45 protein-coding genes, 2 pseudogenes and 3 CRISPR repeat arrays (1 of these 50 running past the window's edge) are annotated in these 57,671 nt (G+C 69.1%); of the genes and pseudogenes, 34 read left to right on the top strand and 13 right to left on the bottom strand.

Features of this window, described 5'->3' with window-relative positions:
• From V6U77_RS10515 to V6U77_RS10490, 6 genes are all read right to left on the bottom strand, one after another.
• Window positions 1–1,499, bottom strand: partial view of a hypothetical protein gene (locus V6U77_RS10515; protein ID WP_334606071.1) — the 5' portion only. The gene continues 562 nt to the left of window position 1, outside the view; only the first 1,499 of its 2,061 coding nucleotides appear in the window; its start codon is at window positions 1,497–1,499; the stop codon falls past the left edge of the window.
• Between the two features lie 891 nt (window positions 1,500–2,390).
• A complete protein-coding gene (locus V6U77_RS10510; RefSeq protein ID WP_334606070.1) occupies window positions 2,391–2,882 on the bottom strand; it encodes a prepilin peptidase in 492 nt (163 codons plus the stop codon).
• 293 nt (window positions 2,883–3,175) lie between these two features.
• Window positions 3,176–4,048 (bottom strand): oxygenase MpaB family protein, encoded by an 873-nt coding sequence (locus V6U77_RS10505; RefSeq protein WP_334606069.1) that lies wholly within the window; start codon window positions 4,046–4,048, stop codon window positions 3,176–3,178.
• A complete protein-coding gene (locus tag V6U77_RS10500; RefSeq protein ID WP_334606068.1) occupies window positions 4,045–5,283 on the bottom strand; it encodes an MAB_1171c family putative transporter in 1,239 nt (412 codons plus the stop codon). The genes V6U77_RS10505 and V6U77_RS10500 overlap by 4 nt, the downstream gene beginning before the upstream one ends.
• Before the next feature lie 7 nt (window positions 5,284–5,290).
• On the bottom strand, window positions 5,291–5,815 hold the full coding sequence (locus V6U77_RS10495) for a hypothetical protein (protein WP_334606067.1): 525 nt from the start codon (window positions 5,813–5,815) through the stop codon (window positions 5,291–5,293).
• Between the two features lie 50 nt (window positions 5,816–5,865).
• Window positions 5,866–6,375 carry a hypothetical protein gene (locus V6U77_RS10490; RefSeq protein ID WP_334606066.1) on the bottom strand — a complete coding sequence of 170 codons (510 nt, stop codon included), beginning with the start codon at window positions 6,373–6,375 and terminating at the stop codon, window positions 5,866–5,868.
• 569 nt (window positions 6,376–6,944) lie between these two features.
• On the opposite strand from V6U77_RS10490, the gene V6U77_RS10485 reads away from it, so the two are divergent.
• The 17 genes and pseudogenes from V6U77_RS10485 (at window position 6,945) to V6U77_RS10405 (ending at window position 21,853) form a co-directional block, all read left to right on the top strand.
• A complete protein-coding gene (locus V6U77_RS10485; protein WP_334606065.1) occupies window positions 6,945–7,523 on the top strand; it encodes a hypothetical protein in 579 nt (192 codons plus the stop codon).
• A complete protein-coding gene (locus V6U77_RS10480; RefSeq protein WP_334606064.1) occupies window positions 7,517–8,407 on the top strand; it encodes a hypothetical protein in 891 nt (296 codons plus the stop codon). Before V6U77_RS10485 ends, V6U77_RS10480 begins: the two co-directional genes overlap by 7 nt.
• Window positions 8,404–9,081, top strand: a complete 678-nt coding sequence (locus V6U77_RS10475; protein WP_334606063.1) for an SAF domain-containing protein — start codon at window positions 8,404–8,406, stop codon at window positions 9,079–9,081. The genes V6U77_RS10480 and V6U77_RS10475 overlap by 4 nt, the downstream gene beginning before the upstream one ends.
• Window position 9,082: 1 nt before the next feature.
• Window positions 9,083–9,889 (top strand): ParA family protein, encoded by an 807-nt coding sequence (locus tag V6U77_RS10470; RefSeq protein ID WP_334606062.1) that lies wholly within the window; start codon window positions 9,083–9,085, stop codon window positions 9,887–9,889.
• Window positions 9,889–11,411 (top strand): annotated as a pseudogene (locus V6U77_RS10465) (CpaF family protein). Before V6U77_RS10470 ends, V6U77_RS10465 begins: the two are co-directional and overlap by 1 nt.
• Window positions 11,408–12,313: a type II secretion system F family protein gene (locus tag V6U77_RS10460; protein ID WP_334606061.1), complete on the top strand. Its 906-nt coding sequence runs from the start codon at window positions 11,408–11,410 to the stop codon at window positions 12,311–12,313. Before V6U77_RS10465 ends, V6U77_RS10460 begins: the two are co-directional and overlap by 4 nt.
• Window positions 12,310–13,167 carry a type II secretion system F family protein gene (locus tag V6U77_RS10455; RefSeq protein ID WP_334606060.1) on the top strand — a complete coding sequence of 286 codons (858 nt, stop codon included), beginning with the start codon at window positions 12,310–12,312 and terminating at the stop codon, window positions 13,165–13,167. Before V6U77_RS10460 ends, V6U77_RS10455 begins: the two co-directional genes overlap by 4 nt.
• A gap of 32 nt (window positions 13,168–13,199) precedes the next feature.
• Window positions 13,200–13,400, top strand: coding sequence for a hypothetical protein (locus V6U77_RS10450; RefSeq protein WP_334606059.1), 201 nt, complete (start codon window positions 13,200–13,202; stop codon window positions 13,398–13,400).
• 83 nt (window positions 13,401–13,483) lie between these two features.
• Window positions 13,484–13,825 carry a TadE/TadG family type IV pilus assembly protein gene (locus V6U77_RS10445; protein ID WP_334606058.1) on the top strand — a complete coding sequence of 114 codons (342 nt, stop codon included), beginning with the start codon at window positions 13,484–13,486 and terminating at the stop codon, window positions 13,823–13,825.
• Window positions 13,822–14,256, top strand: coding sequence for a TadE/TadG family type IV pilus assembly protein (locus V6U77_RS10440; protein ID WP_334606057.1), 435 nt, complete (start codon window positions 13,822–13,824; stop codon window positions 14,254–14,256). The genes V6U77_RS10445 and V6U77_RS10440 overlap by 4 nt, the downstream gene beginning before the upstream one ends.
• Window positions 14,253–14,675, top strand: a complete 423-nt coding sequence (locus V6U77_RS10435) for a TadE/TadG family type IV pilus assembly protein (RefSeq protein WP_334606056.1) — start codon at window positions 14,253–14,255, stop codon at window positions 14,673–14,675. The genes V6U77_RS10440 and V6U77_RS10435 overlap by 4 nt, the downstream gene beginning before the upstream one ends.
• Before the next feature lie 20 nt (window positions 14,676–14,695).
• Complete coding sequence (locus V6U77_RS10430) at window positions 14,696–18,160, top strand: LysM peptidoglycan-binding domain-containing protein (protein WP_334606055.1); 3,465 nt, start codon at window positions 14,696–14,698, stop codon at window positions 18,158–18,160.
• 113 nt (window positions 18,161–18,273) lie between these two features.
• Window positions 18,274–18,654 carry a hypothetical protein gene (locus V6U77_RS10425; RefSeq protein ID WP_334606054.1) on the top strand — a complete coding sequence of 127 codons (381 nt, stop codon included), beginning with the start codon at window positions 18,274–18,276 and terminating at the stop codon, window positions 18,652–18,654.
• Window positions 18,651–20,015 (top strand): hypothetical protein, encoded by a 1,365-nt coding sequence (locus tag V6U77_RS10420; protein WP_334606053.1) that lies wholly within the window; start codon window positions 18,651–18,653, stop codon window positions 20,013–20,015. Before V6U77_RS10425 ends, V6U77_RS10420 begins: the two co-directional genes overlap by 4 nt.
• Before the next feature lie 120 nt (window positions 20,016–20,135).
• Window positions 20,136–21,239 (top strand): hypothetical protein, encoded by a 1,104-nt coding sequence (locus V6U77_RS10415; protein ID WP_334606052.1) that lies wholly within the window; start codon window positions 20,136–20,138, stop codon window positions 21,237–21,239.
• Window positions 21,240–21,242: 3 nt separating this feature from the next.
• On the top strand, window positions 21,243–21,575 hold the full coding sequence (locus V6U77_RS10410) for a hypothetical protein (protein WP_334606051.1): 333 nt from the start codon (window positions 21,243–21,245) through the stop codon (window positions 21,573–21,575).
• Window positions 21,572–21,853: a hypothetical protein gene (locus tag V6U77_RS10405; RefSeq protein WP_250100135.1), complete on the top strand. Its 282-nt coding sequence runs from the start codon at window positions 21,572–21,574 to the stop codon at window positions 21,851–21,853. Before V6U77_RS10410 ends, V6U77_RS10405 begins: the two co-directional genes overlap by 4 nt.
• Before the next feature lie 212 nt (window positions 21,854–22,065).
• On the opposite strand, the gene V6U77_RS10400 is transcribed toward V6U77_RS10405, so the two are convergent.
• Both V6U77_RS10400 and V6U77_RS10395 read right to left on the bottom strand, forming a co-directional pair.
• Window positions 22,066–23,178: a helix-turn-helix domain-containing protein gene (locus V6U77_RS10400; protein WP_442934406.1), complete on the bottom strand. Its 1,113-nt coding sequence runs from the start codon at window positions 23,176–23,178 to the stop codon at window positions 22,066–22,068.
• 74 nt (window positions 23,179–23,252) lie between these two features.
• Window positions 23,253–23,396, bottom strand: coding sequence for a hypothetical protein (locus V6U77_RS10395; RefSeq protein WP_250100137.1), 144 nt, complete (start codon window positions 23,394–23,396; stop codon window positions 23,253–23,255).
• 318 nt (window positions 23,397–23,714) lie between these two features.
• Between V6U77_RS10395 and V6U77_RS10390 the strand changes: the two genes are divergently transcribed.
• Entirely contained in the window at window positions 23,715–23,900 is a 186-nt protein-coding gene (locus tag V6U77_RS10390; RefSeq protein ID WP_374208803.1) for a helix-turn-helix transcriptional regulator, read from the top strand.
• A gap of 161 nt (window positions 23,901–24,061) precedes the next feature.
• On the opposite strand, the gene V6U77_RS10385 is transcribed toward V6U77_RS10390, so the two are convergent.
• Window positions 24,062–25,036: a DUF4268 domain-containing protein gene (locus V6U77_RS10385; protein WP_334606049.1), complete on the bottom strand. Its 975-nt coding sequence runs from the start codon at window positions 25,034–25,036 to the stop codon at window positions 24,062–24,064.
• A 324-nt stretch (window positions 25,037–25,360) separates the two neighbouring features.
• A CRISPR array of direct repeats spans window positions 25,361–28,015; the repeat unit is 28 nt; unit sequence GGACCACCCCCGCGTGCGCGGGGAGCAG.
• 533 nt (window positions 28,016–28,548) lie between these two features.
• On the bottom strand, window positions 28,549–30,645 hold the full coding sequence (locus V6U77_RS10380; RefSeq protein ID WP_334606048.1) for an N-6 DNA methylase: 2,097 nt from the start codon (window positions 30,643–30,645) through the stop codon (window positions 28,549–28,551).
• 398 nt (window positions 30,646–31,043) lie between these two features.
• Here V6U77_RS10380 and V6U77_RS10375 point away from each other — a divergent pair, with 398 nt between their 5' ends.
• The gene (locus V6U77_RS10375) at window positions 31,044–31,658 is read left to right on the top strand and encodes a hypothetical protein (RefSeq protein ID WP_334606047.1); all 615 of its coding nucleotides are present in this window, start codon (window positions 31,044–31,046) and stop codon (window positions 31,656–31,658) included.
• On the opposite strand, the gene V6U77_RS10370 is transcribed toward V6U77_RS10375, so the two are convergent.
• Complete coding sequence (locus V6U77_RS10370; RefSeq protein WP_334606046.1) at window positions 31,597–32,829, bottom strand: serine/threonine-protein kinase; 1,233 nt, start codon at window positions 32,827–32,829, stop codon at window positions 31,597–31,599. The genes V6U77_RS10375 and V6U77_RS10370 overlap by 62 nt on opposite strands.
• A gap of 350 nt (window positions 32,830–33,179) precedes the next feature.
• Here V6U77_RS10370 and V6U77_RS10365 point away from each other — a divergent pair, with 350 nt between their 5' ends.
• The 10 genes from V6U77_RS10365 (at window position 33,180) to V6U77_RS10320 (ending at window position 48,585) form a co-directional block, all read left to right on the top strand.
• Complete coding sequence (locus tag V6U77_RS10365) at window positions 33,180–35,366, top strand: UvrD-helicase domain-containing protein (protein WP_334606045.1); 2,187 nt, start codon at window positions 33,180–33,182, stop codon at window positions 35,364–35,366.
• Complete coding sequence (gene cas3, locus V6U77_RS10360) at window positions 35,363–38,206, top strand: CRISPR-associated helicase Cas3' (RefSeq protein WP_334606044.1); 2,844 nt, start codon at window positions 35,363–35,365, stop codon at window positions 38,204–38,206. Before V6U77_RS10365 ends, cas3 begins: the two co-directional genes overlap by 4 nt.
• 37 nt (window positions 38,207–38,243) lie before the next feature.
• A complete protein-coding gene (gene casA, locus V6U77_RS10355; protein WP_334606043.1) occupies window positions 38,244–39,905 on the top strand; it encodes a type I-E CRISPR-associated protein Cse1/CasA in 1,662 nt (553 codons plus the stop codon).
• Window positions 39,902–40,576 carry a type I-E CRISPR-associated protein Cse2/CasB gene (gene casB / locus V6U77_RS10350; protein WP_334606042.1) on the top strand — a complete coding sequence of 225 codons (675 nt, stop codon included), beginning with the start codon at window positions 39,902–39,904 and terminating at the stop codon, window positions 40,574–40,576. Before casA ends, casB begins: the two co-directional genes overlap by 4 nt.
• Window positions 40,573–41,697 carry a type I-E CRISPR-associated protein Cas7/Cse4/CasC gene (cas7e, locus tag V6U77_RS10345; protein ID WP_334606041.1) on the top strand — a complete coding sequence of 375 codons (1,125 nt, stop codon included), beginning with the start codon at window positions 40,573–40,575 and terminating at the stop codon, window positions 41,695–41,697. The genes casB and cas7e overlap by 4 nt, the downstream gene beginning before the upstream one ends.
• Window positions 41,694–42,395, top strand: a complete 702-nt coding sequence (gene cas5e / locus V6U77_RS10340; RefSeq protein WP_311411338.1) for a type I-E CRISPR-associated protein Cas5/CasD — start codon at window positions 41,694–41,696, stop codon at window positions 42,393–42,395. Before cas7e ends, cas5e begins: the two co-directional genes overlap by 4 nt.
• Before the next feature lie 2 nt (window positions 42,396–42,397).
• Window positions 42,398–43,063 (top strand): type I-E CRISPR-associated protein Cas6/Cse3/CasE, encoded by a 666-nt coding sequence (gene cas6e, locus V6U77_RS10335; RefSeq protein WP_334606040.1) that lies wholly within the window; start codon window positions 42,398–42,400, stop codon window positions 43,061–43,063.
• A gap of 14 nt (window positions 43,064–43,077) precedes the next feature.
• Window positions 43,078–44,028: a type I-E CRISPR-associated endonuclease Cas1e gene (gene cas1e, locus V6U77_RS10330; protein ID WP_334606039.1), complete on the top strand. Its 951-nt coding sequence runs from the start codon at window positions 43,078–43,080 to the stop codon at window positions 44,026–44,028.
• Complete coding sequence (gene cas2e, locus V6U77_RS10325) at window positions 44,028–44,384, top strand: type I-E CRISPR-associated endoribonuclease Cas2e (RefSeq protein ID WP_334606038.1); 357 nt, start codon at window positions 44,028–44,030, stop codon at window positions 44,382–44,384. Before cas1e ends, cas2e begins: the two co-directional genes overlap by 1 nt.
• 729 nt (window positions 44,385–45,113) lie before the next feature.
• A CRISPR array of direct repeats spans window positions 45,114–48,132; the repeat unit is 28 nt; unit sequence GGACCACCCCCGCGTGCGCGGGGAGCAG.
• Between the two features lie 279 nt (window positions 48,133–48,411).
• Window positions 48,412–48,585, top strand: coding sequence for a hypothetical protein (locus V6U77_RS10320; RefSeq protein WP_334606037.1), 174 nt, complete (start codon window positions 48,412–48,414; stop codon window positions 48,583–48,585).
• Between the two features lie 137 nt (window positions 48,586–48,722).
• Here V6U77_RS10320 and V6U77_RS10315 read toward each other — a convergent pair whose 3' ends face one another.
• Window positions 48,723–49,340, bottom strand: coding sequence for a hypothetical protein (locus V6U77_RS10315; RefSeq protein WP_334606036.1), 618 nt, complete (start codon window positions 49,338–49,340; stop codon window positions 48,723–48,725).
• A gap of 49 nt (window positions 49,341–49,389) precedes the next feature.
• On the opposite strand from V6U77_RS10315, the gene V6U77_RS10310 reads away from it, so the two are divergent.
• The 4 genes and pseudogenes from V6U77_RS10310 to V6U77_RS30035 all read left to right on the top strand — a co-directional run.
• A complete protein-coding gene (locus V6U77_RS10310) occupies window positions 49,390–50,619 on the top strand; it encodes an IS256 family transposase (protein WP_334606035.1) in 1,230 nt (409 codons plus the stop codon).
• Between the two features lie 404 nt (window positions 50,620–51,023).
• Window positions 51,024–52,253, top strand: coding sequence for an IS21 family transposase (istA, locus tag V6U77_RS10305; protein WP_334606034.1), 1,230 nt, complete (start codon window positions 51,024–51,026; stop codon window positions 52,251–52,253).
• Window positions 52,253–53,041, top strand: coding sequence for an IS21-like element helper ATPase IstB (gene istB, locus V6U77_RS10300; protein ID WP_334606033.1), 789 nt, complete (start codon window positions 52,253–52,255; stop codon window positions 53,039–53,041). The genes istA and istB overlap by 1 nt, the downstream gene beginning before the upstream one ends.
• Window positions 53,042–53,240: 199 nt before the next feature.
• Window positions 53,241–53,435 (top strand): annotated as a pseudogene (locus V6U77_RS30035) (IS110 family transposase); the annotation flags it as partial.
• A 48-nt stretch (window positions 53,436–53,483) separates the two neighbouring features.
• A CRISPR array of direct repeats spans window positions 53,484–55,952; the repeat unit is 28 nt; unit sequence GGACCACCCCCGCGTGCGCGGGGAGCAG.
• 556 nt (window positions 55,953–56,508) lie between these two features.
• Here V6U77_RS30035 and V6U77_RS10295 read toward each other — a convergent pair.
• Window positions 56,509–56,748 carry a hypothetical protein gene (locus V6U77_RS10295; RefSeq protein WP_334606032.1) on the bottom strand — a complete coding sequence of 80 codons (240 nt, stop codon included), beginning with the start codon at window positions 56,746–56,748 and terminating at the stop codon, window positions 56,509–56,511.
• Between the two features lie 240 nt (window positions 56,749–56,988).
• On the opposite strand from V6U77_RS10295, the gene V6U77_RS10290 reads away from it, so the two are divergent.
• Window positions 56,989–57,624: a DUF1963 domain-containing protein gene (locus V6U77_RS10290; RefSeq protein WP_334606031.1), complete on the top strand. Its 636-nt coding sequence runs from the start codon at window positions 56,989–56,991 to the stop codon at window positions 57,622–57,624.
• Window positions 57,625–57,671 lie beyond the last annotated feature (47 nt).

Below are 57,671 nucleotides of genomic sequence, written 5' to 3'. Positions count from 1 at the left end.
AACAGGTCCGGACCTAGCACGGTCCCCTGGGGTTTGCCGGGCACGATGACCGTGCTGTCGCTGCGGATAGACAGGTCGGCCAGCGGGCCGAGGACTTGCAGCTCATTGGGAGCTCCGGTTGACAGCTCGAACTTGGTGACGCGGACACCTTCCCGGCCTCGCTTCATTGCAAACTCACCCTCGTACGTGAGTGCGTCGATCTGGTCGATGGACGTACTCGTCATCGACTCCGTCCACTCGGAAGCGATAATGGAGGCGTGTAGCGCGGCAAACTGGGGCTCGCTGATGATGAGCTGCGACTTGGCGCCCACGAAGTCGAGCAAGAGTCCGGACGTGTCTCCGATCTCAATAATGCGCGACGGCGAGAAGACGGAGTCGTCAAACTCGATCGACGCTACATATGCCTCGAACACGGGACTTGCCCACTTGTTCTCGGAGCGGAAGGGGTGATCATCCGCGAACGTGGTGATGCGCTTGACGTACTCCTGCCGCACGGCTGCATCGGTGATATACGTAAGCTTTGGCGGTTCAGCCTTCTCTAGGAAGTGACAGAGCCAGCCGATCTGCTCGCGCGGGCTGTATACCTCGTTAGGATCGAGTGCCAGCTCGTTGGCGAGGTCGGCGACCTTAGTCTGATCCCGCCTGAGCAGCCGCTCAAGAATTCCCTGCAGAAGGTTTATGCGTCCCTCAGCCCGTGGTCCTTGATCCTCGAACTGCTGCCGTATCACCAGGAAGTTCGGCCGCTTGATCAGCATGGCCGCAACCGCATCCAGCACGGGGGGATAGCCCGCAAAAGCCTCTGCGTAGGCCCCCTCGGTCGCGCTGCGCAGTGAGTCGATCAATGCATCCCGAGCGGCCAGATATTCAGCGGAGGAGCAGTCCGTGCCGGGATCGCGCTTCGCGACCACCCCGTCCACGTACTTAGTGCTCTGGGCCGGCGCGAGGTGGGAAATTTCCCACCATGCTACAGAGAGCCCAAGGTCGCTAAGTGTCACCCATAGATCCTCCAGTGTGCGCTCGCGACCGAACAACACGTAGTGCAGCCCACTGTGAGCGAGCCGCCCCAGCGACTCGATGAACTCCCGCCACGAAATCGCGGAAACCCGGGCCCTGGCCTCGTCGAGCGAGTCGATGACGATGAGCGGACGGGTCTCGCCGTCGATGCGCGCGATAACGTCGTGGCTTTCGAGGTATCGCCCGAGCGCGTACTCCAGCGACGTGGCACCGACGGCACTGTCGAGATCCAGCCGCCATAGCGGCGCGCCGAGCCGGTTGGCGAGCTCCTTCGCGGCTGTGCTCTTCCCAGCCGCGCCACGCGCTGACACCAGGGTAATCACCGGATCGGTGTGGTCGTCCTTCTCCAGAAGGATCGGCGGCACGAAGAAGTGCTCGGACTCCATGGCCGGAATCTCGAAGCTTTTCGACCGGTTGCCGCGCAACGGCGACGTCCTGAAGCCTCGGCAGAAGTTGTCGAAAGTCCGCGTCGAGTCGAGACTCAATGGAGGCTCCTAACCTTGCGACGGGTTCGCATCTAAGTACGACGGCCAAGTGTTCACACTACTGGTCGCGTTCCGCCCAGCGCATGGTGGGTGATTTCAGCCGTTCGGGCCGCATTACGCTCCAGTCGAGTGAACAGTCCCGCTGCCGGAGGCGTGAGCGGTGGAGGCATGGACGTTAGCCCGTTTGCAGGTCGCTGACGCGCTGGCTTCCTAGGCATCGCGGCAGCTCGAGGCCGCGTTTAAGCGACGGTGGCTTCCAAGCAGGCCACCTGCTCGTGATCACCGCAGGCACTGTGCGCCGGTGAGGGCACACGGGGCAGTACCCATGATCAGATCACGCTCACGCCGCCGACTGACACCTGGCGACGTTTTGAACTGCAGGAGTCCTCGTGATCGCATTTCAGGCTCACTGGCATCCGGATTTGCCGCAGACATCGCACGGGGTCGGCCCAACCGCCGCTCGGTAAGCACCAGCGCAGACTACGTTCGGTAGCCGAGAGCAGTGACAGTCAGCCCATGGTGGGGCCAGTTATGGCCCATCCCGGTGGAACCGATCTCGTCCGTCATAGCCATCACCACGATGCTCGACGCCGCCTCAGCCTCCGTGGCGTCCAGATCGCTGCCCGCCACCGAACTGGTTGACGACTTCTGGATAGCGACGCCACGGATACTGAAAGGATGACCATGGCCACCAGCCGCCGAGGGTGAGCCAGACTGCGGAGCGCCCGAAGCAGGCTGGCGAGGCATCGGCGGCTCTCCCGGCAAGAAGGCGTTGTCGTCCCCACCAAACCCACCTGCAAAGAGCCCGTACGACCATCAAGGCGATGGCGTCGACCTGGTTGCCCGAGACGTCTTCCGACCGACCGCATCGAATCAGTTACCCAGTGATGCTCAAGCGGGGAACGCGAGCATCACCACAGCGCCTGCGACGAAGAACGGGCCCATCGGGATGTGAGCTCCACGACGCACACGTCCGCTGGCCAACAGCACGGCACCGACGAGTCCCGCGCCAAGGAAGCCCAAGAACACCGCTCCGAACGCCGCGCCCCAGCCCCACCAGCTCAGCAGGGCGGTCATCGAGAGGATCAGCTTGCCGTCGCCCAGGCCCATGCCGCGTCCGCCCAGAACAAGCCCCATGCTGACGAACACCGTGGTCGCCACGGCCGCGCAGATCGCCGAGCTGAGCAAGGGCTCCCACTGGTCGGTGACGGTTGCGTCGATGGTGAGCAGAGCGAAGACGCCGGCCGCCGCCGGCAAGGTGATGACGTTGGGCAGGCGGTGCACCTGAGCGTCGATGAACACGAGTGGGACTGCGCAGGCGACCCACCAAAGGCCGGCCAGCAACACCGGGACGGTGGGAGCGGCGAGGACCACGACGGTCACCGCAACCGCAGTGCAGAGCTCCAGCAGGTACGGAGGGGCACCCATCCGTTGCCAACACCGGCCGCATCGACCGCTGGGCAGCAGCGCGGCCCAGCCGGGCCCAACCGGACTCAACTCCACGCCGCAGCACTCGCAGGACCGCCGGCTGATCCGGCCCGCTGGAACGGCCAGGCGAACGACGATCCACCGCAGCAGCGGTGTGACCGAGAGAGCGAGCAGGATCAGCTCAACCCTGCTGGGCGCGTAAGGCACCCCGAGGCGCTGCGGCGCCGACAGCAGCGTCGGCCGGCTACTCATACGCCGGGTCGACCCGGCACATGGTCTTGTTGCGGACCGAGCTGGCTGATCTCGTACCCGTCGGGGTAGCTCTTGGTTTGGATCCCGTCGGCGAACAACGGCGTTGTCCGTGGCGCCCCGAACCACCGTTGAAGCCGCGAGCGCGTCTTCAACGCCGTGTGCAGGCCGGCCCGGACCGGCCACGCCGGTGCCTCGACCCGCATTGCGCGTCGGAGTGGTGCGTCGTACATGGCGCTGACCAGCGCGTTGCCCAGCGGGGCGAGGGGCTTGGGGATGCGGGTGAGCATCAGCATGCGGGTGGCCCGCTCGATGGCCGCCGCGTCGTCGTTGGGCTGCAGGTGGGCGGCGTCGTAGGCGTCGAACCAGTTCTCGAACTCCTTGTAGGACCCGGGGATGTCCGTGATGCGCATTCGCCGTCCGAGCTCGCGGTAGAACAGGTAGGTGGCCTGTCGCTCGTGGCAGCAGAGTTGGCGCCAGCCGTACACCTGCAACCAGCGCGTCGGGATGACCACCAGGCAGCCCAGGACGTAGAGGAAGTCGTCGTTGCTGATGTCATGCGGGCGGTGGATCTGGTTGACGCGCCGCAGCGCGTCCCGGCCACGAGGCTGCTCGAAGCCGTTGAGCACCATCTCGTACATCAGCAGGCCGGTGTCGTCGATCCGCTTCTGGGTGCGTTCGGTCAGCTCGCCCGTGGTGCTGTGCACGGCGGCGATGGCAGGGATGGAGAAGGATCGGTTGAAGGCGAGGTTGAGCCCGAGCTTCATGTCCCACGGGAACTCGTAGCGAAGCATCGTCTGGTAGATCACCAGGTAGTCGTGCTCGGGATCCATAGCGCGGGTGCGGGTCAGGTTTCCGTAGCGGCCTCTCATCGGCGGGCGTCTCCTGCCGTGGGGTGCGGGGTGTCCTCAGCGGTGAGCTGCTCGCTCGCGGCGAGCGTCTGGGCCACCACCGGCGATCGGGCGTAAGCGTCAGTGACGAGCGTCAGCCACGCGACCTCACCGGCGAAGCCACCGGCCGGACGGTGTAGCTCATCCGCGGGTTGCGGGATTGCGGCCACGAGACCGGCGCGACGTCGACGCAGGGCGCAGGCCAGATGTGCTGCCTCGACGGCTGCCCGTCGCTCATCCGTAGAAAGTCTCGCCTGCTCGGCGAACTGCTCGGCCAGTGCCGTCACGCCAACATCCAGGTACGGGCGAAGCGCTAGGCGTCCGTCGCGGATCTCGGCTACCCGGCGGGTCAGCGCGTAGTCGATGTCGCGGACGGCCGCGAGGGGGCGGCGCAGGCTCGGGTCGAGTTCGAGCTCGGGCAGGGCCGCGATGAGGTCCCGCCAGAGTGGTTCGAGTCGGCGGTACGAGTGGAAGTCCTCCCACCGCCGCGTAACCCTGAGGGTGGGTCCCCACGCAGGCATGGTGAGGCCGATCGTGATGAGCAACGCGCCGATGGTCACCAGAACCGCGGCGATCTGCCGCTCGCCAGCCGGCTGGTATCCGGCCCAGTAGGCGATGAGGTACGCGATCTTGTTGGTGCTGTAGAGCAACGCGAAGGCGGCACCCACCGCAGTGATGCGAAGGCCCCTGCGCAGCCAGGGGCGCCCGCAGATCCGGGCAAAGCTCCAGCACAGCCGTGTGATGTCGAAGCAGTAGGCGAAGAAGCCAAGGAGCAGGAAGATCAGCAGGTAGGCGGTCACGACGGGATCCGTCGCGTACTCGACCGTCAGGAGCACCGGCTCGTCGTACGTGAGGGTGTAGACGAACAGGCCGACCATGACGAGGAACGAGCTCGCGGTGGCCCAGACCCACCGGCGGGTACGAGCGGCGGCCTTCGCCGGGGGGAGTGCGAGATAGAGGAGCATGTTCTCGGCACTCGCCGAAATGGTCAAGGCGCCGGCGTGAGAGAGGACCTTGGCCAGGTTGGGTAGCCCCGACACCCGGTCGATCTCGGTCGCGATCTGCGGGATCGCGAATGTGATCCCGGCGGCGAAGGCCCCGAGGCCTATACAGATCGCGCGACGAGCTTGGCTGGGATGCCGGCGCTGGAGTCGCATCATGTACCCGAGTGCGAACCAGCCGGCTACCGCGCAAAGGGCGTACAGGAAGGTGTCCATCGACGACCTACCAGCGGGGGTGTTCGAGCGAGTGCCGCAGTCGGCCGTACAGCTCAGCCTGCAGACCATCCAGCGGTTCGTCGTCCGCGTCGCCGAGCCCTTCACGAACCCGCCGGAGGAGCAGCGAGCCGATCATCTCGGCTTCGCGCTCCTCCGCAGCGGCGTAGTTGCTCCGGCCGAGGCTGCGCTGGACCAACTGTGGGTCGAGGTCCGGCAGCAGCAACCGGGAGGCGTCCGCGTCCAACACTTCAGTCGCCCGGTGGCCGGCGAGCAGGTGACCTACCTCGTGACCGATGATCAGCAGCTGGTGCAGCGGCGAGGTGTCCTGCTCGAAGAAGATGGCGTCGAACTCGCCGGTCGGCACGCACATCCCGCAAACGGTGTGCGCCGGGAGGCTGATCGGCACCAGGTGGATGGGCCGGCCACGCCGTTCGCCGAGCACGTCGCACAGCTTCCGGATGTCGAACGGCTCCGGCACCTCAAGCTCGGCCACGATCTGCTCGCAGCGTTTGCGTAGTCGGTGCAACTTCACGTCAGCGTTCCCCCGCTCGTCGGCGTACTGCCACCGAAGAATCTGCACAGCTAACTGCGATCGTCCGGCGTGGCACTGGCTGCGCCCTCGGCCACGGCCCGCAATCGGGCCACCATCTGCTCAATGAGCTGCGTATCCCCAGCGGACAGCCCGTTGTCGGCGAGCACCTGGCGCAGCGCCACCTGCTTGACGTCCATCCGACGCAGCTCGCTGAGCAACGTGATCTGTTCCTGTATCCGCCGTGCGGCCGCGCCGTCCACGAAGTAGCCCGAGTTCACGCCGAAAGCGGACGCCAGCGCACGCACGTGCGAGGTACGGGGATCGCTGGCCACGCCACGGCGCAACTCTCCGATGTAGGCGGCGCTGATCGTGACACCGGTCTCGGCCGCCGTAGCGTTGATCTTGTCGGCGATCTCCTTGTTGGTGTACCTGCGCCCAGGCTCGTCGGAGTCGCTGAGCTCCTCGGAGGTCGGGCGGATCTTGTCGAACAGGTACTCCAGCCTGGCGGCCAGCGTGTCCAGGGGCGGCAGTTCCTGCTCAACGTGCCGATCGTCGACCATGATTCTTCACCCCTCCAGCGACTAAACAACAGTGTCGCAGATGCCGGCGCCTACAAAACAGATGTTGACACATGCACGGAACGTGAGCGTATGCTCGCTCCTGTTCGGAGCAACGCCCGTTGAGCGGTGACGCAAACCGCTAAACGTCTGTTGCGTGGCCGCTGCCTGATCTCGGCAGGGCCACCCGAACGGGGGGAGTCGTCAGTGAGAGGGATCAGCTCGTGAGGGGACGACGGGGGAACTGTCCCGCAGCATTCACCGACGCACTCGGCCGTCGGCAGGGGCATCGGCATCGGTGCCTCTGCCCGGCCGCCGCTGTTGATCGGGGGCGCTGGGCCGCTCGGTCAGGGAACCACTCCCGCCGGTGGCCCAGCGACAGTGGCTCTCGACGTCGGGGAAGAGGCGAACCTCTTGCGCAGTCCGCCACCGATGACGGTCGCAAGCGGACAACCAGCCTCGGTACTCATCAGCGGTACGGCCGCGTTGCCGGCCGGTGAACAGGCAGAACGTCAACAGCGGTCATCGAAAGGCTGCAACCGCGCCGGGTCACCCAGAAAGGAGGCAGCACCTTGATCGCCACCGCCAGCAGGTCCTTCAGGGTAGGAGCTTGTTGTCTGGCTGCTTCGCTTCTTACAGGAATGGCGGGTTGTACGGGCGAGCAGCCTGCCGCCGCGCCGAGTCCCACCTCGACGGATGTAGCGGGTTCTCCGTCGCCGACGGCGAACGCCGAAGACGCCGAAGCCGGCGCGGCCGCTCTCACGGCCTACCGGAACTACGTACGGAGCTACGTCACCGCCTCGAACAAGGGTGACTACAACGCCAAGCTCGACAGGTTCGTGGCCGACCCGGCGTTGCTGACGGTGCGCCAGGACCTGCTGATCAAGTTTCAACAGGGACTCGTCACCAAGGGAGAGCCGGTCTCGGCGCCCGTGGTGAGCAAGGTCGACACCAGTCGGCGTCCCTTCACCGCAGAGGTCGAGGACTGCTTCGACACCGGGAAGTGGGACGTGATCTCCAAGAAGACCGGCAAGTCGGTGCGCACCGAGGGCCAGGCCACGAGGTACGTGGTGATCGCCAAGGCCGAACTGTTCGACGACGGCCGGTGGCGCGTCCGGGAGGTCAACGCCCAACGGGAGAGGCGATGCTGAAGCGTAAGTCGGCCACGGTCGCGGCCCTGATTCTGGCGGTCGGCAGCGGCACGCTGCTCGCACCCGGCGTGGCGTACGCCGACTATGAGCACTGCGACGCGCTGGGCAACTGCTACTGGGTGGTCGAGAAGCCCGGCACCGGCGGCGGTGATAACGGCGGCGGTGGCGACAACGGCGGTGGTGGCGCCGGTAAGGGCTGCAGCTACGAAGGTCAGACCGTGCCGTGCGTCGTCGAAGAGTTCGGCGTGTGGGACGGGTCCTGCTATGTCAAGCGGGTCCCGCCGCCACCCGGTGGCCGGACTGACGGCTACTGGAGCATCCGCACGTGCGGCATCTACGGTGGCGTCCCTTCGCAGACCGCGGCGACCTGGTCGCCGGACCCGCCCGCCGGGATCCTGCCGTCCCACCAGGAGCTCGCACAACGAGCCATCGCCCAGATGAACCTCGACGGCCCGGACATCGGGATCGCCCCGCAGACCAGCGGCGCCGGTCTGGTCGGACTGCCGATCTGGCTCTGGAACAGGGTGAGCCCCAGCACCTGGGGACCCATCACCCGGACTGCGGCAGTGCCCGGTCGGTCGGTCGCGGCCACCGCCCGGGCTCAGAAGATCGTCTGGAGCATGGGTGACGGTAACTCCGTCACCTGCACCAAGCCCGGCACCCCGTTTCGGCCCTCCTACGGCAACAAGAGGTCGCCGGACTGCGGATACGACGGCTACCGCCATCCGAGCAGCACCCAGTCCGGAGGCCGCTACACCGTCACGGCCACCACGACATGGCTGATCACGTGGAGCGGCGGAGGCGGAAACACCGGCTCCCAGTCCATCGAGCTGTCCTCCACCACCACGATCGACATCGACGAACTGCAGGTGATCACGTCATGACCAGTGCGCCGACCAAGTCCACCCGTGCCGCCTCGCCGGTCGCTGCCCCGTACGCCATTCCCCGGGTCGCTCCGCAACGTCGCTGGCGGCCGGCGCTGGTCTGGCTGGCCGTGGCACTGGTCGCCGCAGGCGGGTTGATCGCTGCTGCGGTGCTGCGCACGGTCGGCACGACGGCCGAGTACCTGGCGGTGAGCGCCACGGTCGAGGTCGGCTCCGTCCTCGACAGGTCGGACCTCAGCACGGTGCGCATCACCGTCGACCCGGCACTCAAGCCGATCAAGGCCAGCGCCGCCGATCAGGTCATCGGCAGGTTCGCGGCGGTCGCGTTGGTGCCCGGCACCCTGCTGACGCAGGCGCAACTCACCGACACAGCGGTACCGGGCCAGGGGCAGCAACTGGTCGGCCTCAGCCTGCCGCAGGAGCGCCTGCCCGCCGAGCGGGTGAAACCAGGTGCCGAGGTACTGCTCGTCGTGACCACGGACGACGGTCCGGTCTCCAACCAGCAGCAGACCGCCGCGCCGATGAGCATCAAGGCCACCGTGGTGGACGTGCGTGCCGGCACCAAGGAGGGCACCACGCTGCTCAACGTGGCCGTCGCTGAACGCGATGGACCGCTCGTCGCCTCCCGTGCGGCCGCCGGCCGGATCGTCGTGGCACTGACCACGGGAAACTGACATGACGATCATCGCGATGGTCTCGGCCAAGGGCTCACCCGGCGTCACCACCACCGCGCTCGCCTGCGCCTTGTCCTGGAGCGGACGTACGGTGCTGGCCGAATGCGACCCCGCCGGCGGCAGCATCCTGAGCGGCTACCTGTCCAGCCTCGAGATCCCACCCATCGGCTTGCTGCCGCTGGCCGCGGCGGCGCTCCGCGACCAGCTCGCCGACACCTTCGCCCACCAGGTCGTCGACCTCGACGCAGGCAATCCGGGTCAGCGGCTCGTCCTGCCCGGCATCAACGACCCGGTCCAGGCGGGCACCATCCGACCGACCTGGGAGCAGCTGGCGGCGATCTTCGCTGACCTGGAGCGCGGCGAGGCCGGCTACGACGTCATCGCCGACTGCGGCCGACTCGCCACCAGCGCCCCGCCGTGGCCGCTGTTGTTCCGCGCCGACCTGCTACTGCTCGTGGTACGCGCGGCGACCCTGCGGACCATCGCCCCAGCCGTCGGCGTGGCGGAGATGCTCCGGCGGGAACTGACCCAGTACGGCCAGGGGCCGGGAGCCCTCGCACTGGCCCTGATCGGCGAGGGCCCCTACAGCCGGCGGGACATCGAACAGCGGCTGCAGCTGCCCACCGTGATCGAGCTCCCCGACGACCGGCGCACCGCCGAGGTGCTGAGCGACGGTGGCGGCCGGCTGCGCGGTAGCCAACGGTTGCTGCGGGCCGCTGCCAGCGCCGAGCCGGCCGTACGCGCTGCGATCGCGCGCCGGCGTGCGCACCTGGCCCCTACAGCATCGAGGGAGAACAGCCGTGCCTGATGAGCTTCGAAACAGCGGCCCGACCTGGCCGGCAGCGGCCGACCGCTTCGCCACAAACGGCAATCGCTGGCCCACCAACAGCACTGCGGCTGCCTTCGGGCCGGAGTCCAAGCCTCCAGCCGTCGTCGAGCAGCAGCCCGGGCCGGTGAGCATCGACTACGCGGCGGTGCGACTGCTGCGCGCCCGGGTCAGCGCGGAACTCACCGTGGCGCTCCGGGAGACCCCCAACGTCTCCACCGATCACCGCCAGGCCGAAGCGGAGCGCATCGCCGCCCGGCTGGTCCGCGATCACGTGGACGCTCTGCATCAGGCCGGACAGCCGATCTCGCAGGCGGAGGAAGACGCGCTGCTCGACGCGGTCGCCGCCGACATGTTCGGCCTGGGCCGACTCCAGCAGCTGCTCGATCGCCCGGACGTCGTCAACATCCACATCCTCGGCTGCGACAACGTTCGGATCGAGCACACCGACGGGCGGATCACGGTAGGCGAGCCGGTCGCCGAGACCGACAAGGAACTCATCGACATGTTCCAGGTCCTGGCGATGCGAGCCGGAGCGACCGAGCGTTCGCTGTCCTCGACCAAGCCGTGGTTGGACATGCAGCTGCCCGACGGTAGCCGCCTCACCGTGCTCATGCAGGTGTCGGTGCGTCCGTACGCGGCCATCCGCCGGCACACGCTGATGGACGTCAGCCTGGAGGACCTCCGCGACCGGTACGGCGCGTTGGACGACCTGATCTGCCAGTTCCTCAAGGCGGCCATGGCTGCCGGCCTCAACATCATGGTGGCCGGATTGGCCGACGCCGGAAAGACGACCCTGCTACGCGGTCTGGCCCGGGAGATTCCGGATCGGGAGCAGTTCGTCACCCTGGAGGAGTCCCGCGAGCTCGGTCTGCACACCACCGGACAGCACCAGTGGGCGATGAGCCTCGAGTCCCGGGAAGGCCACGGATCCCGGGGCGCCGACGGCCGACCCGCCGGCGAGGTCACGATCATGGACATGATCCCGCTGACCCTGCGGATGTCCGTGCAGCGGATCATCGTCGGCGAGGTCCGTTCCCGGGAAATCGTGCCGATGCTGCAGGCCATGGCCACCAGCAAGGGTTCGCTCTGCACCATCCACGCCCGGCACCCCCGTGCCGTGATGGACCGCGTCATCGAGCTGGCACTGCAACACGGGCCCGAGATGACCGCCGAACTGGCGCGGCGAATGGCCGCAGGCGCCATCGACCTGATCGTGTACGTCAGCGTCGAGGACGAGACCAAGCTCGGCGGTCGCAAGCACCGCTTCGTCTCGGAAATCCTCGAGGTGGGCGGGATGAGCGGTGACCAGCTCGTCACTACCCAGGTCTTCGGACCGGGCCCGGACGAACGAGGCGTACCCCGGCACCTGCCGGAACGGCTGCTCGCACCTCTGCGGCGGGTCGGCTACGACCCCCGCCAACTCACTGGCTACATCCAGCAGGGCGAGCACAACCGCGGCGCCTGGACCACCCGTCTCGACACCGTGACGAGGCAGCCATGAGCCTGCTCGACCTCGCCGCCGTGCTGGCGGGCATGCTCGCCGCCTCCGGCGCGGTCGTCGGTGTCATCGGCGTCATGGGGACCACCCGGCCGCCCCGGCCACCGTCGGCGCTGCAGCAGCGGGTCCGCCGCTGGTGGACCGGATCCGGACGCACGCGGCGGGAGCAACGCGCTCACCAAGTCAAGGTGGTGACGGCTGCCGCTGCCGGGGGCCTGACCTGGCTGCTGACCGGCTGGCCCGCCGCCGGGATGATCATCGGTGTCGCCGTTCCCGGCGTACCGTGGCTGTTCGCCGCCGGCCGCGCCGAGAAGCAGGCCATCAACCGGCTGGAGGCCGTGGAGGCCTGGACTCGCCGGTTGGCGGACATCGTCGCCCGGGGCATCGGCCTGCAGCAGGCGGTCGTCGCGACCGCGGCAACGGCGCCGCAGCTCATCGAGCAGGAGGTACGCGACCTGGCGGCGCGGCTGCAGGGCAGCGGAGACCCGATCGCCGCCCTGCAGCAGATGGCCGACGACCTCGACGACTACACCGCCGACCAGGTCATCGCCCCGCTGATGCTGCACGTCACCGATCGTGGTGAAGGTCTGCACGAGGTGCTGACCGGGATCAGCCGGTCCATCGCCGCCGAGATCGAGATGCGCTCGACGGTCGACGCCAAGCGGGAGGGCCCGCGCTTCGCCGTTCGGTTCCTCACCGGCATGACCATCCTCCTGCTGGCGTACGGGGTGATCAACCCGCACTACCTGCAGCCCTACGGCAGCGTGCTCGGGCAACTCGTGCTGCTGTTCCTCGCCGGCCTGTACGTCGTGCTGATGACCTCGGTACGAAAGCTCAGCCTGCCGCCCAGGCGGGAGCGGCTGCTACCGCCGGTCGAGGCGCAGGCGCTGGGAGCGGCGGCATGAACAACGGCTACCTCACTGCCATGGTCGTCGCCGGCGCGATGACCGGCCTCGGGGTGTTCCTGCTGGTCGTACAGCTGATCCCCGCACCGCCAGCGCTCGGTCCCGCGCTTCGACGGCTCCACCCGCTGACCACCGCGAGCACCTCGACGGCCGGTATCAGCTGGCTGCGGCGCCGTCTCACGGTGCCGCACGCCGACCTGCGGCTGCTGAACCGCACCACCGATCAGTACTTCCTGACCCTCGGGCTGTCGGCGCTGTTCTGCCTCATCCTGCCAGCCCTCATCACCGTCGTCGTTGCGGTGCTGCGGCTACCGATCCCCGTGTTCATCCCTGCGGGCGGGACTATCGCCGCCGCGCTGGCCGGCGCGGCGCTGGCTCATCGCGAAGTCATTTCCAAGGCCGCCGTCGCGCGGGCCGAGTTCACCCGGGCCATGTGCACCTACCTCGACCTCGCCGCCCACCAGGTCCTCGGTGGCCATGGGCCGGTGGAGTCGCTAGACCGGGCAGCGAGCGTTTGCCACGGCTGGGTCTTCGCCCGAATCCGGGAAGCCCTGCTCAGCGCCCAGCTGCAGCTGCGGCCACCGTGGGACGAACTGAAGGTCCTCGCCCGCGACATCGAGGTCATCGAGCTGGGCGACCTGGCAGACATCATGCGTACCGCCGGCAGCGAAGGTGCCAACGTCCACCAGACGCTGCGCGCCCGAGCCGACTCGATGCGGGACCGGATCCGCACCGAGGCGCTCGCCCAGGCGGAGCTTCGCACCAACAAGCTCGACATCCCCGCTGCGGCGCTGATCCTCGTGCTCCTCGTCCTCATCGGCTACCCGTTCATGGCCCGCCTGTTCGTCCGCTGACCCGGTAACACCCGACCCACGGAGGGAACGCCATGCACACCATCCACGCCGTCATCGCCTACCTGGCAACGAACTGGCAGCGCATGACCGATCCAGCTGAGGCCGAGCGAGGCGACAGCCCCGTTGGCACCGCCGTCATCACCGCGATCCTCGTCGCCGGCGCCGTCGTCGTTGCCGGCGCGATCGTCGCCGTCGCCAACGGCTGGGTCGCCCTCATTCCGACGCAGCCGTGAACCAAGCAGAGGTCACTCTCCGCCCGCGCCCCACCGGACGCTGGCGGACGGGCCGCTACCTCAGCGACCGTGGTAGCTCGCCGGTGGAGTTTGCCGTCATCGCGCTGCCGATGATCCTGCTGACCTTCGCCGTCGTCCAGACAGGGCTGGTCTTCTTCGCCCAGTCCATCGCGCTCGGTGCTGCCACCCAGGGGGTCAACGCCGCCCGGGGTTACCAGGCGACTGCCGCAACTGGCGAGGCGCGGGCCATCAATTTTCTGTCCGCAGCCGGAACCGGGCTGGAGAGCGAACAGGTCGTCGTCACCCGGACCGCAACCGAGGCACGGGTGACGGTTACCGGCCTAGCGATCACGGTGCTACCAGGGTTCAGCTGGACGATTACCAAGTCCGCGCACGGCCCCGTAGAACGGCCCACCACGCCATGAGCATTTCGAGGCTCCGGGGTCAGCGCGGCTCGGTGAGCATCGAGATGGCGGTGGTGACGCCGGCCGTCCTCGCGTTGCTCGCCGGCGCCGTCATCGGTGGCCGGGTCAACATCGCCCGCCAGGCGCTCGAAGCGGCTGCCTACGACGCCGCCCGCACGGCCTCCCTGGCACGGACGGCCGGCGAGGCGAGCGCGCAGGCGCTGGCCGCCGCCGACTCCACCCTCAACGCCCAAGGGCTGAGCTGCACCGGCCTGGACGTCACGGTTTCCGCTGCAGGCTTCGGCGTTCCTGTCGGGCAACCCGCGACCGTTACCGCCCGGGTCAGCTGCACCGCGACCTTCTCCGACGTCGCACTGCCCGGTATGCCCGGCACCGTGTCGCTCAACGCGTCCTTCACCAGCCCGTTGGACACCTACCGGAGCAGAGCATGACCGCGCTCAGCCGCCGGCTGGGCGACGACGATGGTCGGGTCACCATCTGGTTCGCCGTCCTCGCGCCGGCATTCCTCGCCTTGATCGGCCTCGTCGTCGACGGCGGCGCCAAGGTACGGGCATACCAACGCGCGGACAACATCGCCGCCGAAGCGGCCCGCGCTGGCGGACAAGCCATCAAGGCCGGGCAGGCCATCGACGGTGGCACCAAGGAGATTGACCCCTCGGTCGCAGCCACCGCCGTCCAGGCCTACCTCGACGACCTCGACGGAGTCACGGGCACCGTCACCGTCGACCGCGCCCAGCAACTCACCGTCACAGTCACCGTCACCTACAACCCGATCCTGCTCGACCTGTTCGGCGGGGGAGTAGGCACGACGGCCACCGGCCGGGCGACCGCGACCCTGATCGCTCAATAGCAGCCCGCGAAGGAGCAACCGTGGCACGCACCGCACCCACGACCGGCCGTGGTCGGCAGGTCCTCGCCGGCATCGGCGCCCTCGCCGTGGTCGCGCTGGTCGTCGCCCTGCCGGTTCTCCTCGTCTGGGCCGCCGGCAATCCGTTGCCCGGGGTCGGCGGTTGGCTGACCGCACTCGCCGACGATCCGGGCACCGCCGCCGACCAGATCTGGCAGGCGCTGACCAGCCGGGACGACGGAGACCTGTTCCTGCAGACGTTGGCGCTGATCGGCTGGGCCGCAGCGGTACTGGCCGCGTGGAGCTGGGTCACATTCCTGGCCGCACTGGTCGTGGAGACCGTCGCGCAACTGCGGGGACGACGGCGCGGGCGGGTCCCGCGCAACACTGCCCGAATCCCTGGGACGCGATTGCAACATCGAGCTGCAGCGGCGCTGGTGGCCGCCGTCCTCGGGGCGCTCGCCGCGCCGACCCTGGCATCGGCCGCGGTGCCCGCCGCCATCGCCAGCCCTGCCGTGGCCGCCCCCAGCCACTCGAGTGCAGAGAAGGTGGCACCGCGTACGGCCGCACCGACGCAAGCCCCGGCCCGCACCGGGTACCTGGAGCACTCGGTGGAGCGCGGGGAGAACCTGCTCGACATTGCCGAGCGGTACAACGTGTCCTGGCAGCGTCTGGCCGAGGCCAACCAGGGTCTTTCCCAGCCGGACGGGCGGAGCCTCCAGCCGGGCAACACCCGGATCTACGCGGGCTGGACCCTGCGGATTCCAGGGGTCACCTCCCCGACCGTCAGCACCACGTCGGCGCAGGCGCCGGCCGCAAGGAGCGGACCACTGGTCTACGAGGTGGCGCGGGGCGATTGGCTGGCCGGCGTCGCCGAGCGCTTCCTCGGTGACGCCGACCGTTACTCCGAGATCGCGGCGATCAACCCAGGTCTTGAGCGGCGTGACCACCGGTTCCCGCACCACATTGAGCGCGGATGGCGCATCGCCCTGCCCCAGGATGCCCGCGATCGTGGCCCCGCTGACCACGCTCAAGGCCGGATCATGGCTGGCGAACGCACCCAGCCGGGCCCGAGCGCTCCCAAAGGTGACAACCGGCCGACGGCGCCCCGCCCACCAACCGGCGCCGAGAGCCAGCAGGGTGTACCCGCCCCACCGGCGCCGGCGCCGGCTCCGGCAACGCCGGATCGTCCGAGCGAGTCCCCTGCCGTAACTCCATCCGCCTCGGCCAGCCCGCCGAGGGCGTCCGAACCGCCGGCCACGGCACGCCCGACCGACGATTCAGCGACCTCAGTATCGGACCATCGCTCCGATCAGCCAGCGGAGGACAGTGACAGCGATGTCGACGAGGCGATCGTCCTGGGCTCGCTTGCCGGCGCAGGACTGCTCTCCGCGCTGCTGCTCACCGCAGTGATCCGTCTACGCAGCCGCCAACGTCAGCACCGTCGGCCCGGCCGCCGGCTCCCGCACCCCCGCGGCGGCGCCACGGAACGAGCGCTGCGCGTGGCCGAGCAGCCGGCCGACGTCGACCGGCTGGACCTCGCCCTGCGCAGTTTGGCCGCCGTACTGGCCGAGCGGGAACAGCCCCTGCCGGACATCGCCGCTGCGTGGATCGTCGACCAGGCCGTCACGGTCGTGCTCACCGAGCCCGGCCCAGAGCCGCCCGCACCCTGGATCGACGACCGCGGGCACTGGACCCTGCCCGGAGACGCCAGCATGCCTACCGTCACCGAGCAGTTGGCTCCGCTGCCCACCCTCGTCGCCGTAGGATCCCGGCCCGGTCGACACCTGCTGCTCGACCTCGAACGCCTCGGCAGCCTCACCCTCGCTGGCGACCGCGAGCGCACCCTCGCGCTGCTGCGTTACCTCGCCTGCGAACTGGCCTGCAACGCCTGGTCCGACGAAGTCGAGGTCATCGTCACCGGCTTTCCGGCGCAGGAGACCGAACTGCTGATCGCCCTCAACCCGGACCGGGTGCGCGTGGTCCCGTCGGTCGGTGAGGCCGCGACGCGGTTGCGGCGCCGCGCCGCAGCGGTGACAGCAGCCCTCAACGCGTCTGGAGCAGCCGACACCTTTGCCGGTCGCATCACCGACCTCGGCGAGGCGTGGGCGCCTCAGGTGCTACTCGTTGCCGATCCGAACGAAGACGACCTCGGCGTGCTCGACGAGCTCGGAGAGGAGCTGCGAAACACGGGCCGGTGCGCCGTCGCCGTGGCGAACACGACCAGGGCCCGCGCGACCGCTGGCCCGAACACCGCCATCATCGACGAGGACGGCCTGCTGCACCTCGCCCTGCCGTTTCTCCTCGTCGAGGGCAACGCGGCAGGACTACCCGTACGGGAGCTGGAGCCGCTCGCCGAGATCATGGCGCAGGCGCGGGCTGCCACGGACGAGCGGACCCCGCCGGCCGCCGAGCCGGAAGCGTGGGCGGACGGCACCGACGCCGCCGGCTCGGTGCTCAACCTGTTCACTGCGGGCGAGCCCACGGCGGCAGCAGGATCCGATGACGCAGAGGCGGCCCCTGCCGATACGTCTGCTCCGGTGGATCCCATCGTCGCTGTGCCTCGCATCGAGCGCATCCGTACGGTCGCCACCGTTCCCCCACGCGAGGTCACCGCCGCGATCCGCCAGCGTCGCCGTCAAGCCGACCCGCAGCTTGATTCGGACCTACGGGCCTGGCGCGAGCAGGACAAGACCCGTCCCCGCATCAGCCTCCTCGGGGCAGTCGCGGTCGACGCGCCCGGCCCGGTGCCCGACCAGCGCCGCCGGTTCCACGCGGAACTCATTGTCTACCTGGCTCAGCGCGGTGCCCGCGGAGCATCCGCCGAGCAGCTCACCGACGCGTTGTGGCCCGACCAGCAGGTCAAGGACGCCAGCCGCCGGGTCGCCATCACCCGGGCCCGTCGGTGGCTGGGGGAGACCCCGGACGGCACCGCCTGGCTGCCCGAGATGGGGTCCGATCGGCTCTACCGGCTGAAGTCGGGCTATCTGCTGGACTGGCACCTGTTCCGTCGGCTGCGAAGCCGCGGCGAGAGTCGTGGCGCTGCCGGAGTCAAGGATCTACGAGCCGCATTGGAGCTCGTTCGGGGCGTACCACTCGACGGAGCCGAGCGCGCGTACGCAGCCGGCGCCCGCAACCCCTTCACCTGGTTGCCCGAGTCCGACATCTACCCGGGTCATCTCACTTCCGCGATCGTGGACACCGCCCACGAACTCGCCGAGCTCTACCTCGACGCCGGTGATTCCACCGGCGCGCGCTGGGCCGTACAGCAAGCCTGGCTGGCCGATCCGGAGCGTGGCGACGACGGGCCCTGGCACGACATCATGCAAGTTGCCCACGCCGAGGGACGCACCGCGGAACTGCGCAATCTCCTGGGGGAGTTGATGCGGGTCCGCGAGGCCGAAGTGCCCGAGGACCTGGCACCGGTCACGTACGCCCTGCTGCGCGAGCTCCTGCCGGATCTGCTCGCTGCCAGCAGCACCGGATAGATCGAATGCGCAAATTGACCGATGGGCGCGGCGGACCGAGACCGCGAACCGAATGTTGCACCACCGACCGAACGGAGTGAACGGCCTTGCTGACATCGAACGAAGCTGGCGGCATGGAGTACATCGAGGCAACGAGGAGGATTGGCGCTGGCTTGGTCGAGGCTGCAGACGACACCACTGCGGCAGCAGCCGTCCAGCTGGCGATCGAGGCGTGGAAGCGCCTGGCCGGAACCGACCTCGCCTGGGACCACTGCGGCCTGGAACTGCTCGACATCCGCGCCCGGCTGTACTCGGAATACGACGACGTGGTCGTGGACGCTGCGGCGCCGGTCCGCGATGACGCCGAGACCCGGCTGGCCGTGACGACGTTGCTGGAGCAACTCGCGCGGTACCACGAGCGTCTGGCCGCCGACGATCATGAGGGCCTGGCTCGGCGGCTCAGCCACGACGCCGGCGCCCAGCAGCTACGGCGTGCGGCGGCGGCCCTGGCATGACCGTTGGCCACTGGTACCGGGAGGCGTACCAGGCCCTGCGTGTGGCCGCTACGGCAATGGGACAGCGGCCCGCCGACAGCGCGGCCGACATCAACGCCGCCGTCATCGCCAGGTCTGCCGTCTACGCGCAGTTGGCCCGAGCGACCGAACTGCTGGTCGGCGCCCGACCGGCAGCGGAGGTACCGGATCGGGCCGGCGCCTCGACCATCCTGAGGCGACGCGGGCAGCGACTGACCCAGCTCTACGTCGGGCTTCGGGCTGCCACGATCGTCGACCGGCAGTTTCCACCGTCTCCCGTCGCAGTGACCGCCGAACCGGCACGCTCGCTGCACCGAGCTGCTGACGCAGTCGCCGTGATCGGTGACATCCTCGCCAGCCACGTTCCGCCAGGGCAGGGACCCCGAACACCGGAAGGGCTCGCGATTCGAGCCGGCGGGGGTGTCCAGTCAGGTATCGCCGAGATCGCCAGGCTCACCTCGAACGCGGTCATCGTCGACATCGCGCTGCCCGGATGGCTCAACCACGGGCGCGGACACCTGGCCGAGATTTACCGCCCGGCGGCGGAGACCGCCAGGTGGACCGCCAGCAGCGGCCTGGGGGGAATCGCCCGGGAACTGATCGCCGCTGGGCGAGGGCAGCCACCGCTGGACGGACTCGACATCGCCCGCTCCCCGCTGAATCCCGCGCCCAGCGTCCATAGCGTCGACGATGCGGTCGCTGCCATGGCCGCCGCGCGGAGCTCGATGTGGCAGAACCCGGGGCAGGTGACGGGAGCTCATCTGCAGCTTGGAACCCAGCTCGGCCTGGCCGTGCACATCCTGGTCAGCGGCGGTGCCCCGAGGATGGTGGGCGGTTGGCGACAGGCGGCCATCGCGGCCGCCGACCTGCGGGCCACCCCGCCGGTCGGTGCGGGCCGCGACGCTGCCGCTGAGCTGGCCGAAGTCCTGCGCTGGGCGCGAACGCAAGCAGCCGTCGGCGGTGACGGGCACGCGCAGCTGCGCGACAAGCAGGTCGTACGCCTCAACTCCGAGCTTCCGTTCCTGGCAGCCACCCTTCACCGAGGGCTGTCCGCCGCCCTTCGGCGAGGCGAATTGTTCGTCAAAGCGGAGGTGCCCTTGGTGCGTCCAGCCGGCTCGCTCGTCTTCCGTGCCGCCAAGCGATGGCGGTCAGCCGCCAGCGATGACGATGTGGTGCAGGACCTGAACTGTGGGCTGGCGCAGCGGCAGCAGCCAGACAACGACGGTAGAGGGACCGTGGCGCGGGCGTTTCCTCGCCCTCCGCGACCGAGAGCTTCGATGGCCCAGACACCGACCCGAGCAGCCGATGCAGTGCCGGGACAAGGTCGCCGCCGAACGCGATGACGCCCAAGAAGCGCTTCGTGTCGGGTGGGTGACCGCACGCCATGATCCATTGACGCTGTTGATCTCGGTCGAGTACGGTTCGTGTTCGCAAAATAGCCGAATGACGTTCAACGGGGGAACATGACCGGCTTCCACGTAGATCCGGCCGGCCTGAACGGGTTGTACAACGTGCTGCACCGGGCATCCGGCGATGTCGGCGACACGCTCACGTACGTGCAGCGTCATTGCGACCTGACTTTTGCCGAGGAAGGTCTGCTGGTCATCTTCGCCAGCCCGCACAAGCTGGTGTACGACCGGATGACGCAGGGGCTACAACGGCTGGAGACGGTCAGTCGGAGCGCCGCCACGCAGATCAACCTCGCCCAGCGCCACTACTCCACCTCGGACGCGAAGGCGGCAAGCCGGATCGACCAGACCTATCCGGGCGCGAAAGACCCGGCGGTCATGTGGAGCGCGCTCACCACCGGCCGCCCCGACCTGTGGCCCACGGCTCCTCGGTCTCCCTTCGCTGATGTAGCCGAGCCAACAAAGCACCTGGTGTCGCCCAACTACGCGACCGCGGTCGAGATGTGGAAGATCAACCCGCTCGCGGATCTGATCAGCCCTGCTGCCTGGCTACGCCAGGTCAGCGTGTGGCTGTTCGGGTACGACCCCTTCGAGGACTGGAGCAAGCAGCTCAGCGGCGACTGGGACGCCTACATTCACTGCGCTGCAGCCTGGCGGATCATCGGCAATGCGCTACTCGATGTCGGCCGCAATCTCGTCACCACCGCAGGGGACGTACCGGACGTCTGGCGCGGCCGGGCCGCAGAAGCCGAACAGGAGTTCCAGCTCAGGCTCGGGAATGCGGCCATGGCCTTGCACCCGATCTGCGACCAGTACGCGGAGCTCTACACCAAGGCTGCCGTGGCTGCCAAGCACCTCTTCGATGTGGTCAGCGGCCTGATCGCGAAGCTCATCGACGTCCTGATCGTCATCAACCTCGCCTCAGCTGTCGGCACGGCGACGATCGAGACGGGGGTCGGGCCAGTCATCGGTTACGGCGTGGCTGCCTACTACGCCTGGCAGGCGTACGACCTCTACAACGAGATCTCGACCTTCTACGGCAACGCCGAGGCCACCTTCAAGGGCATCGCCGGAACCATTGGCATGATCCAGGCAAGCGCGGCCGTCTCCGCGCTTCCCGACCTCAAGCCCTATCAGCACCCCGGACAGCAGGGATAGGCCATGACCGACGAGATCCACCGCCAACCGCTGGCCCGCGCGGTCCTGACGACGCTCGCCAGGAACCGCAGCGGCGACGACCCACTGGGCTCGCTGGCCCGCACCGTCCTCAACGGCGAGACGGACCTGCGTACGGCGGCGGCGTTCTCCTGGCACGGCCGGGCGCTAAACGACGCCTTCACGGCGTCGCTGTGCGAGCGGGAGGCCCTCGGCCGGGAGGAGCGCGCCGAATGGGAGCGGCAGGCGCAGCAGCTTCGTGACGCGGGTGCGGCGCTGACCGTCGAAGTGAAGCCTCTGGGCGGCGCCACCAGCGAGGACCGGCAGGAGCGGCGGTGAACGCCGGCATGCGATGGAGACTGGCCGTCCCGCTAATCGGTCTGAGCCTGCTGATGGTGGTCCCAGCCGTCTATGGCACCTGGATGTTCTGGTCCGATTTTGGAAACACCTACCGGTTGCTCAGCGTGGTCATCTGCCTGGCCCTGCTGGCGCAGCTGGCGTTGGCGGTGTCGATCGGCGTACGGCCGACCCACGATGTGCCCTGGCTGCGGATCGGACTGATCGCGGTCACATTTTTGGTGGCCTGCGGTGTTGCTGCGGTGCGGAGGTCGGTCTGAAGATTGGGGAGTGGGGGTGCCTACCTCACCTGCAAACCCGCTTCCCGCCTATCACTGCGGCGGCTACCTCAGCCGTGGCGATGAATTCGGCGGCAGAGAGTGCACCCAGGGCAGCACGGTGGGCAGCGCCTCATGCACCGGGGCCGGATCGCGTCGTGCCACGCTGGCCATCTGGCCGGTAGTCAGGTCCACCACCTCGTTCTCGCGCGGTGTCAGGGCTGGCGGGCCAGGCCGATGGTGGCGGCGAGGCGGGTGACGTCGGCGGGGGTGGGGCCGGCGCGGAGCACGGCGGTCAGCGCGGCGCGGGCGGCGGGGCGGAGGCGGGTTTCCGCGGGGGCGATGTGGTCGGCGGTAAGCAGGGCACGTCCGGCACCGTGGTGGTCGCCGAGGGCGAGTTGGGCGCGGGTGATGTCGATGAGGTGGCCGGCGCGGTGCTCGGCGGGGAGCCGGTGCCAGGCGTCGGTGTGGGTGGCGCGGAGATGGGTGGCGATGGCCAGGTCGTTGTCGCCGAGGCAGGTGGCAATCAGCGCGCGGGCGAGGTCGACCACGACCGGCCCGAAGCCGCCGTCGTGGCCGTGGTCGCTGGCCAGGCAGGCGGCCCGGTCGGTGAGGCTGCTGGCGGTGGTGGCGTCGCCGTAGGTGGCGGCGGCGAGGGCGGCCTCGATCAGCAGGGTTCCGGTGAGGGCGGCTTGCTCCGGTGGGTCGTCGGGGGACTGCGCCGGGCCGAGTTGTTCCACGGCGGTCATGGTGACGGCCATGGCCAGGCGGCCACGTTGCAGGGCGCGTAGTGCCTGCGCGAGGCCGACCACGGCGACGGCGGTACGCCGCGGGTCGCCGCTGGCGGTGGTCATCGCCCGGTCGGCGGCGAGCCAGGCCAGGTCGGGTTCGCCGAGCTTGACCAGGACCTGGGCGGCGAGGCGGTATACCCGTACCAGAAGGTCCGGGGTGGGCGCGGGCACGCCGGCCGCGATCTGGCGAGCGTTGGCGAGCAGGTCGGGCAGGATCCGCAGCACCTGGGGGTACTGGGCATGGTGGTAGGCGGTGTGCGCGTAGGCGACCTGCCGGTCAAGGTCGGCCAGGCTGGTGCTGGTGGCGGGGGTGTCGTAACGGGCCAGCGCCTCCCGGATTCGTTCCACGGCGGCAGCCACCTCGGTGGCCGTGGCCTGGTGGGCGTTGCGGCCGACCAGGGCGCCGGTGGCGACCCCGAGGACTCCGGCGACAGTTTCGATTACCGACAGCCGATCGAGGTTGCGTACGCCGCGTTCGACCTTGTCGACCCAGCTTTTCGACTTGCCGATCCGGTCGGCGAAGACCTGCTGGCTCATCCCACGGCGGACCCGTAGTTGCGCGACCCGCCGGCCTATCGGCAGCTCACGACGCTCCCGCCGGCCGGGGCCGTTCACCGCCGCACCGCCGGGGGAGTGGCGTCGGTGGACTCACCGCAGCGCGGACACCACCGTGACTTCACCTTGAACGCGAACAACCCCGCCAGAAACCCCAGCAGTACGGCGCCAACCACCATCATCACCGCCTCGACAACCACGGGATCCTCACCTCCCGCAAGGTCCGCACGCCGAACACACCGCTGGCGCGTGAGCGCGACCGCTCATCTGCATTGCCGGTGCAGGGCCATCAGAGCCGCATCGGGTACGGGTGACGCGTCGCCGTGACAGCACCGGCGTCGAGGTGCCTCCGTTGGATGGCTCGCAAGGAGAAATGAGAGGTGGATGATCCCGGTATAAGAGGTATTGCGTCACGCCTTCAGGATCGCATCCCCCCGTCGGGCTAGTCAACCGGCAATAGCCAAAAGGATAGAGCGGAACTGCCTACGTTCGAAGGTGTGGACCGTGGGCCAGGCCGCTTGATGGGGCCTTACGAGATCGCGCAGCGTCTCAACGTCTCGCGGCAACGGTTCCAGCAGCTTGCCCGGTACCCCACCTTCCCGAAGCCTTACCAGGAGCTACGGGGGATGAAGGTGTGGTTGGCCGAGGACATCGAGGACTGGATCGCCAAGTACCGACAACCTCGACCCACGGACGAAGACTGACGGCCGAGGCCCGTCAATAGCATCGGCCTACCGCTGCAGCTGCTGTCTAGCCGTCCGGCAGTGCGGTGAAGGCACCGGGCGACCGGGCGACGATGCAGGGGTGCTGTGACCTGAGGGCGCGGCGCCTCCTGGCCGAGCGCCTCGCCAGACGGGGTGCATTGCTATTGACTGATGAGCGAGGCCAGGCCGCCAGCGTCGGTCATCGCCGTGCGAAGTCGCGTCTGAGCCTCGATGAACCAGGTCACGTACTCGGCCCAGTCCTCACTGTTCCCGATGCCTCCTTCCCGGTACTGCGCGATGCGGCAACCCTTCCTGCCCTGCAGCGGTTCGTACGACAGGGTGTTTCCGAAAGTCGGCTCTAGCTTGGCGCGGGCGGCGGCGAAACGCGCGTCGTTGACCGCGGGATCGGGGTCTTGAAAGAAGATCTCGCTCGACAGCCCCGACCGGCTGAACGTGCACGCGTACGAGATGCCGCTCATGCCGGCGGGCAGGGGCTGCCAGTTCTGCGGCGAGCCCTTGACCGACGTCGTCCACCCGAGCTTGCGGTCATGGACCGCCTCCAGGAATCTCGTCCAGAACTCCTGGTAGGCCAACGCTCGATCGCTCGCCGCAGTGTCGCCCTTGGCGATCGCCTTGACCTTCTTGCCCCAGTCGTTCGGCTGCACGACCAGGCGCATGAGGGGCGCCGGCGCCGACTCGCCGATGCGTACCGCGCTGATCTCGATTCCGAAGAACCGCGTGGTCTCGTCCGTGCGGGTGTTGAGCCAGTCCAACGCGGCCCTATGCTCTTCACGGAACTCGGTCGCGATCCACACCACGTTGACCGGATCCGTCCCACCGGCGTAGGTCAGCAACTGCCCCAGATGGCCGTGGTCCGTCCTCGTCAGCTGGTTCTCGATGATTACCGTTTCGTTCGTTGCCTCATCGACACCAATCAAATCCAGCGAGAATCCGCCCACCGGGTGCTCGGCTGACGACAGCACCAGGTCCATGCCGAGCAGTTCGCCGAGCACGTCCGCGTTCGCCAGCAACCACGGCGTGAAGGTGTGCGCCTCGTGCTTCCAGACTTGCCGCACGTCGAGCAGTTCGAGCTTGCCGAGCGTGGGCAGTCCCTCGCTGGCGTCTACAAAGGTCATATCGCCGACCGTATCGGCTTGAGGCCCATCCTGACGTCCCAAGTCCGCTTCTTGGCGATGGCATCGCAGGGTCGACCGTCACGAGGCCGATGAAGCCTCTCGATCGGGCATCCAGGCGAGGATGTCCAGCAGGCGTACGTCCGAGAGGCGATCCGCCGCCTCGGCGACCAGCGGATCGTCGTGGTGGCGCGCGGCGGACCGAGACCAGGAACCGAATGTTGCACCACCGCCCGAACGGAGTGAACGGCCTTGCTGACATCGAATGAAGCCGGCGGCGTGCGCGGGGAGCAGACATTCCCCTGCTCACCCGTACATCACCGAGCCGGACCACCCCCGCGTGCGCGGGGAGCATGGCGGGACGCCGATCCTGGAAGACGACATGGACGGACCACCCCCCGCGTGCGCGGGAAGCAGCGGACCGCTACAACCCGCCGGTCGCCCTGACCAGGACCACCCCCGCGTGCGCGGGGAGCAGCGACGGGGCCGTGTGTCCAGGTTGGTACGTACGGGACCACCCCCGCGTGCGCGGGGAGCAGGCGGTGGGGGACGGGCTCAACGACCTGCCGCTGGGACCACCCCCGCATGCGCGGGGAGCAGCCACCCGGCTTGGTCGGGCAGCTGCACATCGGAGGACCACCCCCGCGTGCGCGGGGAGCAGCCCCTGCGGGCTGGGATGTCGCCGGAGGAGATCGGATCACCCCCGCGTGCGCGGGGAGCAGCCCTTCAGCACGCCCTGCGAGCGCAGACCCCAGGATCACCCCCCGCGTGCGCGGGGAGCAGCGCGGCTGACCTGACCGCTTCGGTCCCGCCCGGGGATCACCCCCACGTGCGCGGGGAGCAGCGCACCCGGTCCACCGGGCCGCCCATGGCGATGGGATCACCCCCGCGTGCGCGGGGAGCAGCTCTACAAGCGCAAGGACAGCCCGGAAGGCGTGGGATCACCCCCGCGTGCGCGGGGAGCAGGCGCAGACGACGCCGGGACCGAGCATCGCCCGCGGATCACCCCCGCGTGCGCGGGGAGCAGATAAAACGGGGCGAGCGCGTAAAACGCTGCTATGGATCACCCCCGCGTGCGCGGGGAGCAGGCCGCCTTGATGATCGGGCCGACGTCGTTGGCGGGATCACCCCCGCGTGCGCGGGGAGCAGGGCGGCGTCGGACGGCGTCACGATGGTGCCTGCGGATCACCCCCGCGTGCGCGGGGAGCAGATCGCGTCGAAGGGCTTGGTGCCGCGCTCTTGGGGATCACCCCCACGTGCGCGGGGAGCAGGCGTTTCCGGTCACGTAGGGGGTGGGGGCGCAGGGATCACCCCCGCGTGCGCGGGGAGCAGCTTGAACTGCACCGGGTTGGACTGGACGCGGGCCGGATCACCCCCGTGTGCGCGGGGAGCAGCTTGAACTGCACCGGGTTGGACTGGACGCGGGCCGGATCACCCCCGCGTGCGCGGGGAGCAGCTGCGCGCGCAGGTGGAGGCGAGCACCGTCGAGGGATCACCCCCGCGTGCGCGGGGAGCAGTTCGCCACGGTCGGCGTCCACGACTTCGCAGCGGGATCACCCCCGCGTGCGCGGGGAGCAGCCACGACGCTTGGGGTTTGGCGATCGGCAACGCGGATCACCCCCGCGTGCGCGGGGAGCAGTAGATGGCGGTGACGGCCTTGTCCTGCGTGAGCGGATCACCCCCGCGTGCGCGGGGAGCAGACGTCGAAGAACAGGCCGGTAGCCGAGGATGGAGGATCACCCCCGCGTGCGCGGGGAGCAGACGACGTAACGCCGGAGCGGCCGGAGCTGGGTGGGATCACCCCCGCGTGCGCGGGGAGCAGAGCCGGGGCACGACGAGCCCCTCGGCGGTCCGCGGATCACCCCCGCGTGCGCGGGGAGCAGAGACGCGGGCGCCCACGGGTGCCGGCATGGTCAGGATCACCCCCGCGTGCGCGGGGAGCAGTTCCGTCTACCGCGTCGTTAGTCCATCCGCCCAGGATCACCCCCGCGTGCGCGGGGAGCAGGGCACCACCGACTTCGACACCTGGGCGGCCACCGGATCACCCCCGCGTGCGCGGGGAGCAGGAACCCGGGCGATCTCGGCCTCGGTGGCCCCCCGGATCACCCCCGCGTGCGCGGGGAGCAGGACCCCTGGGGAGAGTTCGAGGAAGACCAGGCGGGATCACCCCCGCGTGCGCGGGGAGCAGCGGAACAGCCCTGACCATCACCGGTCACCTCCGGGATCACCCCCGCGTGCGCGGGGAGCAGTTGTCCGCGGCCTCTTTCGCCCGGGTGATCCCGGGATCACCCCCGCGTGCGCGGGGAGCAGACGACGTGGACCGAGTTCCTCGACGACGGCAAGGGATCACCCCCGCGTGCGCGGGGAGCAGGCAACCGCGCCGAGGGTCGCGGGCACGAACCGCGGATCACCCCCGCGTGCGCGGGGAGCAGGGCACCGGCTTCCGCACGGCCCGGCTCAACGCGGGATCACCCCCGCGTGCGCGGGGAGCAGCCGCCGCCGTGAGGCAGCAGGGAGGGCGCAGTCGGGATCACCCCCGCGTGCGCGGGGAGCAGTCCATCGGCAGGCCGCCGTGGATGACCTCCGTCGGATCACCCCCGCGTGCGCGGGGAGCAGCGGAACACGGTCACGCCGTCGCGGCCGGTGGCGGGATCACCCCCGCGTGCGCGGGGAGCAGCGCTCGATCTCCTTGATGCTGATGCGGCGGTCCGGATCACCCCCGCGTGCGCGGGGAGCAGGACAAGTTCCGCGCCATCGTCGCCGCCCTCGGCGGATCACCCCCGCGTGCGCGGGGAGCAGTCCCGCACGAGGTGCCCGGCGCCGGCACGGTGAGGATCACCCCCGCGTGCGCGGGGAGCAGGTCAACTCGGGCGCCGGGACGACCGGCCGTGCCGGATCACCCCCGCGTGCGCGGGGAGCAGGCGGTCGCCACGGTCCGGTAGATCGACTGGTACGGATCACCCCCGCGTGCGCGGGGAGCAGACTTGCTGACCTGCGGCGCTAAAGATCAACAGGGCGGTTTTTCTTCGCTTTGGCCCGCAAGATCGTCCCTTCGGAAATGGAGGCTGAATCGACGAGACCCTAAGTGCAGCGTAGCGGGCGTGCGACCAGGGCGCTGGGGCGAGTTTGCCTCGGTGACGTCGGAGCCGCAGGCTCGAGGTCGTACAGCGCTGCACGCATCCGGCTGTGGCTGATGAGCAGCAGCTCAGAGGGAGCGTACGAGTGACCGGTCGTGGTCATACATCTCTTCTCGATCACCCATTGGCTACCGCTCGGGGGACGGAGCCGATCAGGCGGGCGCGGTCAGCACGGAACGGCTGAGGCGGCGAGTAAGCGGACGTGTTCACCGCCGACGGTGCGTGCATTCGCGCGTTCGAGGTCATCCGTATGCCTGGGGAGCAGTCACCCAACACGGCGAGGAGCTGCTTGCCAGGGGTCCGTGTCCCGCTGCATTAGAGGTACGTCGGTCTCCTGCTGCGGGCATGTCGAGGCGACGGCTCACTCGGCATGGCTGTTCAGGCTGGGAGGTCGAGGGCGCCTGCGGTGAGGCCATCGCTGATCTCGCGGGCTAACGCGGCTCCGGTCATCGCTGCCCGGTCAAGGGCGGTGCTGAACTCGATGAGTCGGCAGAAGGCCTGTCCGTATGCCTGCTGCTGGTCCAACGGCAGCACGGGGATGGCGAGTCGCTTGATGTCGATGCGTAGGGCGCTGTTGGCGGTGCTGGAGGCTCGACCGGCGATACGCAGGTTGTCTGTATGGGAGATGACGCCAGCGACGAACCACGGATCGAAACAGGTCGTGTCGACGCGTAACAGCTGAACGCCCGGCCCTAGTTCGGCTCCGACTTGTTCAGGAGTGGCGACCCGGGCGCTGATCTTGTTGCCGATGATGGGGATGAGGATGTCGTTGGTGCGTACCTGCGGTCCTGGGGCGTCGTTCGCGGCGCGGGCCGTCGAGCCGGTTGCGGGGCCGCCGGACAGGACATCAGTGGCGGTCAGGGTCGTGGCGGTGGTGGTTGCGCTGGTTGATCGAGTACGCGAAGTTGCGCGTTGCACGGAGAAGCTGCCAGACCGGATCAGGTCGGCAACGTCGGCTTGGGGAGCGGCGTGTAGCGGTGCGGTCTGCGCCTGTCGTACTGCGGGCAGGGCCTGTCGTATGTGGTTGAGGAGTTGGTCGAAGTCGCTGATCCTGGCGATGATCTGGGCTGGGTCGGCGGTGAGGTTGCTGGCCTGCGGCAGGTAGCGTTGCGGGGTCAGGTCGACCTGGTCGTCGAGCACTTCGATGGCGGGTACCGCGCGGTGGACGCCGGGCACTTGGGCGTAGTCATCGGATAGGTAGGCACGCCAAGCCTCTCCGACTGTGTCGGAGAGGCTTCGTGTCGTCGATGCGGCAGTGGTGTCGACCACGAGCAGGTCGCCGGCGTGTGGCTGCTGCGGGTCGGGCTGGGTGAGTACCCAGACGTGCAGTCCGATGCCGGTCGGTGGCATCAGGCCGGCGGGGAGAGCGATGACCCCGCGGAGCGCTCCGTGGCGGATCAGTTCGGCGCGGACGCGGCGGCCGGCTGGACGCGACGCGGCGGCGGGGGGCATGAGCACGACGGCGGTGCCGCCGGGGGAGAGGTGGGCCAGGGCGTGCTGTACCCAGGCGAGTTCGGGTTCGGTGCGCGGGGGTAGGCCGTAGGTCCAGCGAGGATCGTAGGCGAGGCGGTCGTGACCCCAGTCATGAATGCCGAACGGGAAGTTGGCCACGACGACGTCGGCTCGCAGGTTGGGCATGGCGTCAGCGAGCAGGCTGTCGCCGACGTGCACGATGGGAGGCTCCGTGGGATGGCCAGCGCGTTGGGCGCGCAGATGCACGAACCAGAGTCGCAGCAGAGTTATCAGGGCGTACTGCGGCTTGATCTCCTGCGCGTAGCACCTTGTGACGCTCGCGCTCTGTAGGGCCCGGTCGGCGGCCATCCGCAGGATCGATCCGGTGCCGCTGGTGAAGTCGAAGGTGCGGGCCCCGGAGCCGGCGACGGTCAGCATTATGTCGGCGACGCTGTCTGGTGTGCCGGCGAGCCCGGAGAGCGAGTGGGCCGAGGCCACGTACTGGCTGTGCAGGTATTCGAAGGCGGACTCCGGGTCCTGCTCCGAGCTGAGCTGGTTGGCCGTGTGTAGCAGGGTGGCGAGCTGGGGGGTCCACTGATTGGGCAGTAACTCGCCGACCATCTCGGCTAGGCCGGGGTCGAGCGTGCGTAGGTGGGTGACGAGCTGACGTGGGGTGAGCAGGCTGTCGCCAGTGGGCTCGGTCTGTTCGGAGCGGACGAGTAGGTATGCGCCGGTGATGTTGAGTGCGTCGCTGATTTGCGCTGCGGGTTGGTAGCTCTCGATGTGTCTCCAGGCCCACTGCTCGGTGCCGGCTTGGTGTAGCCGACCGTGCTGGTGGAGCCATTGCTCTACCGCCCGGGCATCGAATGACGGGCTGGTCGGGGTGCCGCCTACGGGGGTGGGGAAGTCTGCGTACCGGCGACGCCAGTTACTTACCGCGGCCCTGCCGACATTGGCCAGCCGCGCGATGCCGCTGGCTGTCAGGGTGGCCTCGCTAGGGGCCGTGCTCGACTCTCTCGTCACGCGTGAACGCTACCACGGAAATCGCTCTTGTGTAGCCTGTTCACAGGCGCTAACGTCGGCAGTGTCGATCCGAGTCCTTGGAGGAGTCATGCCACGTCGTGGGCGCAGCACCACCGTCGGAAAGTTCGCGAAGTTCTACCAGGACCGTCGGGTGTCTGAGATCCGGGTGCTCGGGGAGGTGCTGCGTCGTGAACAGCACGCGGCGCCCCGTGTGGAGCCAAGAACGCAAGACACGCAGGCGAGCCCCGTGGCCTGCTGACCCGACCCTCAACCAATCGACGACCGAAGGAGGACCATGAACACCCTTGCTCGCAACTGCGCTGTCAACCGCCCAGTCTCCAACCTTTGCTCCGGTCGCATACGTGTGTGGCGGTGCGCGGCGGTATCGGCCCGAATCGATGGATGCCACGCCGGTCCAGGCGTATGCGCGAGTGCGCCTTGACCCCGTCGTCGGTGCTGCCATCGCTGACGCCTACATGGCCGCGCCGCCCAGCGAGGAGCGTGCCTTTGCCGCCTACGCCGCGTTCTGCCGGGAGACCGTGCGGCAGTATCACTTCATGGTGGGCCGGGTCGAGTTCGGTGGCCTGGGCGTGACGGTGCGGGTGGTGGACGAGGACCCGTACGAGGAGGTCGACTCGATGGTCGACGATGTGCGGCACCGTCAGCTGAAGGTATGGGCCAGCGCGGCCAGCGGTAACCCGCACCCGTATCTCAGTGACGGCGAGAACGACATGTTCCGTGCGGTCCACGACGTGTTCGGGCACGTGGGCAGCGGCCGCGGGTTCGACCGGCACGGCGAGGAGGCGGCCTGGTTGAAGCACAGCAGCATGTACTCGCCGCTGGCGCGTCGCGCTCTGGCAACCGAAACGCGTGGCCAGAACTGCGCCCAGATCTTCCACTATCGGGGCGGTCGCTTCCCTGCGCAGAAGGCGGTGCTGTTGCCTCGGTTGTTCAGTGATCCACGTCTGGTACGTGTCGTGCGCGCTCGCGTGGCGAAGGCCGTTCCTTGCTGAGTCGTTCGATCTCTTGACGCAGTTCCACCACCGCGAAGTGTTCCGGTCCGTCCACCTGGGCGCGGCTGTGCATCAGGCTTTTGAGCTGGCGCAGGGCACGGTCGTGCTCGCCGAGCGGCACGTGGGCGCGGGCGGCGCGCAGGCGGAGGTCGAATACCAGAGGGTGACTATCGCCGTGGCTCCGCGCGTGATGATCGGCGAGCTGCCGCCACTGCCGGGCGGCAGCTCGGAATTCGCCGGCGGCCTGCAGTTGTTCCGCCTGTTTCGAGGCCTGTTCCACGTCGAATTCGAGGGGGCCGATCGTCGACGTCACTACCGGGCGAGCTTGCTGTGGCACTCGCCCGATGATCGCGGCGTATGCCGGCACTGACCCAGTGAGGTCATCGGCCACGCCTGGGATCGGCGGTAAATCCTGGGCGAGGGGAGCCAGCGCGGCGTAGACCTCGGCAGCAGTGTCCGGCCGGTCGTGCGGGTGGATCGCCAGCATCGTGTGAATCAAATCGTCGAGCACGGCTGGGACGTCCGGCCGCAGGTCAGTGGGGTGCGGTGGAGGGTCGTCCATCTGGTGCCGCAGCGTCGTGGTGGTGGTGACACCGTCGAACGGCGGGTGGCCGGTGAGCAGGTCGAACAGCGTGGCGCCCAAGCCGTACAGGTCAGTGCGGTGGTCGACGGCGTCTCCGAAGATCTGTTCGGGAGCCATGTAGCCGACCGTGCCCAGGCTTTGTTCGGTCTGGGTGATCCGCGAATAGCGTTCGTCGTCGCGGATGACGGCCAGACCGAAGTCGAGCACCTTCACGGCGCCGTTTCTGTCCAGCATGACGTTGCTCGGCTTGATGTCTCGGTGTACCAGGCCGATCTGCTGTGCGGCGAGCAGGATGCTGCTGACCTGGGCCCCGATGGCGGCAACCCAGCCGATCGGTAGCCGCCCCTGTTCGGCGACCAGGTCTGCGAGAGTGACTCCGTTGATCTTCTGTAGGACGACATAGGGTTGGCCGTCCTGCTCGCCGAGGTCGTAGACGGCGGGAACGCCAGGGTGATCCAGCCGGGCGGTCAGCAGCGCTTCGCGGCGGAATCGGCGCGCCAAGTCGATGTTCATCGCGGCGGCGCTGACGAACTTCACGATGACGGGACGGTCGAGCAGGGTGTCCTGAGCGGGCCAGACCTCACCCATGCCCTTATGCGGAAACGGGAACCGGCCTACTCTGTACCGGTCTTTGAGGTCCGTGCCCGCTACCACGGGACTCAGCATAACTGTCCATCGCCGGCAACCACGCACATCAGGTTCCCGGCGAGACATCCCGACGGCCGATCCGCCACATGCTTGCTCTGATCGTGTTGGTCGCAGGCGACGGCAGCACCATGAGGCGCAGGCGTCGTCCAGCCTGTCCGCCGTGAACAGGCTCCGTCGATGGCGAACTGTCATAGTGAAGACAGATCACGCGGAAATCCTTGCAAGCATGGTTCACAAGTGATTCACTGTGGACGGCGTGGCTCGGGTCTGACTGCGCCGCCTTCTATTGCGTGACCAACACCGCCATCCCTGATCGGCTGATGGCGGTGCAGGCTGTGCGCCCTGTCCTCTCGGGCGCTGTGACGACGGGGGATCGTATGGCTGAGCTGGCCATCGGCCGGGAGTTTCTTCCCGCCTACGCCAAGCTGCAACGTCGGGTGCAGCGCGCCGTAGATGCCGCCATCAGCAAGTTCGCCGAACACACCCACGCGGGCCTGCACCTGGAGAAGCTGACCGGCGCACGGGACCCGAACATCCGCACCATCCGCATCGACCAGTTCTACCGCGGGATCGTGCTCTCCCTCGGTCAGCAGAAGTACGCGCTGCTCGATGTCCTACCGCACGACGACGCCATTGCCTTCGCGGTCAGTCGCCGGTTCACCGTCAACCACGCACTCGGCGTGTTGGAGATGCGCGACCAGGCAGGCATCGAGGAGTTTGCTCGTACGGAGCCGTCAGCCTCGCCGAGCGACCGACTGTTCGACCACGTCTCGACTGCCGAGTTCGTACGGCTCGGCGTGGACGAGGACCTGATTCCGCTGCTGCGGATCATCGGCACGGACCAGCAGTTGGACAGTCTCGACGGGCGCCTGCCCGAGATGCAGCTCGACGTCCTACGCGGGCTGGCCAGCGGACTGCCGGTGCAGGAGGTCTGGGCGGAGATAGCTGACCGGGTCGTGTCGGGCGTGGACACCGAGGACCTCTTGACCGCGGCGCGGCGTACGCCCGAGCGGATCGCCTTCGTCTCGGGTCCGGTGGAACTCGCCGCCATCCTCGCCCACCCGTTCGACGTGTGGCGGACCTTCCTGCACCCGACGCAACGTGACGTCGCCTACCGCGAAACCTACAGCGGTCCCGCCCTGGTGACCGGCAGCGCCGGAACGGGAAAGACGGTTACCGGCCTGCACCGGGCGGTGTTCCTCGCCAAGCGCTTGCCGGACGGCGAGAAAGTCCTGCTGACCACGTTCACCCGTGCCCTCGCCGACTCCCTCGCCAGGCAGCTGCACCGGCTGGCGACCGAGCCGGCCGTGCGGGCGCGCATCGATGTGATCAGTGTCGACAAGCTGGCCTACGAGATCGTCGCCCGCGGCAAGAAGGTCGCGGTCGCCGAAAGCGAGGTCCTCGACCGCCTGTGGGAGGCAGCCGCGAAGGCCGGTCCCACCTATCTGAACCGCGCTGGCCAAGTCACCACGGTCAGCAGCGCCTTCCTGAAACGGGAGTGGGAGCAGGTGGTGCTGGCTCAACAGTTGACTTCCCTGGAGGCATATCGCGATGCCCCCCGCAAGGGCCGTGGCGAGGGCCTGCGCGCCGCACAACGCGAACAGGTGTGGGCCGCGATCAGCGCAGCGGAGCGGGAGCTGACGAAGCGGCGCCTACGTACCCACACCCAGCTCGCCGATGACGCGGCAACGATCGCGCGCCACTCACCCGCCCCTTACCGACATGTCATCGTCGACGAGGGCCAGGACCTGCATCCGGCGCAGTGGCGGCTGCTGCGTGCGCTCGTCGCACCCGGACCGAACGACATGTTCCTACTCGCCGATCCGTACCAGCGCATCTACGACAACCATGTGTCGCTAACTCAGCTGGGCATTCAGGTGCGTGGCCGCACCCGCAGGCTCACCGTGAACTACCGGACCACCCACGAGATCCTCGACCTGTCGGTGAAGGTCCTCAACGGCGACGCCGCCATCGGCCTCGACGACCAGGACGACACACTGCGGGGCTACCGTTCGATCACCCGCGGTGGCGTCCCCGAACTTGTCGCTCAAAACAGCCGCGACGCAGAGCACGAGGCGCTGATCGAGCGAGTGGGGACCTGGCTTGAACAGGGTGTGGAACCGCACGCCGTCGGCGTGGCCGCCCGCACCGGACAGCTCGTCCACACCCTCACGAGGATCTTGACCGAGGCCCACATTCCCGTGGCCGACGACAAGAGAGGCACCGACGGAGTGCGCGTGGCCACCATGCACCGCATGAAGGGCCTGGAGTTCCAATGTCTCGCCGTGGTCGGGCTGGACGCAGGGGTCTTGCCGGCGCCACATGCGCTCACCTCGGCGGCAGAGGACCCGCACGCCCACAGGCAGGACCTGCAGCGTGAGCGCTGCCTTCTGTTCGTCGCCCTGACCCGCGCCCGCGACGTGCTCTACCTGTCGCACAGCGGCACGCCCAGCCCGCTCCTGCCGGTGCGTCGATGAACGCCCGCGCCAGTGCTGGCGGCCCGAAACTGGGCGACGCGGCACGCTCCGTCTGGGGCAAGACAGACCGTAAAGGCACCTCACCAGTAGGTTGGCTGCCGCTGTGGCGGCACCTTGCCGACACCGCCGACGTGGCCGGACGGCTCTGGGAGCACTGGCTGAGCCCGGCAGTCCGCCAACGCATCGCTGACGAACTGCCCGGTGGCGACGCGGACGCCCGCACCTTGGCCGTCTGGACCGCTGGGGTGCACGACATCGGCAAGGCCACGCCCGCCTTCGCCTGCCAGGCGTACGCGCTGGCGGAGCGGATGCGCGACCACGGGCTCGGCTATCACCGGGACCTGATCCGCGCCGACCGCAAGTACGCCCCCCACGCCACCGCCGGGCACCTCGTGCTGGCGGACTGGTTACAGCAGCAGCACTGGACCGACCCTCACTCGTACGCGGTCATCGTCGGGGGCCACCACGGTGTCCCACCGACCGACGAAGGCCTTCGCGACGTACAGGTGCGTCCACACCTGCTTGGCGACCCGGACTGGCGGCAGGTGCAGCACGAACTGCTGAACTGGATGGCAGAGCGGTCGGGCGCAGGCGAGCGGCTCATCGAGTGGAGCGACGCACCGCTGTCGCAGCCCGTACAGGCCGCCCTCACCGGCCTCGTCATCGTCGCCGACTGGATCGCGAGCAACGAGGAGTTCTTCCCGTACATCCTGGACAGCACGGACGCGGACCGACTTACGGCCGGCTGGGAGCTGCTGGACCTGCCGGTCCCGTGGCGGCCTGCCGCGCCGCCGGTGGGCGTGGGCGAGCTGTTCGGGGCGCGGTTCGAGCTACCCGCCGCCGCGGTGCCGCGACCGGTGCAGCGCACCGTTGCCGGGCTGGCCGCGACCATGCCAGCGCCCGGGATGATGATCGTCGAGGCGGCAATGGGCGAAGGCAAGACCGAGGCCGCGCTGGCAGCGGTGGAGGTGCTGGCCCGCCGTACTGGGGCATCCGGCTGCTACCTCGCGTTGCCCACCCGAGCCACCAGCGACGCCATGTTCAACCGGATGCTGTCCTGGCTGCGTAGGCTGCCCGATGCTCAGGTCGGCCGAGGCGACCGCGACGTACGGCTGGCACACGGCAAGGCCGCACTCAATGCCGACTACGACCGGCTGCGGACGACATCGCTGCCGAGCGGCATCGCCGAGGACGACGGCGGTACCGACATCGGCGTGCACGTCTGGCTCGCTGGACCCAAGCGAACACTGTTGTCCAGCTTCGTCGTGGGGACCATCGACCAGTTGCTGTTCGCGGCGCTACGGGGCAAACATCTGGTGCTGCGTCACCTCGGCCTCGCCGGCAAGATCGTCGTCATCGACGAGGCGCATGCCTACGACGTCTACATGGGTCGCTTTCTCGACCGGGCGTTGGAGTGGCTCGGCGCGTACGGCGTCCCAGCCATTGTGCTCTCCGCGACACTGCCGGCACGCCGGCGGGCCGAACTGATGGCGGCGTACGACATCGGCCGGCTCGGACCCGTGCCTGCGCTCACCTGGCGTGACCGCGGCAAGCCGCGGGTCGACCCGTACGCACCGCTGCGTACCGACCTGAGATACCCCCTGGTCACCGTCTCGACCGCCGATCGCGGCGCCACCGCGAGCAGCTGCGCCGACTCCGGTCGAGGCGTCGAAGTGAAGCTGCGGCGCCTGGCCGACGATTTGCCCACGCTGGTGGAACTGCTGCGCGACCAGCTGGCTAACGGGGGCTGTGCGCTGGTGGTCCGTAACACCGTGGCGCGGGTCCAGGAGACGGCAGCCGCGCTGCGGGCGGCCCTCGGGCCGGACATCCCCGTGTCGGTGGCGCACTCCCGGTTCATGGCTGTCGACCGCGCGGCGAAGGACCGCTGGCTACGTGACACGTTCGGCCCGCCCGGCAGTGGCAACCGGCCGCCTCGTCACGTGGTGGTCGCCAGCCAGGTCGCCGAGCAGTCCCTCGATATCGACTTCGACCTGCTCGTCACGGACCTGGCCCCGGTCGACCTGGTGCTGCAACGCATCGGCCGGCTACATCGTCATGCGCGCGGCGACCGTCCCGCCAGGCTCGCTACCCCGACCTGCTGGATCAGCGGCGCCGACTGGACCACAGAGCCACCGCAACCGGTAACTGGTTCGCGCCGCGTCTACCAGCCGGCCACGCTGCTGCGCAGCGCAGCGGTGTTGCTGCCGCACCTGGACGGCACACCACTGCGGCTTCCCTCCGACATCGCGCCGATCACCCAGGCCGCCTACGGCGACGCGGAAATCGGCCCACCGTCGTGGCAACCCGCGATGACTGAAGCAGAGGCCAAACAGCGGGACGAGATCACCACCAAGGAACTGAAAGCTGACGGCTTTCGCCTGGCAGGCGTCGCCGAGGCCGGGGTGCCACTGATCGGCTGGCTCTCCGGCGGCGTCGGCAACGCCGACGACCGCGCGGCGCTGGGCCACGTCCGCGACACCGACGCGGAGTCCCTCGAGGTCCTGCTGCTGGTACGGACACCGGACGGCTTGGTCCTGCCGCCGTGGATCGATGGTGGGGGAGTGTCGGTGCCGACCAGCAGCCTCCCGCGTTGGCCACTGCCTCGGTGGATCGCGCGCTGCACGCTGCCACTGCCGCGCGCGATGACTGCCACGGACGTGATCGATGAGGTGATCGCCGAGCTGGAACGGCGTACCGACCTCAGCGCCTGGCAGGACAGTCACTGGCTGGCCGGCGAGCTAGTGCTTGACATCGACCCCGACGGGACCGCCACGGTGGCCGGCTTCGACCTGCACTACCACCCGGAGGAAGGGCTGCGCGTTACCCGTGCCAACACCTGAGTTCCCTTCGATCGCAGACGCAAAGGAGGTGCTGCCAGTGAGCGGCCTACCGCACCCAGCCGGATTTTCGCTGGTAGACGAGGCGTGGATTCCGGTACTGGACGCCGAGGGACAGCGACGGGACGTGTCGCTGCTCGGCCTGTTCGAACAGGCCGGCGACGTCCGCATGATTGCCTGTGAGCTGCCCACGCAGACGTTCGCGATCCTGCGGCTCGCCTTGGTGATCCTGCACCGGACGACCGGCGGCCCACCGGGCGAGGCCGCTTGGCGGGCACTGTGGCGGGACCGGCGGCTGCCGGTCACCGACATTACCGAATACCTCGGCGTCTTCCGCGACCGGTTCGACCTGCTGCACCCGGAGCACCCGTTCTACCAGGTTGCCGATCTGCGGGCGGCCAAGAACAACACGTACGGACTTGAGCGCCTCATCGCCGACGTGCCGAACGGTATGCCGTTCCTGACGACGCGCGCCGGACAGGGCATGGAGTCGATCTCGCTGGCCGAGGCGGCCCGCTGGTTGGTGCACTGCCAGGCGTACGACCCCTCCGGAATCAAGACGGGGGCGGTCGGAGACCCGCGGGTCAAAGGTGGGCGGGGCTATCCCATCGGGGTGGCGTCGCTCGGGGCTTTGGGCGGTGTTCACATCGAGGGCGCCACCCTGTTGGAGACGTTGCTGCTCAATCTGGTGCCGATCGCGCCCGGCTGGCAGGTATCCGACGAGCGGGACCTGCCGGTGTGGGAGCGCGAGCCGCATACGGCCGTCGAAGAGGCAAACTCGGCACGCGGCCCGCACGGGCTGCTGAGTCTTTACACCTGGCAGTCACGACGGATCCGGCTGTTCGGCGATGCGGGTGGCGTCACCGGCGCCATGATCTCCAACGGTGATCGGTTGGAGTGGCAGGATCGACACCTGTTGGAGCCGATGAGCCTCTGGGGACGCAGCGGGCCACGCGAGCGTGAGCAGAAGCGGACCCCGATCTACCTGCCCCGGCCGCACGACCACAGCCGGGCACTGTGGCGAGGGCTGCAGACCCTACTGCCGGCGCCGCCGCCTCCCGGCACCGAGGCGCCACAGCGGCTGTCGCCGATGGTGGTGCAGTGGCTGGCCCGGCTGACCGTCACCGGGGTTGTCGGGCCGGACTTTCAGGCCCGAACGCGCGCCACCAGCGTCACCTACGGCACGCAGCAGGCGGTCGTCGACGAGGTGTTCAGCGACGCGCTGACCATGAACGTGCTGCTGCTGGTCGAAGACTCCGCTCTGCGTGCGGCGGCTGTCGACGCTGCCGGCGACGCCGAGTCCGCAGTGAGGGTGCTGCGCCGGCTCGCAGACAACCTGGTACGCGCCGCTGGCAGCCGGGACATCGACAGCGGCGATGCCGAACGCGCGGCTGAACGCGCGTACGCCCTGTTGGATCGCGCGTTTCGGGACTGGCTGGCGCGGCTCGGACCGGACAGCGATCCGGTGGCCGAGCGAGCCTCGTGGCAGCGCTTGGTGCGGAGGGCCGTGAAACGGCTGGGCAGTGAAATGGTCGCCGCTGCCGGACCGGCGGCCTGGGCCGGCCGGCCTGGCGTCGATCGCGCCGGGAGGGATGTGCATTTCTCGAGCTCGCAGGCGGAGGCGTGGTTCCGCCTTGGCCTGGCCAAGGCGCTGCCGATGGCGGCTGAACTCGAGCACCAGAGGCAGGAGGAGGCAGCATGACAGTGGCAGAGACCAGCCGGCCGGACGCCCCGACACGTAAACCGTGGGCACGCCGTCGCAGAGGCCTCGGCGAACATGTAGCACGAACGGTCAGTGCCCTGCAGGTGCGGCTGTTGCGTGAGGCGCCCCAACCGGAGGCGGTCAGCGCACTTGCCCGGCTGCGGCGCGGCATCGGCCGGGCACCAGGCTTCGACTACACGCTCGAGCGCTACCTGCAGGTCCCGGAAGACCTGCTGGGCTACCGGCCGGCAGACGATGCCGTTGCCACCGACGCCGAGTACGCCATGCACGACGCGGTGACCCTGTACGCGTTGCATCAGCAGTCGCGCCGGGAACGGATGCACGTGGATGGACGAGGGCTTGGCCAGGCTCTGGCTGAGCTCGTCCGCGTGTCGGCTGGGCCAGACGGTGTACGGCGCCGGTTCGCCGCGCTCGGCACTGCCAGCACCTACCACGAGGGCATTTACCACCTGCGCAGCCTGATCACGATGCTGCGTGAACCGCAGATCCCACTCGACTACGGCCTGCTCGCCGACGACCTGCAGACCCTGCGCCTGCCCACCGGTCGGCCCCAGGTCCAGGCCATCTGGGGCCGCGAGTTCTTCCGCAGCCGGCCCAGCACTGACGTTGAGACCCCCACCACCGACACCCACGAGGAGAACCGGTCATGAGCCGCACCATCATTGACGTCTACGCGCTGCAGACGGTGCCACCGAGCAACCTCAACCGAGACGACACCGGCTCACCCAAAACCGCCGTCTACGGCGGTGTACGGCGTGCGCGGGTGTCCAGCCAGGCATGGAAGCGCGCAATCCGGCTAGCGTTCGCAGGCCTGCTCGACCGCTCCCAGCTCGGCGAACGAACCAAGCGCGTGGGCGAGTCCCTCGCGGCGCGGATCAAGGCCCTCGACCCCAGCCTGTCCGACGAGGCCGCCTCCACGCTGGCCGCCGAGGTCTTCGTGGCGGCCGGCCTCGCCAAGGCGGACAAGAAGAAGAGCGAGGTGAAGGACGTCGAGTCCGGTTACCTCATGTTCCTGAGCCACCGGCAGGTGGACAACCTCGCCGCCGCAGCACTGGAAGCCTCCCGAGCCGGCACCACTCTCGACAAGAACCGGTTCAAGGCACTGGCCAACACCGATCACTCAGTCGACATCGCGATGTTCGGCCGGATGGTGGCCGACATGACAGACATCAACGTCGACGCCGCATGCCAGGTGGCCCACGCCATCAGCGTGCACGCCGTCGACAACGAGTTCGACTACTTCACCGCCGTCGACGACCGCAAGGCGGACGCCGCCGAGACCGGCGCGGGCATGATCGGCACCATCGAATTCAACTCGTCCACCCTGTACCGGTACGCGACCGTCGACGTGGACGCGCTGCACCGCACCCTCGGCGACGCGGGCGCGACCCGAGCTGCGGTCGAGGCGTTCCTGACGGCGTTCGCGCGTAGCATGCCGACTGGCAAGCAGAACACGTTCGCCCACCGTACGTTGCCCGACGCGGTGCTGGTGCGGCTGCGTGACACGCAAGCGATCAACCTGGTCGGGGCGTTCGAGACGCCCGTGCGGGAGACGCACGCGGCCGGGCGGATCGAACTGGCCGCAGCAGCACTGGCGAAGCACACCACGGCCGTCGAGAACGCGTTCGGCGAGCGGCCGGTCGGCAGCTGGGTCACCCAGGTCGGTGACAAGACCGCGGTGCTGGCCGACCTCGGCAAGGCGGTCAGCTTCAGCGAGTTGGTCACCGGAGTGGGAGAGCAGGTCGCTGTGGCGCTCGGACAGCCAGCATGAGTGTGTTGTTGTTGAGGCTGGCTGGCCCGCTCCAGTCGTGGGGGTCGTCCAGCCGGTTTGCTCGCCGGGGCACCGAGGTCGCGCCGACCAAGAGCGGAGTGATCGGCCTGCTCGCCGCCGCCAAGGGCGTCCGACGCACTGAGCCGCTTACCGAGTTGCTGGGCCTGGAGTTCGGGGTACGGCTGGACCAGCCCGGGCAGATCCTGCGGGACTTCCAGACCGCCCGTTCTCTCGACGGGCGCGACAGCGCGCCGCTCACCTACCGCTTCTACCTCTCCGACGCCGCCTTTCTCGCCGCCGTCAGCGGTGAGCAGGAGCTTCTGCACGGTCTGATGGAGGCACTCAAACGGCCCCGGTTTCCGCTCTATCTCGGTCGCCGCTCGTGCCCGCCGGCCCTCCCGATCAGCCTCGGCGTACACGAAGGCACTGTCGATGACGCCCTGACGTCGTGGCCGTGGCTCGCCGCCGAGTGGCACCGCCGCAAAGCGGCCCGCACGGTCCGGTTGGAGATCATCCGCGACGCCCGGCCCGGCGAGCCGGTCACGGAGACCCTGCCGGACGAGCCGGTCAGCTTTGATCCCGCGCATCGGCAGCACACCTGGCGGTCGGTGCTGCGCCGGCACGTTGACGTCACCAACGACCTCGCGGAGCGGGCCGGCGTTGCCGAGCACGACCCGCTGAGCCTGCTGGGAGGCTGAGCATGTTTCTTACTCGATTCCAGATCAACCCTGCTCGCCGAGGTGCACGGAAGCTGCTCTCTTCCCCGCATGCCATGCACGCGGCGGTCCGCGCCGCCTTTGCCGTCGCGGAGGACCACGAACGGGACGGCACCCGTACGTTGTGGCGGCTCGACACCCCAGCCGCCGCCACCGTCCACCTCTACATCGTCAGCCCCGGCCGACCCGATCTCACCCATCTGGTCGAGCAGGCCGGCTGGCCCACCACGGAGACCTGGGTAACCCGCGACTATGGCGGGCTGCTCGGCTCGCTTCGTCACGGCCAGGATTGGGCGTTTCGGCTTACCGCGAACCCGACACACAACGGGCGTAAGACCACCGACGCCAAGGAGACACAGCGCTTCGGTTACCTTCGCGAAGAGGAACAGGTCGGATGGTTGGCCAGCCGAGCCGCCCGGAACGGCTTCGCCCTGGCGACCCAGCAGGACGGTCGCCCTAACCTGCGACTGCACCGTCGCCAGACGCAGACCTTCAAACGAGGCATGGGCGCGGTCACCCTCACGACGGTGACCTACGACGGCATCCTCCACGTCACCGATGCGGACGTCTTCCGCCGAGCATTGACCAGCGGGATCGGACATGCGAAGGCGTACGGCTGCGGCCTGCTCACTCTTGCTCCCACAGCCTGAATCCAGGCTGACCGATGAAGATCCCAGGCGTGCCGCCAGCCGAGCTCAACGACCTCACCCGAGCCGAAGACAGGATCAGCTTCCTCTACCTCGAACGCAGCGTGATCCACCGGGACAGCAACGCGATCACCGCAACCGATGATCAAGGCGTTGTACACATTCCGGCCGCCTCGGTGGGTGTGCTGCTGCTCGGACCCGGCACCAGCATCACCCACCAGGCCATCGCCCTGCTCGCCGACCACGGCGCCACCGCCGTCTGGGTCGGCGAGCGGGGCGTGCGCTACTACGCGCACGGCCGATCACTCGCCGCTTCCAGCCGCCTGCTCATCGCGCAGGCCGCCGCGGTAAGCCATCGAGACCGCCGGCTCGCCGTCGCCCGAACCATGTACGCGATGCGCTTCCCCGGCGAGAACACCGCCAACCTCACGATGCAGCAACTGCGCGGCAAAGAAGGCGCACGAGTCCGCCGGACATACCGTGAGCATGCCGAACGGACTGGTGTCGCCTGGCGCCACCGCGACTACGACCGGGCCGACTTTGACGGCGGCGACCCCATCAACCAAGCGCTGTCGGCCGCCCACGCCTGCCTGTACGGCATCGTGCACACGGTCATCGTCGCGCTTGGGGCCGCGCCTGGTCTCGGCTTCGTTCACACCGGGCACGAACGCGCCTTCGTGTACGACATCGCTGACCTGTACAAGGCTGAGATAACAATCCCCGTTGCCTTCGACGTGGTGGCAAGCGGCTCGGCCGACATCGGCACCGACACCCGACGCGCGGTACGTGACCGTGTGCACGACGGGGCAATCCTCGCGCGGTGTGTACGTGACATCCGTATGTTGCTGCTCCAACCCCAGCCCGGAGGTGAGATCGAGGACGAAGATTCCCTACGCCTCTGGGATGACACCGGCATCGAACTGACAGCAGGTCGAAATTACGCCGACATTGGCGAGGTCGACTTCTGATGACCGTCATCATCCTTACCGCCTGCCCGCCCGGACTGCGCGGGCATCTGACGCAGTGGCTGTTTGAGATCTCCGCTGGCGTGTACGTCGGGCATGTAAGCACCCGCGTACGCGACAGGCTGTGGGCTCACGTTATCGACATGGCTGGTGCGGGCCGGGCGCTGATGGTCTTCCAGGTTCGCGGAGAACAGCGGCTATCGTTCCTGGCCCACGACCATCACTGGATTCCGGTAGATGTGGATGGAGTGACCCTGATGCGGCGTCCCGCTGACCCGATGGTCAACCCTGCGGTCGCTGGAGGCTGGAGCAAGGCGGCCAAGCGCCGTCGGTTCGGGCGCCGTGGGCGACCAGCGTAGAGGATGCCAACATGCAAGGCAATCGATGCCCAGTCGACGGTGAGAAAGCGACACGTAGGCGATAGGCGAGTTCGGTTTGGGGAGACCCGTGTGCGTCTGGCGGGCAGCGATAGGTACGACAACTCGAGGACTTTTGGCGTCGCGTGTGCGGGGAGCAGGATCGTCACCGAACGCGGGTACGGCGCGATCCGCGATCAGCCCTGTGTTCGCGGGAGTAGAACCTCACCCCACGGGGCCCATCAGCCGCTGTACCACCCGCGCTCAGGGCGCAGCGTGGCACCGACGTCGCCGCCGTCATCTGCGACGTACCATCCCACCGATGCGCGGTAGCAGGGCCGCAGGGATATCGGGGCGAAGAGGGCCACCTCCCCCGCGCGCGGGGGGGGCAAATCCCCCGCGCGCTCCCTGTGACCAGCGCGATCGGATCACTACCACATGCGCGGGGAGCCGCGGACGGCGGCGGTGTCGGTGTTGGGATCACCTCGCGTGCCCGGGGAGCAGGCCGCCGCTCATGGCCGAGACATCGGGGCCGCCGGATCACCCCCGCCTGCGCGGGGAGCAGTCGTGCCACCCGGCGTACCGCACGAGCTGGTCGGGACCATCCCGCTTGCGCGGGGAGCAGCGACGCGGACCCACTGGACGTCTCGCCAGCGCGGGACGCCTCCGTGTGCGTGGGGGAGCAGCCGCAGGGAGCAGAAACCCAGCTGTTGACGGGGTCAAGCAAAATCTGGACCACCCCCGCGTGCGCGGGGAGCAGCCGCCCGGCCTCAACGTCGCCGGCAGCTTCATGGGACCACCCCCGCCTGCGCGGGGAGCAGTCGTCGAGAGCATCCTTCCGTCGCCGACGGTGCGGGGACCACCCCCGCGTGCGCGGGGAGCAGGACGACACCAACGTCGCCCAGCTCGGGTGGGTGGGACCACCCCCGCGTACGCGGGGAGCAGCCCACCAGCCCGATCACGGCGCCGGGCGCCTCGGGACCACCCCCGCGTGCGCGGGGAGCAGACGATCGGCTCATGCGCCGGCTTGAGGGCCGAAGGACCACCCCCGCGTGCGCGGGGAGCAGTTGGGCGTGGCGGTGATCGGCATACGGGGCACGGGACCACCCCCGCGTGCGCGGGGAGCAGATGGCCGGACCGATGGAAGCCCCGGATGTCGGCGGACCACCCCCGCGTGCGCGGGGAGCAGTCGGCGGTGACCGGCGTCTTGCTGGCGATGCCGGGACCACCCCCCGCGTGCGCGGGGAGCAGGATACGCCCGCCTGGTACTTGGACGTGAACGTGGGACCACCCCCGCGTGCGCGGGGAGCAGGTTCGGTTGTACGTCCGGGCCGCCTCGATGGACGGACCACCCCCGCGTGCGCGGGGAGCAGGACGGGGCAGGCCGGCGGCGGTCCAGTCAACGGGGACCACCCCCGCGTGCGCGGGGAGCAGAGCGCCATACGGCCAGCGGGCGGGCCCGGACAGGGACCACCCCCGCGTGCGCGGGGAGCAGGAACGCGTTGACGTGCAGTTCCGCTGGTAGCGGGGACCACCCCCGCGTGCGCGGGGAGCAGGTCGCTGCGCCGATCTGCCGCTCGGAGATCCTGGGACCACCCCCGCGTGCGCGGGGAGCAGCCAACGGTCCGGTTCCACAAGCTGGCAATCATGGGACCACCCCCGCGTGCGCGGGGAGCAGCCGGCCAGCTTCCGCCGCGGGACCTCGTGCTCGGGACCACCCCCGCGTGCGCGGGGAGCAGTCGACCGCCCGGTTGCGCGCGTGGTAGCTGAGGGGACCACCCCCGCGTGCGCGGGGAGCAGAGCGGGACAGGTCGGCCATGGTCAGATCAGCCCGGACCACCCCCGCGTGCGCGGGGAGCAGGCCCGCCGCGCCGAGGCTGACAAGGACGCCGAGGGACCACCCCCGCGTGCGCGGGGAGCAGCGGGGCACGTGCCGCGACAGCACGAGCTTCCACGGACCACCCCCGCGTGCGCGGGGAGCAGTTTGCGTCATTCCAAATAGGCCAGTAATTGGCCGGACCACCCCCGCGTGCGCGGGGAGCAGAGCCCCTGCCCGTGCCCCATGGTCGACAGCCTCGGACCACCCCCGCGTGCGCGGGGAGCAGGTCTGACGCCGCCTGTGTGGAAATCCGGCCGTCGGACCACCCCCGCGTGCGCGGGGAGCAGTTCTGCGACGAAACGTATTCCCTCACCCACGAAGGACCACCCCCGCGTGCGCGGGGAGCAGGTGCGGTTCGGGCGCTCGTCGTCGGCGCGGTACGGACCACCCCCGCGTGCGCGGGGAGCAGCGAATCACTGAGCCGTCCTGCCACACGGCCAGGGGACCACCCCCGCGTGCGCGGGGAGCAGAGGGCCCGCTCCACCCACGGCTTCAGCCACGGCGGACCACCCCCGCGTGCGCGGGGAGCAGGCCACCAGCGTCCAGGCGCTCATGGCCACCGCGGGACCACCCCCGCGTGCGCGGGGAGCAGCGGCGGGGTACGCCGTCGGCGACGCCGCTGGTGGGACCACCCCCGCGTGCGCGGGGAGCAGTCAACCGGCCCGGCCGGACGGAGGCCGTTCTGAGGACCACCCCCGCGTGCGCGGGGAGCAGGCCACCCGCCACGAGGTACTCATCGTCGCCCTCGGACCACCCCCGCGTGCGCGGGGAGCAGCTCACCGACGTCGCCGCCAGCCTGGCGCGCCTGGGACCACCCCCGCGTGCGCGGGGAGCAGTCCTGGGCGGCCGTCCAGCCGGCCTCCAGGTAGGGACCACCCCCGCGTGCGCGGGGAGCAGGGCTTCTGGCCCTTGCCGCCGCCGCGCTGCCAGGGACCACCCCCGCGTGCGCGGGGAGCAGGCCTTCCGGGCGGCGGCCAGCAGGGCGTCAGGGGGACCACCCCCGCGTGCGCGGGGAGCAGATGATCCGCGTCGGCGTCCAGATCCAGTTGGACGGACCACCCCCGCGTGCGCGGGGAGCAGTCGATGCACACCGCCACCGGATCGTGCCTGGCCGGACCACCCCCGCGTGCGCGGGGAGCAGACGCTGCTGGCCGGTGTGCCGGTGCTGGTCGCGGGACCACCCCCGCGTGCGCGGGGAGCAGACAGCCTGGCCGAGCGCATCGTCCGCACCCAGGGACCACCCCCGCGTGCGCGGGGAGCAGGGGGAGATCGCCGCCGCCGACGCCTCCGGCACGGGACCACCCCCGCGTGCGCGGGGAGCAGGACCACCATGGGCGTACGGGCCCTCACCAGCGAGGACCACCCCCGCGTGCGCGGGGAGCAGGTCCATGTCCCGTTGCTCGTGAACCGCTGCACGGGACCACCCCCGCGTGCGCGGGGAGCAGGACATGGGGCAGCCGAAGTCCTGCACTTCCCACGGACCACCCCCGCGTGCGCGGGGAGCAGATCGCCATGTAGTGCACGAGGTGGGTGCTGTTCGGACCACCCCCGCGTGCGCGGGGAGCAGGCCATTGACGGATCCAAGCTCACCGCGGATTCAGGACCACCCCCGCGTGCGCGGGGAGCAGGTGGAGGAGCGTCTCGACATCGAGGGCTTCCGCGGACCACCCCCGCGTGCGCGGGGAGCAGGTCACCGGGCCGGAGTACGTCCCGGTGAACGTGGGACCACCCCCGCGTGCGCGGGGAGCAGGCCGTCGACCTCGCGAACGGGTTCGCGAACCGGGGACCACCCCCGCGTGCGCGGGGAGCAGGGCTACGCGACCAAGGTCCCTAACACCCTGCTCGGACCACCCCCGCGTGCGCGGGGAGCAGACTTGCTGACCTGCGGCGCTAAAGATCAACAAGTCGTTTTTGCATCACTAGGTTCTGCAAGATCCTCATCGAAAGAGAGTGGACGAAGCGCTGCTTCATCGTAGCGCTGGTGTGTGGCGAGCGCTGCCGGGTGAGCGGCGATCGTTTGGTCTGCGGCTTGTGAGGCCCTCGACCGGGTCGACGACGATGAAGTCCCGCGGGTGTTGCTACGCCGGATCTGTGATCCGTGAGGCGTGCGGCCGGCGGGGACACACGGTCACGAGGAGCGCGATCCACTTTGTGCTCATCGGCCTGAAGTACAGCGGGGTTGAGTGGCGGCAAGCCCGACACGACGCGGCGAACCTCGCCTCGGAGTTCGCCGGTAACGTGCTGCGGCTGACGGTCAACGCCCGGATGGAGTTGTCGGAGGCGGAGCGGGCCTCGGTGTGCGCGTGGATCCAGGACGAGCACTGAACCACGCTTAGCCCGCCGCCACTCTTGAACTCCGACCAGATTCCAGTGCGCTGTCATCGGCACGACCGCGCGACGCCACCCTTGGACGGCGGCTGCGAGCCGTGACGCGCGGTCGGCGGCAAATCCGGATGCCCAAGTCAGGCACACCGGTATTCGCTCGGGCGGCTCCGCTCCCTGCGGTCTCGGATGACGACCTTGCCGGGCCCGGTGGTGTTGGCGCAGTCCGGGCAGCGCACGTCGAGGCTGGCGATGTCGGTTGTGATCGCGGCCGAGCCGAAGTAGGCGGGATCGAGAATGAAGGCCACACGGGTGCCGGCTCCGGCTGGAGCGGAGAACTCCGCAGGTGGCTCGACCGGCCGTAAGCCGACGAGGCTCTGCCGAAAGCCGTGGCCGTCTCGCCAGACTTCGACGGTGGTCTGCGAACTCACGGCCGCCGCCGCAGCGCTCAACCAGCGATCGCTGGTAAGCAGCGAGTCGTTGTAGCCGAGATTCGGCATGCCCCGGCCGGTCAGGATGTCCGCCTGGTCGTCGGTCACCGAGAAGATGAGATCAGCGGTGATCTCCGCTACGACGTCGGGCGTGTGGCTCGCGGCGACCCTGGTTGCCGGATGAAACACGTGCCCCACAACCGCGCAAAACACCCGAGTCGCCAGACGAGGATCCTCCCTGCCTACCCCGAAATACATGGTTGCGTCCACTGGCGTGGTGTACGACTTGCCCGTGATGGGCGTGTTGCGTAGATAGGAGACGGCCACCGCGCGATCCTTCGAGACGGCTAAATCGAACGAAGGAGAGTGATGCGCGATGGCCGCATCTGAGAGTGTGAACCCTGTTGACCTGCTGCGCGAGCAGATCGAGGGCGCGTCGCCGGACATGTTGCAGGCGATGATCCGCACGTTCGCGCAGGCGGTGATGTCCGCCGAGGCCGACGCGATCTGCGGCGCCGCATATGGGCAGCGCAGCGACGAGCGGGTCAACTCGCGTAACGGCTACCGGCAGCGGGAGTGGGACACCCGGGCCGGGACGATCGACCTGGCGATCCCGAAGCTGCGGCAGGGCAGCTACTTCCCCGACTGGCTGCTGACGCACCGGCGGCGGGCCGAACAAGCGTTGGTGTCGGTCGTGGCCACCTCCTACCTGCTCGGGGTCTCGACGCGGCGGGTGGAGAAGCTGGTCGAGCAGTTGGGCATCCGGCAGCTGTCGAAGTCGCAGGTCTCGGAGATGGCCGCCCACCTCGACGTCCAGGTGGAGGCGTTCCGCAACCGGCCCCTCGACAGGGGGCACTACACGTTCGTGTGGATGGACGCGCTGACGATGAAGGTCCGCGAAGCCGGCCGGACCGTCAACGTCCACGCTCTGATCGCGGTCGGGGTCAACGCCGATGGTCAACGCGAGGTCCTCGGCCTCGACGTCGCCTCCGACGAGGACGGCGCCGGCTGGTTGGCGTTCCTGCGGTCGTTGACCGCCCGCGGACTGTCCGGTGTTCGCCTGGTCATCTCCGATGCCCACGCCGGTCTGGTGCAGGCCATCGGGGCGGCCCTGCCCGGGGCCTCGTGGCAGCGCTGCAGGACCCATTACCTGCGGAATCTGCTGACGAAGGTGCCGAAGTCGGCGCAGCCGTGGATCGCGACCCTGGTGCGGACGATCTTCGACCAGCCCGACGCCGACGCCGTCCGCGCCCAGTTCGACCGGGTGGTGGCAACGATCGAGGCGAAGTTCCCGGCCGCGGCCGAACACCTCGACGCCGCCCGCGACGACCTGCTCGCGTTCACCGGATTCCCGCGTGAGATCTGGCGCCAGATCTGGTCGAATAGCCCACAGGAGCGGCTGAACAAGGAGATCCGCCGCCGCACCGACGTCGTCGGGATCTTCCCCAACCGGCCGTCGATCATCCGCCTCGTCGGCGCCGTCCTGGCCGAACAGACCGACGAGTGGACCGAAGGTCGCCGCTACATGGGCCTGGAACTACTGGCCAAAGCCCGCCTGATCACAATCGACACCGACCAACCCGACCCCACCCCGATCGCCGCATAACATCAGATCGGATCCGCGATGGCCGTCTCCTACACCACTCGCGCGGACGTGACCAAATACATACCGGGTCGCTTGCGTACGGAGTCGTCGAACTCTAGGACCGTGATCTTCGCGGGGCTATAGTCAGGCTCCGTCACGCCACCAACGCTATCCCGACAAGGCACGCGCGGTCATCGGCAGTTCCGGACACCGACCGGCAGCCTCCGACGTCACCTTGCGTAGCGCGCGGATCGCGGCTACCTATTGACTGGTGGTACGACCGCAGCCCGGCCAGGCTTGGTCGAGGTGACCGGTGGGGTCGCTCTCATCGCGGCTGCTCACCGCAGGTTGGTGTTGTCGGCTCCGCCTGAAAACTGACCCCGTGGTTCCGGCTGAATTTTGACCCCTTCCGGAAGCATCGGGAGGTGCTGAGCGTGGAGGACTGGGCGGAGATCCGTCGGTTGCACCGGGCGGAGCGGATGGCGATCAAGGTCATCTGCCGTCGGCTGGGGGTGTCGCGGAACACGGTGCGCAAGGCCTTGGCCAGTCATGAGCCGCCTCGCTATCAGCGGGCGGCGAAGGGTTCGATCGTGGACGCGGTCGAGCCGCAGATCAGGGCGTTGTTGGCGGAGTTCCCGGACATGCCGACGACGGTGATCATGGAACGGGTCGGGTGGACCCGTGGCAAGACGGTGTTCGCCGATCGGGTGCAGCAGCTGCGGCCGTTGTTCCGCCGCCCGGACCCGGCTCAGCGGACGGAGTATCTGCCGGGAGAGCTGGCGCAGTGCGACCTGTGGTTCCCGCCGGCGGACGTGCCGTTGGGCTTCGGGCAGGTCGGCAGGCCGCCGGTGCTGGTGATGGTGTCGGGGTATTCGCGGTGGCTGTCAGCGGTGATGATTCCGACCAGGCAGTCGCCGGATCTGCTGGTCGGGCACTGGACGCTGATCTCCGGCTGGGGTCGGGTGCCCAAGGCGTTGGTGTGGGACAACGAGTCCGCCGTCGGGCAGTGGCGGGCCGGGCGGCCGCAGTTGACCGAGGCGATGAACGCCTTCCGCGGCACCCTCGGCATCAAGGTGATCCAGTGTCGGCCGGCGGACCCTGAGGCCAAGGGCCTGGTCGAGAGGGCCAACGGCTATCTGGAGACGTCGTTCCTGCCCGGACGCCGATTCGGCTCACCTCAGGACTTCAACGCCCAGCTCACTGACTGGCTGGTGCGGGCGAACAACCGCCATCACCGGATGCTGGGCTGCCGCCCGCTGGACCGGTGGGACGCCGACCGGGCCGCGATGCTGCCATTGCCACCGGTTGCGCCGGTGGTCGGCTGGCGGCAGAGCACCCGCCTTCCCCGCGATCATTACGTGCGCTTGGACGGCAACGACTACTCGGTGCACCCATCGGTGGTCGGCCGGCGGGTCGAGGTCACCGCCGACTGCGACCACGTGACGGTGCTCTGCGACGGCCGACCCGCGGCCCGGCACGACCGCTGCTGGGCAAGCCATCAGAGCATCACCGATCCTGCCCACCGGCAAGCCGCCGCGGACCTGCGCGTCGCTGCCCAACGCACCCCGACGACCGCCGTTGACGCCCAGGTCGAACGCCGGCCGTTGAGCGACTACGACCGCCTGTTCGGCCTGGACGTCGAGGTGGCTGCGTGATGGCCGCCAAGACCAGCCGCAACGTCGCCTCGGAGATCGCGTTCCTCACCCGTGCCCTGAAGGCGCCGTCTCTGGCTGCCTCAGTCGAGCGCCTGGCCGAGCGGGCTCGAGCAGAGTCGTGGACGCATGAGGAGTTCCTCGCCGCCTGCCTGCAACGCGAGGTCGCCGCCCGCGAAGCCCACGGCGGAGAGGGACGCATCCGGGCCGCGAGATTTCCGGCCCGCAAGAGCCTGGAGGAGTTCGACTTCGACCACCAGCGATCGTTGAAGCGGGAGACCATCGCCCACCTGGGAACCCTCGACTTCATCACCGGCCGAGAGAACGTCGTGTTCCTGGGCCCGCCCGGCACCGGCAAGACGCACCTGTCCATCGGCCTCGGGATCCGGGCCTGCCAGGCCGGACACCGGGTCGCGTTCGCCACCGCCGCCCAATGGGTGTCCCGCCTCGCTGACGCCCACCACGCCGGCCGCCTGCAGGACGAGCTGGTCAAGCTCGGCCGGATCCCGTTGCTGATCGTCGACGAGGTCGGCTACATCCCCTTCGAAGCCGAAGCCGCCAACCTGTTCTTCCAACTGGTCTCCAACCGCTACGAACGAGCCTCACTGATCGTCACCAGCAACAAGCCCTTCGGAAGGTGGGGCGAAGTGTTCGGCGACGATGTCGTCGCCGCAGCCATGATCGACCGCCTCGTCCACCACGCCGAAGTGATCTCGATGAAGGGCGACAGCTACCGGCTCAAAGACCGCGACCTCGGCCGCGTTCCCGCAGCTAGCAAGACCAACGACTGAACATCAACAACCAGCGAGGGGGTCAAAATTCGGCCGGAACAGAGGGGTCAAAGTTCAGCCGGCGTTGACAGGTGTGGCTCTCATCTGGCGTGCGCCCCGCCGGTCACCGCGGCGGAGAGAGGCTCAAGAGGGGACTGCCCAGCTCAAGGTAGCGCTGCCCTCCCGTCGACGACCCATCGTCGGATCGAGGGAGGACACGATGGCCCAGGTCATCATCGGCGTGGACCCGCACAAGCGTTCCGCCACCATCGAAATCATCAACGCCCGGGAGAAGACAGTAGGGCAGGGTCGGTTCGGCACCGACCGCGACGGCTACCAGGCGATGCTCGCCGCCGGACGCAAGCACAAGGACCGCCTTTGGGCGGTCGAAGGCTGCAACGGCATCGGCCGGCACGTCGCTCAACGCCTGGTCGCTGACGGCGAGACCGTCGTGGACGTTCCCGGACCACCCCCGCGTGCGCGGGGAGCAGGCGGGAGCCGACGCCAGCGAAGCCGGCGACACCGGACCACCCCCGCGTGCGTGGGGAGCGGTACGACGTGCGGATTTACCCGCAGCGCGTCGACGGACCACCCCCGCGTGCGCGGGGAGCAGTTCGGCGCAACGAACCTGCGCATGTACAACGAAGGACCACCCCCGCGTGCGCGGGGAGCAGACGAACCTCGGCCGTGAGGTCGACCTCGGCGGGGGACCACCCCCGCGTGCGCGGGGAGCAGCGCGGGGATCACCGCCAGGATCGGCGGCAGCAGGGATCACCCCCCGCGTGCGCGGGGAGCAGCAGCGGCTCCGCAACGCCGCGACGAAGACGTGGGGACCACCCCCGCGTGCGCGGGGAGCAGGGTGACCGCACGGTCGCCACGCTGACCAAGAAGGGACCACCCCCGCGTGCGCGGGGAGCAGGCTGGCGGTGCGGGCGGCGTTGCCGCCTTTCACGGACCACCCGCGCGTGCGCGGGGAGCAGACGACGCCGACAACTGCGACGTTGCCAGCGCCAGGACCACCCCCGCGTGCGCGGGGAGCAGGCCGGCGAGCGTGTGCGCGCGCTCGCCGGCGCGGGACCACCTCCGCGTGCGCGGGGAGCAGCTCCCCCGATACGCGCGCTGCGCCCCTGGCCAGGGACCACCCCCGCGTGCGCGGGGAGCAGCTCACGGCTCCGCGACCCGGTTTCGGAAACCGGGAACCACCCCCGCGTGCGCGGGGAGCAGGCCGCGACGATCGGCCCCGCCTTCGTGACCGCCGGACCACCCCCGCGTGCACGGGGAGCAGGTGCACCACCGTGCTGCGGCACGCCTCGCGTAGGGACCACCCCCGCGTGCGCGCGGAGCAGGAGGAAGAGCTGGCCTACATCTATGGCGAGTTGGGACCACCCCCGCGTGCGCGGGGAGCAGACCGCCGCCGCGTCGAAACCCATCTCTGACAGCGGACCACCCCCGCGTGCGCGGGGAGCAGAAGATCGAGCCCGGCGCGCGGGGTACGTACCGGGGACTACCCCCGCGTGCGCGGGGAGCAGGAATCCGAGAGCGTCAACGTAAGCGTCATTCACGGACCACCCCCGCGTGCGCGGGGAGCAGATGCACCGGCCGGCCGGCCCGTCGGGCTGCCAGGGACCACCCCCGCGTGCGCGGGGAGCAGAACTGAACCTTGGAGATGAGTTCGGCCCGCCGAGGACCACCCCCGCGTGCGCGGGGAGCAGCGTGCGGGCCTTGGTGACGGCGACGCCGATGACGGACCACCCCCGCGTGCGCGGGGAGCAGAACGGCGTCTACATCCTCTGGTACAACGGCGACGGACCACCCCCGCGTGCGCGGGGAGCAGTGGCTGGCGGGGTGGGCGGGCGTGAGCCGGGCGGGACCACCCCCGCGTGCGCGGGGAGCAGGCCTGGGCCGGCCAGATGGTCGTGCCGTTGCGGGGACCACCCCCGCGTGCGCGGGGAGCAGGGGCACCCCTGAGCCTCCTGGTAGAGGTTCCTGGGACCACCCCCGCGTGCGCGGGGAGCAGCCCGCCAACACGGTCGGCACGTGGATCCCGTCCGGACCACCCCCGCGTGCGCGGGGAGCAGCCGACAACCCGACAGGCCGACAGTCACTCACGGGGACCACCCCCGCGTGCGCGGGGAGCAGGACCTGGGGCTGATCTGGGTGATCGGCTGGATGGGACCACCCCCGCGTGCGCGGGGAGCAGCCGGAGTCCGAGGGACGGATCCAGCCGGAGGCGGGACCACCCCCGCGTGCGCGGGGAGCAGGACGCGATCGCCTCGAGCAGCATGTTGGTGTCAGGACCACCCCCGCGTGCGCGGGGAGCAGGGCACCCCTCGGGGACTGCGACAGATCGCCGGCGGACCACCCCCGCGTGCGCGGGGAGCAGAGTTGATCTGACCGATGGGGAGTCGGTGTCGGCGGACCACCCCCGCGTGCGCGGGGAGCAGCGGATGCGGCGACGAGGGATACGGGCTTCAACGGGACCACCCCCGCGTGCGCGGGGAGCAGCAGATCGCGACGAACCTGTATAGCGACATCGGTGGACCACCCCCGCGTGCGCGGGGAGCAGGTCGGGGGCGTCGTCGTTCGCCCGGGCGGCGTAGGACCACCCCCGCGTGCGCGGGGAGCAGGCTGCCCGGTCGATCCATTCCAGAGCCGCGGCTGGACCACCCCCGCGTGCGCGGGGAGCAGCTCGTCGGCCCGCCCGCGATGGCCGGGGTGTCGGGACCACCCCCGCGTGCGCGGGGAGCAGCTCCTGGCCCCTGACCACCCCGGCCCTCGGCTGGGACCACCCCCGCGTGCGCGGGGAGCAGACCTCGCCCAGCTCCTTCGCCAACTCGCGGGCCGGACCACCCCCGCGTGCGCGGGGAGCAGGGTGAACAGCCACGTCAGGCTCCCAGGGCTACGGGACCACCCCCGCGTGCGCGGGGAGCAGACTTGCTGACCTGCGGCGCTAAAGATCAACAAGTCGATTTTGCATCGCTAGGTTCTGCAAGATCCTCATCCGAAGCAGAGTGGACGAAGTGCTGCTTCATCGTAGCGCTGGTGTGTGGCGAGCGCTGCCGGGTGAGCGGCGGTCGTTCGGTTGGCGGCCTGTGAGGCCCTCGATAGGAGGGCGAGCAGTGGCGCTATGGGTGATGCTTGCGGGGTTCAATCGAATCGCTGTGGGTGTCTCCTGCTGTCAGTGCCCCGTGCGCCCTCTCCGACTCGAAGAAGGTTGTCAATGATCATTTGAAGGCCATCTTGTGCGGCGGGTGAGAGCTTCGTGATCGGGCGGATCTGGGGGTTGCGGTCTTCGGGTTGCCTGTGCCGGTGGCAGCGTCGGATGCGGCCGGGGTAGAAGAGTCCGTGGTGGGCGCAGCAGCGGGGCAGGTCTTCGTCGGTGGGGCGGGGTCATACATGCGAACTCCCTGCGAATCGTGGGGTCGGAAGGGGAGTGGGCCAGTAGGCCGTTAACTGCTCAGCCGTGCGTCCCGATGTGCGCCCATCCGTCAGTCGCGAAACGCCTTCACCAGTTTCTTCAAGTGGTCGAGGGCGTCGCCATACGAGGTGACGGAGAGCAGATCGGTGACCACCAGCCCGGACGGAAAGTCGGCGGCGATTAGGTAGGTGCCGCCTTCTCGCACCACACGCAACCCGACGGCCTGTCGCAGGTTCACCCAGTCGTTGACGTCGTCGTCGCGGCCCAGTTTGCGGACCGGTGCCCAGCCGTTGACTGGCATGTCACGCATCGTTGTCTCCTCACCATCGGGGTGTTTCGGAGACACGGTATGCGGTCGGAAGCCCACTAGGCCGTGTTTCGTAGTACGTCGACTTGTCGCGCGGTTCCAGCTTGTCGACCAGCTGCAACGTCCCCGACGGCAGCTTGACCGGTCTCACCTCCACCGTTCCGCCTGGTGGCCTGTGCCTCGGCGCCTGCCGCGAACCGGCCTTCTGATGTTTGTCGGACCCTTCAGGCACGATGCCCGGCCATGGATGTACGACAGGAGTTTCGGGGCGCAGCCCGGGAAAAGGGCGTGCCGGTGGACGAGATCGAGCGCTGGGTGCGGCTAGCCCGACCACAGACGGAGCTGGTTCCGGAGGGCGACGGCCTGCCTGTGGCCGGTCGGTTCGGCGGTCTCGCGGCGTTGCCGGAGGGCGAGGAGTGGCCTCCCGGGCAGTGTCTCGTATTGACGCTCGACCTTGCCGCTATCCCCTCGCACGGGCACGACCTTGACCTGCCGGCCGACGGGTCGCTGCTGTTCTTCGTCGAGCCGGACTTCACGCCCAATGACTGCCGGATCGTTTATGTGCCGGCCGGCACTCCGGTAACCGAGCACCCGAACCCCGGGGTGCCAGTCTTCGGTCCGATTCTGCTGCACGCTCGTGCCGGCTGGAGCCTTCCGGAGAACGAGCACGAGGTGCCGTTCGACCTTCGCTTGGATGACGAGGTCGAGGAAGTGATCGGAGAGGTGATGTGGGACCTCGAGGACAACAATTACGAGTTTTCTCTCGGCGGTTACGGCGGCGCCAGCACCGGCGGCGCGGACAACCCCATCCTCAACGCAAACGAGCACACCGTGTTACAGATCTTGAATGGCCAGGTTCGTCCGATGTGGTCTGTGTGATGGCCTTGGGCTGGGGTAGATCGATGGGATGAGGTATCCCGATGGAG

This window comes from Micromonospora sp. CPCC 205546 (assembly GCF_036902715.1).
Lineage (GTDB): Bacteria > Actinomycetota > Actinomycetes > Mycobacteriales > Micromonosporaceae > Micromonospora.
Note: the sequence above shows the minus strand (reverse complement) of the source record. Positions and strands in the feature narration are given on the sequence as shown.

What these genes read in the sequence shown, in the direction of transcription:
- cas6e (WP_334606040.1), top strand. Translation starts at nt 42,398, where the DNA reads ATGTTTCTTACTCGATTCCAGATCAACCCTGCTCGCCGAGGTGCACGG.
- V6U77_RS10505 (WP_334606069.1), bottom strand. Translation starts at nt 4,048, where the DNA reads ATGAGAGGCCGCTACGGAAACCTGACCCGCACCCGCGCTATGGATCCC.
- V6U77_RS10490 (WP_334606066.1), bottom strand. Translation starts at nt 6,375, where the DNA reads ATGGTCGACGATCGGCACGTTGAGCAGGAACTGCCGCCCCTGGACACG.
- cas7e (WP_334606041.1), top strand. Translation starts at nt 40,573, where the DNA reads ATGAGCCGCACCATCATTGACGTCTACGCGCTGCAGACGGTGCCACCG.
- V6U77_RS10385 (WP_334606049.1), bottom strand. Translation starts at nt 25,036, where the DNA reads ATGACCTTTGTAGACGCCAGCGAGGGACTGCCCACGCTCGGCAAGCTC.
- V6U77_RS10450 (WP_334606059.1), top strand. Translation starts at nt 13,200, where the DNA reads ATGCACACCATCCACGCCGTCATCGCCTACCTGGCAACGAACTGGCAG.
- V6U77_RS10290 (WP_334606031.1), top strand. Translation starts at nt 56,989, where the DNA reads ATGGATGTACGACAGGAGTTTCGGGGCGCAGCCCGGGAAAAGGGCGTG.
- V6U77_RS10425 (WP_334606054.1), top strand. Translation starts at nt 18,274, where the DNA reads ATGGAGTACATCGAGGCAACGAGGAGGATTGGCGCTGGCTTGGTCGAG.
- V6U77_RS10370 (WP_334606046.1), bottom strand. Translation starts at nt 32,829, where the DNA reads ATGGGTGAGGTCTGGCCCGCTCAGGACACCCTGCTCGACCGTCCCGTC.
- V6U77_RS10410 (WP_334606051.1), top strand. Translation starts at nt 21,243, where the DNA reads ATGACCGACGAGATCCACCGCCAACCGCTGGCCCGCGCGGTCCTGACG.
- V6U77_RS10500 (WP_334606068.1), bottom strand. Translation starts at nt 5,283, where the DNA reads ATGGACACCTTCCTGTACGCCCTTTGCGCGGTAGCCGGCTGGTTCGCA.
- V6U77_RS10460 (WP_334606061.1), top strand. Translation starts at nt 11,408, where the DNA reads ATGAGCCTGCTCGACCTCGCCGCCGTGCTGGCGGGCATGCTCGCCGCC.
- V6U77_RS10415 (WP_334606052.1), top strand. Translation starts at nt 20,136, where the DNA reads ATGACCGGCTTCCACGTAGATCCGGCCGGCCTGAACGGGTTGTACAAC.
- V6U77_RS10375 (WP_334606047.1), top strand. Translation starts at nt 31,044, where the DNA reads ATGGATGCCACGCCGGTCCAGGCGTATGCGCGAGTGCGCCTTGACCCC.
- V6U77_RS10420 (WP_334606053.1), top strand. Translation starts at nt 18,651, where the DNA reads ATGACCGTTGGCCACTGGTACCGGGAGGCGTACCAGGCCCTGCGTGTG.
- cas2e (WP_334606038.1), top strand. Translation starts at nt 44,028, where the DNA reads ATGACCGTCATCATCCTTACCGCCTGCCCGCCCGGACTGCGCGGGCAT.
- V6U77_RS10310 (WP_334606035.1), top strand. Translation starts at nt 49,390, where the DNA reads ATGGCCGCATCTGAGAGTGTGAACCCTGTTGACCTGCTGCGCGAGCAG.
- V6U77_RS10475 (WP_334606063.1), top strand. Translation starts at nt 8,404, where the DNA reads ATGACCAGTGCGCCGACCAAGTCCACCCGTGCCGCCTCGCCGGTCGCT.
- V6U77_RS10440 (WP_334606057.1), top strand. Translation starts at nt 13,822, where the DNA reads ATGAGCATTTCGAGGCTCCGGGGTCAGCGCGGCTCGGTGAGCATCGAG.
- V6U77_RS10435 (WP_334606056.1), top strand. Translation starts at nt 14,253, where the DNA reads ATGACCGCGCTCAGCCGCCGGCTGGGCGACGACGATGGTCGGGTCACC.
- casB (WP_334606042.1), top strand. Translation starts at nt 39,902, where the DNA reads ATGACAGTGGCAGAGACCAGCCGGCCGGACGCCCCGACACGTAAACCG.
- V6U77_RS10455 (WP_334606060.1), top strand. Translation starts at nt 12,310, where the DNA reads ATGAACAACGGCTACCTCACTGCCATGGTCGTCGCCGGCGCGATGACC.
- V6U77_RS10295 (WP_334606032.1), bottom strand. Translation starts at nt 56,748, where the DNA reads ATGCGTGACATGCCAGTCAACGGCTGGGCACCGGTCCGCAAACTGGGC.
- istB (WP_334606033.1), top strand. Translation starts at nt 52,253, where the DNA reads ATGGCCGCCAAGACCAGCCGCAACGTCGCCTCGGAGATCGCGTTCCTC.
- cas1e (WP_334606039.1), top strand. Translation starts at nt 43,078, where the DNA reads ATGAAGATCCCAGGCGTGCCGCCAGCCGAGCTCAACGACCTCACCCGA.
- cas3 (WP_334606044.1), top strand. Translation starts at nt 35,363, where the DNA reads ATGAACGCCCGCGCCAGTGCTGGCGGCCCGAAACTGGGCGACGCGGCA.
- V6U77_RS10470 (WP_334606062.1), top strand. Translation starts at nt 9,083, where the DNA reads ATGACGATCATCGCGATGGTCTCGGCCAAGGGCTCACCCGGCGTCACC.
- cas5e (WP_311411338.1), top strand. Translation starts at nt 41,694, where the DNA reads ATGAGTGTGTTGTTGTTGAGGCTGGCTGGCCCGCTCCAGTCGTGGGGG.
- V6U77_RS10480 (WP_334606064.1), top strand. Translation starts at nt 7,517, where the DNA reads ATGCTGAAGCGTAAGTCGGCCACGGTCGCGGCCCTGATTCTGGCGGTC.
- V6U77_RS10400 (WP_442934406.1), bottom strand. Translation starts at nt 23,178, where the DNA reads ATGAGCCAGCAGGTCTTCGCCGACCGGATCGGCAAGTCGAAAAGCTGG.